At 69.4% G+C, this 56,872-nt stretch carries 55 protein-coding genes and 6 pseudogenes (1 of these 61 cut by a window edge); 34 read left to right on the top strand and 27 right to left on the bottom strand.

The annotated features are described in order from the left end of the window. A protein-coding gene (locus tag AB0H83_RS37535) for a slipin family protein (RefSeq protein WP_360103592.1) crosses the window boundary here: on the bottom strand, positions 1-139 show its beginning. It extends 731 nt beyond the left edge of the window; 139 of the gene's 870 nt are visible here — the first part of the coding sequence; its start codon is at positions 137-139; its stop codon lies beyond the left edge, outside the window. A 526-nt stretch (positions 140-665) separates the two neighbouring features. On the opposite strand from AB0H83_RS37535, the gene AB0H83_RS37530 reads away from it, so the two are divergent. From AB0H83_RS37530 to AB0H83_RS37505, 6 genes are all read left to right on the top strand, one after another. Next, complete coding sequence (locus AB0H83_RS37530) at positions 666-2,090, top strand: GAF domain-containing protein (RefSeq protein WP_360103590.1); 1,425 nt, start codon at positions 666-668, stop codon at positions 2,088-2,090. Between the two features lie 97 nt (positions 2,091-2,187). Continuing rightward, positions 2,188-2,661 carry a universal stress protein gene (locus tag AB0H83_RS37525; RefSeq protein WP_360103588.1) on the top strand — a complete coding sequence of 158 codons (474 nt, stop codon included), beginning with the start codon at positions 2,188-2,190 and terminating at the stop codon, positions 2,659-2,661. Positions 2,662-2,742: 81 nt separating this feature from the next. After that, positions 2,743-3,225 (top strand): universal stress protein, encoded by a 483-nt coding sequence (locus AB0H83_RS37520; protein WP_360103586.1) that lies wholly within the window; start codon positions 2,743-2,745, stop codon positions 3,223-3,225. Between the two features lie 423 nt (positions 3,226-3,648). After that, positions 3,649-4,056, top strand: a complete 408-nt coding sequence (locus AB0H83_RS37515) for a lipopolysaccharide assembly protein LapA domain-containing protein (protein ID WP_360103644.1) — start codon at positions 3,649-3,651, stop codon at positions 4,054-4,056. A gap of 263 nt (positions 4,057-4,319) precedes the next feature. Then, positions 4,320-5,471 carry a glycosyltransferase gene (locus tag AB0H83_RS37510; RefSeq protein ID WP_360103584.1) on the top strand — a complete coding sequence of 384 codons (1,152 nt, stop codon included), beginning with the start codon at positions 4,320-4,322 and terminating at the stop codon, positions 5,469-5,471. Positions 5,472-5,563: 92 nt separating this feature from the next. After that, positions 5,564-6,364: a hypothetical protein gene (locus tag AB0H83_RS37505; protein ID WP_360103582.1), complete on the top strand. Its 801-nt coding sequence runs from the start codon at positions 5,564-5,566 to the stop codon at positions 6,362-6,364. Here the strand turns inward: AB0H83_RS37505 and AB0H83_RS37500 are convergent. The 6 genes from AB0H83_RS37500 to AB0H83_RS37475 form a co-directional block, all read right to left on the bottom strand. Then, the gene (locus AB0H83_RS37500) at positions 6,312-7,040 is read right to left on the bottom strand and encodes a GAF and ANTAR domain-containing protein (protein WP_360103580.1); all 729 of its coding nucleotides are present in this window, start codon (positions 7,038-7,040) and stop codon (positions 6,312-6,314) included. The genes AB0H83_RS37505 and AB0H83_RS37500 overlap by 53 nt on opposite strands. 87 nt (positions 7,041-7,127) lie before the next feature. Continuing rightward, complete coding sequence (locus tag AB0H83_RS37495; protein ID WP_360103578.1) at positions 7,128-7,862, bottom strand: ANTAR domain-containing protein; 735 nt, start codon at positions 7,860-7,862, stop codon at positions 7,128-7,130. Positions 7,863-8,034: 172 nt separating this feature from the next. After that, positions 8,035-8,280: a hypothetical protein gene (locus AB0H83_RS37490; RefSeq protein ID WP_360103652.1), complete on the bottom strand. Its 246-nt coding sequence runs from the start codon at positions 8,278-8,280 to the stop codon at positions 8,035-8,037. Between the two features lie 95 nt (positions 8,281-8,375). Next, complete coding sequence (locus tag AB0H83_RS37485) at positions 8,376-11,165, bottom strand: cation-transporting P-type ATPase (RefSeq protein WP_360103576.1); 2,790 nt, start codon at positions 11,163-11,165, stop codon at positions 8,376-8,378. Positions 11,166-11,226: 61 nt separating this feature from the next. Continuing rightward, the gene (locus AB0H83_RS37480; RefSeq protein ID WP_360103574.1) at positions 11,227-11,547 is read right to left on the bottom strand and encodes a universal stress protein; all 321 of its coding nucleotides are present in this window, start codon (positions 11,545-11,547) and stop codon (positions 11,227-11,229) included. A 264-nt stretch (positions 11,548-11,811) separates the two neighbouring features. Further along, positions 11,812-12,486: a hypothetical protein gene (locus tag AB0H83_RS37475; protein WP_360103572.1), complete on the bottom strand. Its 675-nt coding sequence runs from the start codon at positions 12,484-12,486 to the stop codon at positions 11,812-11,814. A gap of 676 nt (positions 12,487-13,162) precedes the next feature. On the opposite strand from AB0H83_RS37475, the gene AB0H83_RS37470 reads away from it, so the two are divergent. Further along, positions 13,163-14,098, top strand: coding sequence for a sigma-70 family RNA polymerase sigma factor (locus AB0H83_RS37470; protein ID WP_360103570.1), 936 nt, complete (start codon positions 13,163-13,165; stop codon positions 14,096-14,098). 92 nt (positions 14,099-14,190) lie between these two features. Here the strand turns inward: AB0H83_RS37470 and AB0H83_RS37465 are convergent. Both AB0H83_RS37465 and AB0H83_RS37460 read right to left on the bottom strand, forming a co-directional pair. Next, positions 14,191-14,520: pseudogene (locus tag AB0H83_RS37465) on the bottom strand (DUF5994 family protein); the annotation flags it as partial. 344 nt (positions 14,521-14,864) lie between these two features. Continuing rightward, the gene (locus AB0H83_RS37460; RefSeq protein ID WP_360103568.1) at positions 14,865-15,065 is read right to left on the bottom strand and encodes a hypothetical protein; all 201 of its coding nucleotides are present in this window, start codon (positions 15,063-15,065) and stop codon (positions 14,865-14,867) included. Positions 15,066-15,577: 512 nt separating this feature from the next. Here AB0H83_RS37460 and AB0H83_RS37455 point away from each other — a divergent pair. Beyond that, positions 15,578-16,306, top strand: a complete 729-nt coding sequence (locus AB0H83_RS37455; RefSeq protein ID WP_360103566.1) for an SPFH domain-containing protein — start codon at positions 15,578-15,580, stop codon at positions 16,304-16,306. Between the two features lie 251 nt (positions 16,307-16,557). Continuing rightward, positions 16,558-17,340 carry a BON domain-containing protein gene (locus AB0H83_RS37450; RefSeq protein WP_360103564.1) on the top strand — a complete coding sequence of 261 codons (783 nt, stop codon included), beginning with the start codon at positions 16,558-16,560 and terminating at the stop codon, positions 17,338-17,340. A 57-nt stretch (positions 17,341-17,397) separates the two neighbouring features. On the opposite strand, the gene AB0H83_RS37445 is transcribed toward AB0H83_RS37450, so the two are convergent. Beyond that, positions 17,398-17,937 (bottom strand): inorganic diphosphatase, encoded by a 540-nt coding sequence (locus tag AB0H83_RS37445; RefSeq protein ID WP_360103562.1) that lies wholly within the window; start codon positions 17,935-17,937, stop codon positions 17,398-17,400. A 372-nt stretch (positions 17,938-18,309) separates the two neighbouring features. Here AB0H83_RS37445 and AB0H83_RS37440 point away from each other — a divergent pair, with 372 nt between their 5' ends. The 11 genes and pseudogenes from AB0H83_RS37440 to AB0H83_RS37390 form a co-directional block, all read left to right on the top strand. After that, positions 18,310-18,876: a DUF5994 family protein gene (locus AB0H83_RS37440; RefSeq protein ID WP_360103560.1), complete on the top strand. Its 567-nt coding sequence runs from the start codon at positions 18,310-18,312 to the stop codon at positions 18,874-18,876. A 264-nt stretch (positions 18,877-19,140) separates the two neighbouring features. Beyond that, positions 19,141-19,530, top strand: a complete 390-nt coding sequence (locus tag AB0H83_RS37435) for a hypothetical protein (protein ID WP_360103558.1) — start codon at positions 19,141-19,143, stop codon at positions 19,528-19,530. 455 nt (positions 19,531-19,985) lie between these two features. Then, on the top strand, positions 19,986-21,281 hold the full coding sequence (gene urtA / locus AB0H83_RS37430; RefSeq protein WP_360103556.1) for an urea ABC transporter substrate-binding protein: 1,296 nt from the start codon (positions 19,986-19,988) through the stop codon (positions 21,279-21,281). Between the two features lie 106 nt (positions 21,282-21,387). Continuing rightward, entirely contained in the window at positions 21,388-22,272 is an 885-nt protein-coding gene (urtB, locus tag AB0H83_RS37425; protein ID WP_360103554.1) for an urea ABC transporter permease subunit UrtB, read from the top strand. Continuing rightward, positions 22,269-23,363: an urea ABC transporter permease subunit UrtC gene (urtC, locus tag AB0H83_RS37420; protein WP_360103552.1), complete on the top strand. Its 1,095-nt coding sequence runs from the start codon at positions 22,269-22,271 to the stop codon at positions 23,361-23,363. Before urtB ends, urtC begins: the two co-directional genes overlap by 4 nt. Then, a complete protein-coding gene (urtD, locus tag AB0H83_RS37415) occupies positions 23,360-24,319 on the top strand; it encodes an urea ABC transporter ATP-binding protein UrtD (protein WP_360103550.1) in 960 nt (319 codons plus the stop codon). The genes urtC and urtD overlap by 4 nt, the downstream gene beginning before the upstream one ends. Continuing rightward, positions 24,312-24,995 carry an ATP-binding cassette domain-containing protein gene (locus AB0H83_RS37410; RefSeq protein WP_360103548.1) on the top strand — a complete coding sequence of 228 codons (684 nt, stop codon included), beginning with the start codon at positions 24,312-24,314 and terminating at the stop codon, positions 24,993-24,995. Before urtD ends, AB0H83_RS37410 begins: the two co-directional genes overlap by 8 nt. A gap of 89 nt (positions 24,996-25,084) precedes the next feature. Continuing rightward, positions 25,085-26,764 (top strand): hypothetical protein, encoded by a 1,680-nt coding sequence (locus tag AB0H83_RS37405; RefSeq protein WP_360103546.1) that lies wholly within the window; start codon positions 25,085-25,087, stop codon positions 26,762-26,764. After that, positions 26,764-27,330 (top strand): helix-turn-helix domain-containing protein, encoded by a 567-nt coding sequence (locus AB0H83_RS37400; protein ID WP_360103544.1) that lies wholly within the window; start codon positions 26,764-26,766, stop codon positions 27,328-27,330. Before AB0H83_RS37405 ends, AB0H83_RS37400 begins: the two co-directional genes overlap by 1 nt. Further along, the gene (locus tag AB0H83_RS37395; protein WP_360103542.1) at positions 27,327-27,902 is read left to right on the top strand and encodes a TetR/AcrR family transcriptional regulator; all 576 of its coding nucleotides are present in this window, start codon (positions 27,327-27,329) and stop codon (positions 27,900-27,902) included. The genes AB0H83_RS37400 and AB0H83_RS37395 overlap by 4 nt, the downstream gene beginning before the upstream one ends. Positions 27,903-27,909: 7 nt before the next feature. Beyond that, positions 27,910-27,990: pseudogene (locus AB0H83_RS37390) on the top strand (beta-ketoacyl-ACP reductase); the annotation flags it as partial. Positions 27,991-27,993: 3 nt separating this feature from the next. Here the strand turns inward: AB0H83_RS37390 and AB0H83_RS37385 are convergent. Further along, positions 27,994-28,170, bottom strand: a complete 177-nt coding sequence (locus AB0H83_RS37385; protein ID WP_360103650.1) for a hypothetical protein — start codon at positions 28,168-28,170, stop codon at positions 27,994-27,996. Between the two features lie 5 nt (positions 28,171-28,175). On the opposite strand from AB0H83_RS37385, the pseudogene AB0H83_RS37380 reads away from it, so the two are divergent. Further along, positions 28,176-28,457: pseudogene (locus AB0H83_RS37380) on the top strand (DJ-1/PfpI family protein); the annotation flags it as partial. Positions 28,458-28,611: 154 nt separating this feature from the next. Here the strand turns inward: AB0H83_RS37380 and AB0H83_RS37375 are convergent. Next, positions 28,612-28,893, bottom strand: a complete 282-nt coding sequence (locus AB0H83_RS37375; protein WP_360103540.1) for a DUF2071 domain-containing protein — start codon at positions 28,891-28,893, stop codon at positions 28,612-28,614. Positions 28,894-28,985: 92 nt separating this feature from the next. Beyond that, the gene (locus tag AB0H83_RS37370) at positions 28,986-29,525 is read right to left on the bottom strand and encodes a hypothetical protein (protein ID WP_360103538.1); all 540 of its coding nucleotides are present in this window, start codon (positions 29,523-29,525) and stop codon (positions 28,986-28,988) included. A 434-nt stretch (positions 29,526-29,959) separates the two neighbouring features. Here AB0H83_RS37370 and AB0H83_RS37365 point away from each other — a divergent pair, with 434 nt between their 5' ends. Together AB0H83_RS37365 and AB0H83_RS37360 are read left to right on the top strand one after the other, a co-directional pair. After that, positions 29,960-30,256, top strand: coding sequence for a hypothetical protein (locus tag AB0H83_RS37365; protein ID WP_360103536.1), 297 nt, complete (start codon positions 29,960-29,962; stop codon positions 30,254-30,256). Positions 30,257-30,483: 227 nt separating this feature from the next. After that, on the top strand, positions 30,484-30,834 hold the full coding sequence (locus tag AB0H83_RS37360) for an STAS domain-containing protein (RefSeq protein WP_360103534.1): 351 nt from the start codon (positions 30,484-30,486) through the stop codon (positions 30,832-30,834). A 21-nt stretch (positions 30,835-30,855) separates the two neighbouring features. Here the strand turns inward: AB0H83_RS37360 and AB0H83_RS37355 are convergent, their stop codons facing one another. Both AB0H83_RS37355 and AB0H83_RS37350 read right to left on the bottom strand, forming a co-directional pair. Then, the gene (locus tag AB0H83_RS37355) at positions 30,856-31,668 is read right to left on the bottom strand and encodes a SpoIIE family protein phosphatase (protein ID WP_360103532.1); all 813 of its coding nucleotides are present in this window, start codon (positions 31,666-31,668) and stop codon (positions 30,856-30,858) included. Positions 31,669-31,752: 84 nt separating this feature from the next. Then, positions 31,753-32,058, bottom strand: a complete 306-nt coding sequence (locus AB0H83_RS37350) for a MerR family transcriptional regulator (RefSeq protein WP_360103530.1) — start codon at positions 32,056-32,058, stop codon at positions 31,753-31,755. Between the two features lie 811 nt (positions 32,059-32,869). Between AB0H83_RS37350 and AB0H83_RS37345 the strand changes: the two genes are divergently transcribed. Then, entirely contained in the window at positions 32,870-33,190 is a 321-nt protein-coding gene (locus AB0H83_RS37345; RefSeq protein WP_360103528.1) for an STAS domain-containing protein, read from the top strand. A gap of 55 nt (positions 33,191-33,245) precedes the next feature. Here AB0H83_RS37345 and AB0H83_RS37340 read toward each other — a convergent pair. Further along, a pseudogene (locus AB0H83_RS37340) lies at positions 33,246-33,557 on the bottom strand (nuclear transport factor 2 family protein); the annotation flags it as partial. Positions 33,558-33,653: 96 nt separating this feature from the next. After that, complete coding sequence (locus AB0H83_RS37335) at positions 33,654-34,628, bottom strand: sigma-70 family RNA polymerase sigma factor (RefSeq protein ID WP_360103526.1); 975 nt, start codon at positions 34,626-34,628, stop codon at positions 33,654-33,656. Between the two features lie 569 nt (positions 34,629-35,197). On the opposite strand from AB0H83_RS37335, the gene AB0H83_RS37330 reads away from it, so the two are divergent. The 8 genes and pseudogenes from AB0H83_RS37330 (at position 35,198) to AB0H83_RS37295 (ending at position 44,224) form a co-directional block, all read left to right on the top strand. Further along, positions 35,198-35,851 carry a CBS domain-containing protein gene (locus AB0H83_RS37330; RefSeq protein ID WP_360103524.1) on the top strand — a complete coding sequence of 218 codons (654 nt, stop codon included), beginning with the start codon at positions 35,198-35,200 and terminating at the stop codon, positions 35,849-35,851. Between the two features lie 238 nt (positions 35,852-36,089). Then, positions 36,090-36,671 carry a cyclase family protein gene (locus AB0H83_RS37325; protein WP_360103522.1) on the top strand — a complete coding sequence of 194 codons (582 nt, stop codon included), beginning with the start codon at positions 36,090-36,092 and terminating at the stop codon, positions 36,669-36,671. 126 nt (positions 36,672-36,797) lie between these two features. Further along, positions 36,798-37,712: an SPFH domain-containing protein gene (locus AB0H83_RS37320; protein ID WP_360103520.1), complete on the top strand. Its 915-nt coding sequence runs from the start codon at positions 36,798-36,800 to the stop codon at positions 37,710-37,712. A gap of 304 nt (positions 37,713-38,016) precedes the next feature. Further along, a pseudogene (locus AB0H83_RS37315) lies at positions 38,017-39,168 on the top strand (TIGR02679 domain-containing protein); the annotation flags it as partial. A gap of 59 nt (positions 39,169-39,227) precedes the next feature. After that, positions 39,228-39,323 carry a hypothetical protein gene (locus tag AB0H83_RS37310; protein ID WP_360103642.1) on the top strand — a complete coding sequence of 32 codons (96 nt, stop codon included), beginning with the start codon at positions 39,228-39,230 and terminating at the stop codon, positions 39,321-39,323. 417 nt (positions 39,324-39,740) lie between these two features. After that, a complete protein-coding gene (locus AB0H83_RS37305; protein WP_360103518.1) occupies positions 39,741-40,601 on the top strand; it encodes a nucleotidyltransferase domain-containing protein in 861 nt (286 codons plus the stop codon). A gap of 19 nt (positions 40,602-40,620) precedes the next feature. Further along, positions 40,621-43,437: a tetratricopeptide repeat protein gene (locus AB0H83_RS37300; RefSeq protein WP_360103516.1), complete on the top strand. Its 2,817-nt coding sequence runs from the start codon at positions 40,621-40,623 to the stop codon at positions 43,435-43,437. A gap of 22 nt (positions 43,438-43,459) precedes the next feature. Further along, positions 43,460-44,224 (top strand): SDR family NAD(P)-dependent oxidoreductase, encoded by a 765-nt coding sequence (locus AB0H83_RS37295; RefSeq protein ID WP_360103514.1) that lies wholly within the window; start codon positions 43,460-43,462, stop codon positions 44,222-44,224. A gap of 10 nt (positions 44,225-44,234) precedes the next feature. On the opposite strand, the gene AB0H83_RS37290 is transcribed toward AB0H83_RS37295, so the two are convergent. The 5 genes from AB0H83_RS37290 to AB0H83_RS37270 all read right to left on the bottom strand — a co-directional run bounded on the left by AB0H83_RS37290 (position 44,235) and on the right by AB0H83_RS37270 (position 49,704). Then, complete coding sequence (locus AB0H83_RS37290) at positions 44,235-44,930, bottom strand: hypothetical protein (protein WP_360103512.1); 696 nt, start codon at positions 44,928-44,930, stop codon at positions 44,235-44,237. Then, positions 44,893-45,252 carry a hypothetical protein gene (locus AB0H83_RS37285; protein ID WP_360103511.1) on the bottom strand — a complete coding sequence of 120 codons (360 nt, stop codon included), beginning with the start codon at positions 45,250-45,252 and terminating at the stop codon, positions 44,893-44,895. The genes AB0H83_RS37290 and AB0H83_RS37285 overlap by 38 nt, the downstream gene beginning before the upstream one ends. Then, positions 45,234-46,070, bottom strand: coding sequence for a class I SAM-dependent methyltransferase (locus AB0H83_RS37280; protein ID WP_360103509.1), 837 nt, complete (start codon positions 46,068-46,070; stop codon positions 45,234-45,236). The genes AB0H83_RS37285 and AB0H83_RS37280 overlap by 19 nt, the downstream gene beginning before the upstream one ends. A 15-nt stretch (positions 46,071-46,085) precedes the next feature. Continuing rightward, the gene (locus AB0H83_RS37275) at positions 46,086-46,763 is read right to left on the bottom strand and encodes a hypothetical protein (protein ID WP_360103507.1); all 678 of its coding nucleotides are present in this window, start codon (positions 46,761-46,763) and stop codon (positions 46,086-46,088) included. A gap of 535 nt (positions 46,764-47,298) precedes the next feature. Further along, the gene (locus AB0H83_RS37270) at positions 47,299-49,704 is read right to left on the bottom strand and encodes a helix-turn-helix domain-containing protein (protein ID WP_360103505.1); all 2,406 of its coding nucleotides are present in this window, start codon (positions 49,702-49,704) and stop codon (positions 47,299-47,301) included. Positions 49,705-49,810: 106 nt separating this feature from the next. Between AB0H83_RS37270 and AB0H83_RS37265 the strand changes: the two genes are divergently transcribed. After that, on the top strand, positions 49,811-51,121 hold the full coding sequence (locus tag AB0H83_RS37265; RefSeq protein ID WP_360103503.1) for a helix-turn-helix domain-containing protein: 1,311 nt from the start codon (positions 49,811-49,813) through the stop codon (positions 51,119-51,121). A 10-nt stretch (positions 51,122-51,131) separates the two neighbouring features. Here AB0H83_RS37265 and AB0H83_RS37260 read toward each other — a convergent pair whose 3' ends face one another. The 5 genes from AB0H83_RS37260 to AB0H83_RS37240 form a co-directional block, all read right to left on the bottom strand. Further along, a complete protein-coding gene (locus tag AB0H83_RS37260) occupies positions 51,132-52,391 on the bottom strand; it encodes a hypothetical protein (RefSeq protein ID WP_360103501.1) in 1,260 nt (419 codons plus the stop codon). Between the two features lie 47 nt (positions 52,392-52,438). Then, positions 52,439-52,948 (bottom strand): sigma-70 family RNA polymerase sigma factor, encoded by a 510-nt coding sequence (locus AB0H83_RS37255; RefSeq protein WP_360103499.1) that lies wholly within the window; start codon positions 52,946-52,948, stop codon positions 52,439-52,441. Positions 52,949-52,982: 34 nt separating this feature from the next. After that, positions 52,983-54,428 (bottom strand): hypothetical protein, encoded by a 1,446-nt coding sequence (locus AB0H83_RS37250; protein WP_360103497.1) that lies wholly within the window; start codon positions 54,426-54,428, stop codon positions 52,983-52,985. A 528-nt stretch (positions 54,429-54,956) separates the two neighbouring features. Then, the gene (locus AB0H83_RS37245; protein ID WP_360103495.1) at positions 54,957-55,577 is read right to left on the bottom strand and encodes a hypothetical protein; all 621 of its coding nucleotides are present in this window, start codon (positions 55,575-55,577) and stop codon (positions 54,957-54,959) included. 71 nt (positions 55,578-55,648) lie between these two features. Beyond that, entirely contained in the window at positions 55,649-56,485 is an 837-nt protein-coding gene (locus AB0H83_RS37240) for a hypothetical protein (RefSeq protein ID WP_360103493.1), read from the bottom strand. Between the two features lie 220 nt (positions 56,486-56,705). On the opposite strand from AB0H83_RS37240, the pseudogene AB0H83_RS37235 reads away from it, so the two are divergent. After that, positions 56,706-56,872: pseudogene (locus AB0H83_RS37235) on the top strand (DUF6444 domain-containing protein); the annotation flags it as partial.

The raw sequence follows: 56,872 nt of genomic DNA, 5'->3' as shown, positions 1-56,872 counted from the left end.
CGGGTTCGCGGGCGCCGATGACCCGGCCGAGGCGGAACAGCACGCCCCGTTCGTACTGCTTGACGACCCGGACCGCCAGGGCCAGGACGATCAGGGCCACGACCGCGACGATCACGAGGACGGCGATGAAGGTGTTCATTGACACGCTCCACTTCGGGTGTTCGCGTCCGGTCCGCGAACTGCGGGCACGGGAGATACGCGGCGCGGTACCGGCGAACGGGTCGTCCGCCAACGGCTGGCCTGCCGGTCAGCGCGCCGCCGCGACGTCCTGCACGACAAGGCGATCGTTTGGTCGCCGCGCCGCGGGCGGACGTAAGGTCCGCCGGACGCGCAGCCGGGAGGATCGATGCTTGACGGTCCTTCCAGGTCTCAACCGTCCGTCGTGTCGGCCGTGCCGGACAGAGGCGAACGTCCCGAGGTCACTGCTCGTCGTGCACATCGGCCTCCCCGCAGAGCACCACCGGATCAGCGGATCCAGCGTCCGTGGCATATTGCGGCCGCTGGATTGCGCTCACCCGTCCGCAAAGGCGGTAGCGTGACAGTATTGCCCCGGACCTTGGCGATTCGCTGGACCGGAAGCCGTGGCGACGGGTCCGGCAGGAATGAACGTGTCAACGTGAACGCGGTTCGCCGGCGTCAAAGCCGGTGGTCAGGCGGTGACCGTCATGCGCGACTCAGGGATCCATGACCAGCACGACGCGAGCGCCGGCCCGGGCGCCGACACCGTCGACGATGTGACGTTCTCGCAGGTAGCCCGGCTGGAGCTCGACGAACTGTTGGAGCAGTTGATGCGGCGGGCGCGGGACGTGCAGGACGCCCAGGGCCGGTTGCGGGGGTTGCTGCACGCGTTCCTGGCGGTGGCGCGCGCCGACAACCTGGACACGGTGCTCCGCCACGTCGTGGAGGCCGCGCGGGACCTCGTCGACGCCCGCTACGCCGCCCTCGGCGCGATCGACGGCGGCCGGTTGACCCGGTTCGTGCACACCGGCATGGACCCCGACGTGGTGGCCCAGGTCGGCCACCTGCCGAAGGGCAAGGGGTTGCTCGGCCTGCTGGTCGACTATCCGCTGTCGCTGCGGCTGGCGGATATCGCCGAGCATCCCGCCTCGGTCGGGTTCCCCGAGCATCACCCGCCGATGCGGTCGTTCCTCGGTGTGCCGATCCAGGTCGGCGACCGGATCTTCGGCAACCTGTACCTCACCGAGAAACGCGGCGGTGCGGCGTTCACCGGCGACGACGAGCAGCTCGTACGGGCGCTCGCCGCGGCCGCCGGGGCGGCGATCGAGAACGCCACGCTGCTGGCCGAGAGCCGCCGCCGGCACACCTGGCAGACCGCCATGGTCGAGGTCAGCACCGCGCTGCTGGCCGGCACCGACACCGACGAGGTGCTGCGGCAGCTGGTCCACCGCGCCCGACAGACCTTGTGCGCCGCCGGTGCCGATGTCTGCGTGCCCACCGAAGATCCGGACCAGCTGCGGCTGGTCGTCACCGAAGGCGACGGCTACCACCCCTGGCAGGGCAGCGTCGTCCCGGTCGCGCACTCGGTGAGCGGCGCCGCGATCACCGCCGGGCAGCTGATCGTGGTGACCGACCCGGGCGCCGATCCCCGCACGACCGGCACCGCCGACCGGGCGGCCGGCCAGATCGGCGAAACCGTCGCGGTGCCGCTCATCGGCGCCGACGGCAAAGTCAACGGCGTCCTGTCCGTGTCCCGCGACCCCGGCGCCGAACCGTTCGACCAGCTCGACCTGGACCTGGTCACCGCGGTCGCCGCCCACGCCGGGCTGGCCCTGCACCTCAACCGGCTCCGCGCCGACACCGAGCAGCTGCACCTCCTCGACGACCGCGAGCAACTCGGCGACGAGCTGCGCCACCACGTCATCCACCGCCTGTTCCGGCACGGCCTCGAGTTGCAGTCCGCCGCGTCACGGACCACCGATCAGCGCACCAGCATCGCCGTACGAGCCCAGATCGACGAGGTCGACGCGATCATCCACGACATCCGCACGGCGGTGTTCGCGTTCGACCGGGCCCGGCCAGCAGGCGGCGGGACCGCGGTCGCCGATCCGAACGCTGACGCCGAGCCCTGACGCTGTATCCATGGGTCGGTCGACGGCCTGTGCGGGACCTTCTCCTCTGACCGCCGTCGGCTGCACCGGCCAACCTGGACGGTGGAGGTGCGTCACGATGACACAGACAGCGGCGCAGCGCACCGCTCGCGTGGTGGTGGGTGTGGACCGCACGGACGCCCACGATCATGCGGTACTGGGCGCCGCGTTCGAACACGCCCGCCGCGCAGGTGCGGACCTGTGCATCGTCCATGCCATCCCCCCGGACGATCAACCGCCCGCCGCGCCCCTGGACGCCGCGGCCCGGCGCCGGCGGCTCACCGCCCGACACCAGCACATCCAGGCCACGACCGCCGACCTGCACCACCGGGTCGCGCACCGCGGCGCTCATCACACCGTGCTCTACGACATCCGCTACGGCGATCCGGCCACCGCGATCCTCAGGGCCGCCCAGCACGCCGACCTCATCGTCGTCGGCACCCGCGGTGACAGCAGCCACGGCTCGCCGCTGCTGCTCGGCCCCGTGAGCCAGGACGTCGCCGTCCACGCCACCTGCCCGGTCCTGCTCATCCCCACCACACCGCCAACTTGATCCCCGCACCATCCTCGAACGGTCGCCCCGGACCCCGGCCGGCCAGCACCGCACCACCGCCACGAACATCCGGAGGACGACATGACGAACCAACCCGCCGCCCACGACCGGCGCATCGTCGTCGGCGTCGACGGCTCACCCGGGTCCAGAACAGCGCTGCACTGGGCGATCGGACAGGCGGAACAAACCGGCGCGACCGTCGAGGCGATCGGCGCCTGGCAAGACCCCGTGACGGGCGGCTCCGTGATCGGCTGGGCGCCGATGATCTACACCGGCGACAGTATCGTCGCCCTCATCGAGAAAGCCCTCGCCGACACCGTCGCGGATGTCACCGCCCAGCACGCCACCACCATCGACGTCATCACCCGGGTGATGCCGGGCCACCCGGCGAAGGTCCTGCTCGACGCCGCCAACGGCGCCGAACTCCTCGTGGTGGGCAGCCGCGGGCACGGCACCTTCGCCGGGATCCTGCTCGGCTCGGTCAGCCAACACTGCGTGCAACACGCACCCTGCCCGGTCGTCGTCGTCCCGTCGCGCGTTCATGCCGAGAAGGCAGCATCATGAACCCGCGACCTGCGGCGGCAGCAACCCACGGATGGTCGAACAGATCACCGGCCGGCTGACCTGGCCCCGGGCAATGCTGCCCGCGGCGCCTGGTTCGGCCTGTTCGTCGGTGTGGCGTTCAGCGTCGTGGGTACCGTGTCCTCCCCCGTCGCGCTGGCCTGGGGCCTCGTCCGGGCATGGTGTTCGGCGCTGGATTCGCCGCCGCCCGCTACCCCCTGAGCCGGGGACGCCGCGACTTCACCTCCAGGAACGCCATCGTGCCCAGCTGCTTCGAGGTCCTCGCCGCTTGCGACGACCGCCTCCAAACCGTGCAGAGCTCGGCCTGCACGCTCTGCACGACCTGCCCCGAGCAGGGGGAAATTGATTTTGATAATGCTTGCCACGACCAGACCCACGACATCCATTGGAAAGGCGGCGGTCGTGATGACCGCACCGCAGCACTCCCGGGACCTTCCTGAGCCGACCGACGGACATGACAGCGACCCCGACCTCCTCACCCGGCCGTCCGCACGCCGGACCGTCGCCCGACGGTCCCTGATGGGCGAGCTGTGGGTTGTCACCGTGGCCTTCGCCGCCATCCTGCTGCTGTTGCTGGTCTTCATCCTGCAGAACGGCCAGCGCGCCGAGGTTTCCTTCCTCGGCGCACACGGACATCTGCCGATGGGTGTGGCGCTGCTGCTGGCGGCCGTCTTCGGCATCCTGCTCGTGGCATTGCCGGGCACCGCCCGCATCGTGCAGCTGCGCATGCTCGACCGTCGCAGCGCCGCGGCCCAGGCCGCTCGGCGACCGGCGCCGTCCAGCCTCACTCCGCGCCGGTCGAGATCCGGCTGACCGGTGGCGCGCCCACGGCGTCCAGATGGTGCAACACGATCACGCCACGACCGCAACAGCATCGTCCGGCGATCCTCTCGCCCGCCCGAAGCCGTGAACGGGCGTAGGGTGAAGGCGCTACTCCGGATCCCCGGTAGCTGATGACCTGTGGTTGATCGATGCGTCCCACCGTCGAGGTCGTCTCTCGCGCCCCCGCACCTATGAATCGTCGTCGGTCCGATTCTGCCTCCTCATCAATGCCGGCGACGATCGGAAGTTACGTTATGGCAGTCAGGTACGGACTTCTCAGCACGCATCCGCCGACCCGCTGCGGGTTGGCCACCTTCAATGCCGCGCTGGCGGCGCAGTTGACCGGCGCCGGCGGCTGGTCCGGGGGGATCGTCAGGGTCACCGCCACCGACGAGGACCAACATCCCGGCCCGGGCGTGGTGCACACCTGGTCGGCGGGCAGCATCGCCGGGTGGCTGAAAGCCGCGGAAGCGCTCAATGCCTTCGACGTCGCCATCGTGCAACATGAGTACGGCATCTATCCCGGACCCGACGGCGGGGACGTCCTGCCGTTGCTGCGCCGGCTCACCGTGCCCAGCATCGTGGTCCTGCACACCGTCCTGGGCGCTCCGACGTCCGGGCAGCGGGCGCTGCTGGAGGCCGTCGCCGCCACCGCCGGCGCGGTCGTCACCATGACCGACACCGCCCGCAGCCGACTCCTGCACGGCTACGCCGTCGACCCCGCCAAGGTCGAGGACATCCCGCACGGCAGCGCCGGGCATGCCGACGCGGCGGTCCCGCGCCGGTCAGGGTCGCACATGCTCACCTGGGGCCTGCTCGGCCCCGGCAAGGGCGTCGAGTGGGCGCTGCGAGCCGTCGCGCTGCTGCAGGACATCGACCCGCCGCTGCGCTTCACCATCGCCGGGCAGACCCACCCGAAGGTCATCGCCCGTCACGGCGAGGCGTACCGGGCGGGCCTGCACCGCTTGGGAGCACAGCTCGGCGTCGCGCACGCCGTGGACTATCAGCCGCAGTACCACGACGAGGAGACTCTGGGCACGCTCATCCGGTCGGCGGACGTGGTGGCCCTGCCGTACGACTCCCTCGAGCAGGTCACGTCCGGCGTGCTCACCGAGGCGGTCGCCGCCGGCATCCCGGTCGTCGCCACCACCTTCCCGCACGCCGTCGAACTGCTCAGCGATGGACGTGGGCTGCTCGTGCCCCACCGAAACCCCGCCGCTCTGGCGACCGCCATCCGGCGGGTCCTCACCGACCCCGCCATCGCCGCCCGGCTGTCCCGGCCCCGCACACCCGCCCCACGCTGGCCCGCAGTCGCCGCGCGGTACGCGGCGCTCGCGGCCAGGCTCATCGCCGCATCAGCAATCGATGCCGGCCGTGAGGCCCGGCCCGCCGGGTCCCGGTCGTGAGCGACGCGGTGCTGGCGGCGCGGCATCATCTGGCCCTGACCCCGGACCCGCGGCGGGTCATCGTCAAGCTGTTCATGCCCGGTGAAGACGCCGTGCTGCTGCGCCGGCGCACCCATGCGCTGGTTGACCGCATCGCCGGCCTGGGTGAGGAAGAGGCGGACAGACTGCTGCGCCAGACCCTCGCGCGGTTCGACCTGCGGCACCGCGATCTGGAGGACACATTCCGCCAGCACTACGAGATGGTCCGGCACCGTGTCTGCCGCGCCGACGAGCTGTCACCCGCGGGCCGGCTGCTCGTGGGCGCCTACTTCTCCCATGAATACGCTGTGGAGGCCGCGGCGCTGTGCAACCCGTCGGTCGTCGAGCACCCGGACCAGTCCGCAATGGACGACGGCCAGCTGCGCGTGGCGATCAGCCTCCGGCAGATCGGCGAGGGGCATCTGTCGTCCGTCGGCTTCGCCACCGCGGTGATCGGACCCGCCGGTCGCCTCGCCGTCGCCGACCGCTCAGGCCCACTCGTGGTGGGCCGGCGGACCGCGGCGGATCACCGGCGCGACCTGCTCGCCGCGGGAATGACCGACGAGGGCGAGGACAACGAGATCTCCGCCGGGGTGCTCGACGGGCAGAGCCGATGGAGCGCCCCGGTGCCGCTGCGCGGACCACGCCGCGGCTGGGAGCTCATCCAGATCGGGCAGCCTACCGCCCGGGATACCAACTACCCCCTCAGAGCAACGCATCGATGCGGCTGCCTGTGGTCACCACGACCCCACCGCGTCAGGAGGAGCGGTCGGACGGCACTCTCGATTCGGTCGTGGCCGGGAGGCTCCGCCGGCGGCGTCGTCAGCGTGCGGATTTCGCCTCCGGCGCCCCCGGGATCTGTTCGGTGCCGTTGACGACGGCCTGTGCGAATTCGGAGAGGCGACGATTGCGATTGCGGGCCGCGTGACGGAGCAGGGCGAAGGCCTGGTCGAGGTCCAGGTGCAGGCGCTCGGCGAGGACGCCCTTGGCCTGCTCGATCAGGATCCGGCTGTTCAGCGCCGTCTGTAGCTGGTCGGTGAGGGTGTCGCGGTGACGGATGGCGCGTTGTTGCAGCAGCCCGATGGTGGCGACGTCGGCGAGGGCCTTGCCGGCACGGACCTTGTCATCGTCCAGTGCGCCGGCCTCGACGCCGAACAGGTTCAACGCCCCGATGACCTCCGCGCGCAGGCGCATCGGCAGGGCATGGACCGAGACGAAACCGACCTCGGCGGCCGCGGCCGTGAACCGGGGCCAGCGGCCGGCGGAACGGATGTCGGGGACCGAGACCGGTTGTCCGGTATTGAAGCAGTCGACGCATGGTCCCTGGTCGGTCTGCAGCTGGAACAGTTCCAGCAGCCGCGTCCGCTCCGAGGAGGCAGCCACAAGTTGCAGGGTCTCCCGCTGGTCGGTGAGCAGGATCCCGGCCGCCGACACGTCCAGCAGTTGCACGCATCGTTCGGTCAGCACGTGCAGGAAATCGATCACGTCGAAGTCGTCGACGAGCGTGTCCGCCATCTCGACGAGCACGTCGGCTAGCGCGGTCTCGGCCATCTCAAGCACCCTCGTCAAGCATAGTGCCGCCGGGCTGCCGGCCACCTGCGGCGTTGAACCGACCGGAAACACGGTCGGCCTGAGCTCTCAGTTGCCAGCGGATCGACTGTCATCCGGTCGGCTGCCGTGTGCACTGTCGCCGGGGTCGAACCGCAGGCGGCGGGCGACCACATCCCGGGCGACGTCCCGGAGCCGCCGTTCATGGGTGTATGCGTAGGCCCGGAGCCGGATCAGGGCAAGAGCCGCCGACAGCCCCAACTGCACACTGACCATGCCGGTGGCCTGATGCACTTCTGGATGCTGCAGGCCGGCTGGTTCAGGGACACGTCCCGGCACCTGCGGCACGTCTTGCTCGGCGGCGTCGAGCAGCAGCGCGCATGCCGTATCCGCCAGCATCAGCGCGTCGAGCAACTGCCCCCTCTCCAGGTCGCCCGGTTCACCGCGGTAGAGGTCCAGGACGCCGAGCCGGATCGCGCCGATCTGCAGCGGCAACGCGAAGATCGCCCGGACACCGGCTTCCACAGCGGCCGGGGCGAAGACGGGCCACCGAGCCAGGCATCGGCCGGCGCAGAGATCGGCAACCAGCTCAAGACCACCGTCGAGTGCGTCCACGCATGGACCCTCGCCGAGGGTCAGGCTCAGCTCCTCCACCTCCGAGACGATCCGGTTACTGTTGTAGATCGTCTCGCGCGGGGCGGCCTCGAGCGCCACAGCGACGGCCGCTCCGTCGGTCGCGGTCGCGGCGATCACCGCGGCGCACACGTGCTCGACCGCTACCGGTCCAGCTCCCGCATGCGCGGCGGCGAGGCTCCACAGCCGCATCCTGCGGTCCGGGCTCACCGCGCTGCCTGATCCGCACGCCTGAGCGCCAACGATGAGATCATGAGAGCCGCCTCCGGTACCACAAAGGTTGGTGCGGCCGCGACGGGTGGCAGCGCAAGACAGAGTCCGGATCGGACGCGACCGACTCCTCAACGGCTGGTCACCGTGAATCCTACGCCACATCACTACGGCCCCGCCTCATCCGCGTCACGCGGCCGACCGTGTGCAGGTGCAGCAGGGCGTGGCGGTACGAGCCGAACAGGCCGGTCTCCGCATACGGCAGGTCGTGGCTGTCGCAGTAGGCACGGACCATCGGCTGAGCGCGACGCCGCGGACCAGCTTCATCAGCTCCGCACAATCGCTGCCCCCGCCGCACCCCGGCGCCGGCGTCGTCGATGGTCAGGTCGACGATGCTCACAACACCCTCCCGGCAGCTGGCGATCACGCCGCCGGGGTCTGGAGCGACCGATGACGACACGATACCCGGCCAGGGTCACCACCGCGCCTGCGTGATCAGGCCACGTCGGCGGCGGGAAGGCCACGCCGACGCCGCATCCATCGGACAAGCTCATCGGCGCCCCAGACGATGATCGGGAATGGGGCGATGATCGCCAGTTGTCCGGGGCTGAGCGCGGCGGTGCCGAAGATGTGCTGCAGCGGCGGGGTGTAGACGACCGCGGCGGTGAAGACCAGTTCGAAGGCGATGCCCCACAGCAGAAGCCGGTTGGAGAACAGGCCGATGGCGAACAGCGAGGTGCGGTCGGTACGGGCGGCGAAGGCGGTGCCGATCTGGCAGGCGACGATGCCGGCGAAGGTGATCGTGGTGGCCTGCAGGTAGGCGGGGTGCAGCGGCGCCCCGGGACCGGTCGGGTCGCCGGGGTGCCAGCCGGCCCGCCAGAGGGTGTAGAGGTAGCCGCCCATGACCAGGATCGCGGAGACGCCGCCGAGCAGGAGCCAGGCGCGGATGAGCAGGGCGCGGTCGATGACTCCGGCGGTGCGGGGTCGGGGTGGCTTGTCCATGAGTCCTGGTTCGGCCGGTTCGCGGCCCAGCGCCAGGGCGGGCAGGGTTTCGGTGCCCAGGTCGATGGCGAGGATCTGCAGGACGGTCAGCGGCAGCGGGATTGCCCCGCCGGACAGGGCGAAGATGAGGAACGGGACGACCTCGGGGACGGCGTGGGCGAAGATGTAGAGCACGAACTTGCGGACGTTGGCGAAGACGCGGCGGCCGGCGTCGACGGCGGTGACAATGGTGGCGAAGTTGTCGTCGGTGAGGACCATGGTGGCGGCTTCGCGGGCGACGTCCGTCCCGGAGCGGCCCATGGCCACGCCGATGTCGGCGTGGCGCAGCGCCGGGGCGTCGTTGACGCCGTCGCCGGTCATCGCCACCGTGTGGCCTTGGGCGCGGAGCGCTTCGCAGATGCGAAGTTTGGCTTCGGGCGATACCCGGGCGAAGACGATCTCGTCGTCGCCGGCAACGATCGTGTCGAGGTCTGTGTCGCCCAGCCGGTCGAGTTCGTCACCGGTGATGATGCGCCGGCCGTCGTGACCGATGCCGACCTGGTCGGCGATCTCCGCGGCGGTGGGGCCGTAGTCGCCGGTGATGACGTGGATGCGGATCCCGGCCCGGTGCGCGTCAATGACGGCGGCGGCCACCCCTGCGCGGGGCGGGTCGACCATCGCGACCAGCCCGAGCAGTGTCAGTCCGGACTCCGCGTCCTGCCGGTCGGCGGGGACCGGCCGGCCGTGGTCCACGGTGCGGGCCGCGACGGCGAGTACCCGCAGACCAAGTACGGCGTACCCATCGAAGGTGTGCTGGACTTCCAGACGCATGGCGCCGTCCAGCGGCTGAGGCCGCCCTCGCGGGTTCAGCACCTGGACGCAACAGGGCAGGACGGTCTCCAATGCCCCTTTCGTGCGCACCACCAGCACCCCGGCCTGCTCGTCCACAGTGGACATCCGTTTGAGGTGAGCGTCGAAGTGGAAGATGGTGCGACGGGCCGCGTCACGGTCGGCGGACCCGACGGCGACGTCGAGTTCGTCGGCGAGGCGCAGCAGCGCAAGTTCGGTGGGGTCGCCGGATCCGGCCGGTTGCGCATCGGTCGGCGCCTGGGCGGTGGTGCATGCGGCCGCCGCGACAGCGAGCTCACGTGCGCGGGCGTCGTCGATCGTCGTCGCGGTGTCGTACTCCGCGCCGGGCAGCCACAGGTGGGTGACCCGCATCCGGTTCTCGGTCAAGGTGCCGGTCTTGTCGGTGCAGATGACAGTGGTGGAGCCGAGGGTCTCCACCGCGGAGAGCCGCTTCACCACGGCGCCGCGGCGGGCGAGTTCCCGCACGCCGGCGGCGAGCGCGAGGGTGATGGTGGGCAGCAGCCCTTCGGGCACGTTGGCCACGATCAGGCCGATGGAGAAGCTGATCGCCGCGGCCCAACCGAGCCCGGCCCAGACCCCGACGGGCAGGAACAGCACCCCGACGACGACCGCGACCAGGGCGATGATCCAGGTCGCGCGGCGTACCTGCCGTTCCAGTGGGCTGCGTTGCGTGGATCCGCGCTGGGACAGGGCGGCGATGCGGCCGAGTTCGGTGTGCATGCCGGTGCGGGTGACCACGGTGCTCGCCTCGCCGCCGGTGCAGGTGGTGCCGCTGAAGACCAGGTCACTGGCCTCCAGCAGCGAGACCGCTTCCCGGTCCGGTTCGGCCGACCTGGTCGCCGGCAGCGACTCGCCGGTCAGCGCGGACAGGTCGAGCACGAGCGTGCCGTCGATGATCCGGGCGTCGGCGCAGACCCGGTCGCCCTCGGCGATGACGAGCACGTCGCCGGGGACGAGGTCCCGGGCGGCGATCTCGGAGCGGACGCCGTCGCGGAGGACGCGGGCGGTGGCTGGCAGGAACGCGGCGAGGGCTTCGACCGCGCGTTCGGCCTGCATCTCCTGTACGAACGCGAACCCGGCATTGAGCAGGATGACGGCGACGACCGCGACGGCGAGTGCCGGCGACCCGCCGGACCAGGCCAGCACCGCAGCGAGGGCGAGCAGGATCGCCAGGGGTTGCGTGAACTGGCTGAGCAGTTGCCGGGGCCAGCGCCGGCCGGTGCTGCGGGTCAGCGTGTTCGGGCCGTAGACGACCAGCCGCCGGGCGGCTTCCCGCGCCGCCAGTCCCGCTCGCGAGGTGCGCAAATCGTGGTACAGGTCGACGAGCGGCCGGCGTTCGTCGACCGTTTCGCCGGTGTCGGGCGCATCGGCCCGGCTTGGCTGATGGGCGTCGACCGGTGGTGGGGTGTCCACGAGGTGAGGGGGTACGGCCATGCGGTGCTCCTCGCGGACGTGCCGGGCCGGTGCCGCTGCGGCGGACCGACCCGGCGGTGGCTTACACGGAGGGTGTGGGGTCCTGGGGCACGACGAGGACGGGGCACGGTGCGTGTTGGACACAGTGTTGGCTGACCGAGCCGAGTAGCGGTCCGTCGAACGTGCCGTGGCCGCGGCTGCCGACCACCAGCATGTCGGCGCCGGCCGCCGCTTCCAGCAGGACGTGGGCCGGATGGCCCTGCACGACACGCGTGCGGATCTCGACGGGCTTGTCCTGCCCGGCAACGTCCGCGACCGTTTCGGCGAGGACCTTCGCCGCGACCGCGGACATGCTGTCGCCCTCACACCGGACGGGTGACCAGCCGTAGGTGTAGTCGCTCAACGCCGGCTCCTGCCAGGCGCTGACAGCATCGACGGTCGCGCCGGCGATCCGCGCCTGGGTGATCCCCGGCGCAGGGCGGCCTTGGAGTGTGGTGAGCCGTCGACGCCGACGACGATGCGCCGGGCATGTGCCTGGGTCCGCTCCGTCATGGCGGCCTCCTGGAGGTGGTGTGTCCGCACCAGTCGGGTCCTGCCGCCGAGGCGGAGGATCTGACGAGGTCGGCTCGGCTACCCGGGTGCACGGCGCGCATGCACCTGGGTGTGGCTACCGCAGCCAGGTGACGCGGCGCACCAGCGGGAGGGTTGACCAGATGGGGCCCAGTCCCAGGGTGTTGCCGGCGCCCAGGAGTGGCAGGGCGATCAGGACGGCGGCGTAGATGAGGTGGTCGTCCATGAACGGGTTGCCGGCCGGGGGCAGCACCGCGGTCCACATCATGACGGTGAGCAGCGCGCCGGCGCCGGCTGCGAGGCGCATCCCGATGCCGAGGATCAGTGCGACGCCGACGCCGAGCAGCGCAGCCATGAACAGCACGTCGGTGAGGCCGGCACCGGCGATCGAGTGGTAGAACCCGGCGAACGGGCCTCTCGCTGCCGAACCGAGGAATCCTTTGGTAGGGCTCCCCCCGTTGAGCCATGACTTGGCCGCGGCGGTGTCGTGGCCGAGGCCGAACGTCTTGTCCATGAACGCCCACAGGAAGATCCAGCCGAGCGCGAGCCGGACTCCGGCCAGCAGGTACCGGACGGCGGTCGCCGGCCCCGAGCCGACCGTCACGTGTCCTCGATCGTCAGCCGAGACGTTGAAGGTCGCGGGCGTTGTCATTGCGGTGGGCTGGTGCCGGGTCGTCTGGGGCGCCTGCAGCAGCGGACCGGTGATGGCGGCGTGGACTGTGTTGCTGACAGCACCGTTGTGCTCGTTGGCGATGTCGACCATCGCACTCACGTTCCTTCTCGTTGCTCATGAAGCAGTTCCGCGGCGCGAACGCCCGCGGAGTATGTTGTGGCACCCGGTCGACGGCCGATGCCTCCACCGACCTGGCGGCACCCGGATCGTCGGTCACGGTCTGCGACGGGATCTGCAGTCGCCGTCGCCCGAGCAAGGCACGGCCGATTCGCCCGGCGACCGCGGCGAAGGCGGCCTGTCGCGGCGCGGCCAGCCGTCGAGCGGCGTGACGACGTCGGGACACTGCGGCGTGCAGGCACGTCACCGGTCCCGCCGCGTGCTACGTGACCGCTGCCGCCAAGGAACGCTGGAGACGATGGAAAACCCGGGTCATGAGGCCCTCAGCTCAGGGACTGATCGAAGACGGCGGCGGGGCTGGCAGCCACCGGGGTCCCGAGCGACAACCTCACCCTACGCGCTCCCGGCCCTAGAAGCGTCACGGGAAGACAACAGAAGACAACAACTGGGCCCTGCGCGTGTTGCGGCTGTGACGTGCTTGAGGACGACGTGGATCGGCGTAGTGTGGGAGACCGGGATCGATCTCGCATCCGCGCGCCCGTCAGCCTTCTGGTTGACTCGCCCTCCCCTGCCGCCTGGACCTCGCGGTCACGACCAGTGACGTCCGGCGCTTCAACAGAGGTGCCGCCACTGCCGGCATCTTCGGCATGACCCCCTGATGGGGCGTGGAACCATGACCATGCTCGCCGCACCAACCTCGATCCTCACGCCACAGCCGGCGACCGAACCAACACCGCAGCCGAACGCCGGTCGCCCGGCGCGCCGGACAACCGCGGTCGGCACCGCGGCCCGCAGAGCCGACAGCCTCCCCGCCGACTCGCCGGACACGACGGAGCACCTGCTGCGTGTACGTGGCCGGCTGCCTGCCGCTCACCCAGACCGTGATGTCCTGCGGACCCGAGCCATCGAGGACAACCTGCCGCTGGCCAACCGGCTCGCGTGGCACTACGCCGGACGCGGGGAACGCTACGACGACCTCGCCCAGGTCGCCGCGCTGGCGCTGGTCAAGGCCGTCGACGGCTACGACCCGGACCGGACCGGACCGTTCGTCGGCTACGCCGTCCCGACGATCATCGGCGCCCTCAAACGGCACTTCCGAGACACCGCCTGGGGCATGCGGGTGCCGCGGTCCACCCAGGAACTCCTCCTCCAAATCCCGGCCGCTACCAGTCACCTCACCCACCTGCGCGGCCGGACACCGACATCCGCCGAAGTCGCCGACCATCTCAGCGTCACCATCGACGTGCTGCTCGCCGCGGTCAGCGCCGGCCAGGTGTACCGGCTGCCGTCGCTCAACGAGTCCGTCGTCGGCCACGACAGCGCCGAGGTCATCGACCTGACCGGCGCCGCCGATCCCCGCTACGGCGATGTCGACGATCACCTGGCGCTCGGGCCGCTCCTCGCGGCGTTGCCGGTGCGGGAGCGGCGGATCCTCGCCATGCGGTTCTGCGACGAGATGACCCAGAGCCGGATCGCTGCCGAGCTCGGCCTTTCACAAATGCATGTCTCGCGGATCCTCAAGCGGTCCCTGGACCAACTCAGGACCGCCCTGCTCGACCCGGGCGAAGACAGCACAACCCATGTACGTCGTTGACGCCCAACCGCGACGGGCCGAAGAGGCGGCCCGCTGTTGAGCATCAGTTGGCGGATCGGTCCGTACCGTTCGTTCAGGGCGAGGATCAACCCCGGCAGTTCGGCCACCGGGTCCCGGGAGCGGGGCCACCAACCGCCGTCGAGGACGGCTCGTGCGGCCCGTACAGCGGTGAGCGACAGCCGCGGTTGGGTCGGCGGTCCGGCTCGGCCGTGCGGAACGCATCCAGGCAGGGACCGTCCTGCCAGTGCAGCTGGAACAGTTCCAACAGCTTGGTCGTCTCGTCCGAGGCGGCCATGAAGTGCAACCGGTCCTTCTCGTCGGCCAGCAGCAGCCCCACGGTGGCGTGCTCGACCAGTCCAGCGACGCGGTCGGCAAGCATCTGTCCGGCTGCGCCCCAACCGGTGCGCACCCTGCGACTGCATCGAATGCTTTGCTCGAAGGGGGTAGGTGGTATCCCGGGCAGCAGCGTGCCCGGGATATCACCCGGCCCTCCCGACAGACCGGAGGACTTCATCCGTCCACTATGGAACTGGACGCCCGATCTTGCCCACATGCTCACCCCAGCCGGATCCCGCGCGGCGGTCGGGCCCGCGCCGCAGCCCGACAACGTCCTGGGCGCTCCGGCGCCGCAACGCGGGGCAGCGCGCACGGCAGCCGATCTGACGGTGGCATGAACCCGTTGTGGGCGGCCGTCTGCGCGCAGGATCGCCACCGGCGGTCGGGTCCGGCCGCAGTGGCGCCTGGGTGGCGAGGTGCCGGGAGGCGCCTACCGTGGTTCGGAGGTCGGCTCGTCGGTCAGGTCGGTCAGGTCGGTCAGGTCGGCCACGTCGAGCGCGAGAAGGTCGAGCAGGCTCGCATTGCGGGCAGTGTCGATGCGCTCCGGCAACACCCGATCCACCCAGCCCGCGCGGTCATGCTGACCCCGGCTGCGAAGGACGGCAAGAACGCTGGACTTCGAAACGGTCATGGCTGCTCCCGAGGGTGACTGATTTTGTCCTGGGAGCCGCCCGGGACCGGGCGACACGCCCTTACCCTACGCCCGGCGAGCGAAAGAAGCAGCACGAGCACGATCGCGGCGATGACAATCCATCCATACTGCATGCGATGACCTCGTTCAGTGGGACGCGTCCATCAGCGACGGACTGTCAGCCACCGGGGTCCGGAGCAGCATTGTCACCCTACGCCCTGCCCACCCCGATACGCACCGCCTGGAACGCGAACTTGCACACGGGTACATGGCGCGAATCCACCGATCGCGCGTAGGGTGAATTCTGTCGCTCGGGACCCTGGTGGCCGTCCGCCCGTCACCGTCTTCGACACGAGTCACGAGCCCGGGACCCACGCCCCTCCCTTGACGTGGCGCTTCGTGCCCAACCTCTGAGGTCCGCGGCTTCCTCGCATTCCGCCGGTTTGCGGACCGACCGCCGCCCGGCCCGTACCGCCCAGGCAGCCTGTCTCGTCGAGCCGGAGGACACCCGCATGGACGAGTTCCAGACCATCGCCTTCGTCGTGCTCATCACGATCGGTGTCATCGGCTTGGTCACTGCCTCATGCGCAATTCGCGTCCTCCGACCGTCCGAACGCGGCGTTGTGTTCCGTTTGGGCCGGTTGCACGGAGATGGCCGCGGCCCCGGGCCGACCCTCATCGTTCCCGGTATGGACCGGCTGACCAGGGTCGACCTGAAGGTCACCACGGTGAGCGCGGCCGCCCGGGACGTCGTCACCCGCGACAGGGTGCCCGTCGGCGTCGGCGCCGTCATCTGCTTCCGCGTCGTTGACCCGGTCAAGGCGGTCCTCAATGTCCGCAACTATCGGCACGCGGTCTCCGAGATCGCGGAAGCCTTGCTGCGCACCGCTGTCAGCTGCGCCAGCCTCGATGACCTCCTGTCCGATCGCGACGACGTCACCATCGATCTCACCAACGCCATCAACGCCGTCACCGAAGGTCCGTGGGGCGTGCAGGCCCAACGGGTCGACCTCAACGAGGTTGTGCTCCCCGAGTACGTCAAACGCGCCATGGCGTGGCAGACCGCTCACGAACGTCGGGGCCCTGTCGTCTGCGCCGACCGGCAACGCGAGTGGGCCCCGACACCGGCTGCATCCACTGCAAGCCGCACGCGCCGACAACCGCCGGTCCCGGTCGACGGCTCCCGGGCTCGCCGCCAGGAATCACAGCAGCCCGTCGTACGTTCGCTGTGGGACTGCTGAACGTCCGATCACGACGGATGATTGCCCGCGGACTTGTCCGGTGCGAGTGGTCCGGCTGACCGGTCATCCCGGTCGACCGTGTGCAGGCGGTGCAGCGCCCCCCGGTGCGAATCCACCAGGCTGGTCTCCACGTACGCCTGGCCGCGGGTGACGCAACACGCGCAAGCCACCGGTTGGGCACGGCGATCACGCTACCGGGGTCTGGAGCGACCGTTGCCGCCACAACACTCAGGGCCGAATACCTTGCCCGGATGAAGCACCTATATCGCTATGAACTGTGGTGTTTCCCGCGGATCGAAAAGATCTTGGCGATACGGACCAAACTGGGCTGGCGCCCACTCGGGATGTGGGACATCGTGGGACTTGTGGCACAGACACCGCACAAGACCGACCAGGAAGTGAAGACCGCCGTCATCGACGAACTGCAATACACCCCGAGCATCGACGAAACCGGCGTCGAAGTGCAGGTCAGCGACGGAACGGTGACGTTGTCCGGCGAGGTTGCCAGCCTGCCGGAACGGCTCGCGGCGACACACGCCGCCATGCGGGTCGGCGGCGTCAGGAATGTCACCAACAAGACGTCCGTCCGCGCTGCGACCCCCTCTGGCGTCAACGATCAGGACATCGCGGAGGCCGCCCGCCAGGTCCTTGCGTGGGCCGTCGACGTCCCGCCCAACGCGGTCACCGCCCATGTCCGCGACCGCAAGATCACCCTCTCGGGTGAGGTGACCTGGGAGTACCAGCGCAACGCCGCAGCGCGGGCGGTCATGTACCTCAAAGGCGTGACGCAGATCAGCAATGAGATCTCGCTCGAGTCGCAGCCGACGACCGCCGACACCAAGGCAGCGGTCGAGGCCGCAATGCGACGCAACGCCATGCTGAACCCACGGTGGATCACGATCGACCTCGACGGATCCGAACTGACGCTGTACGGCAGCGTCGGGTCGTGGTCGGAGCTGCGCGAGGCGGAGCGATCCGCCTGGAGTGCCGCCGGCGTGACGAGCGTTCGGAACGAACTGCACATCGCATCCTGACCTGCGAGCGCATCCGCGCCCACAGCCGTTCGCTGTCTCCACGCGACGGCGCTGGTCTCAGCGGCGCGCCGCGGTCCTCTCGGTTCGGGTCCCGTCTTCGGACCGGCCCGCGGCGCGGACGGCACGGTGGCGGGATCGGGTGACCTCGGCCTCGGCCTCGGCGCGGTCGGCCCAGACGCCGTGCTCGGCGTCGATGATCTTGCCCGGTTCGAGATCCTGGTAGATCTCGAAGAAGTGCTGGATCTCCAGCTTGTGGAACGGTTCAAGGTCGGGCAGGTCCACCAGGTAGGCCAGGCGCGGGTCAGCGGTCGGGACGCAGAGCACCTTCGGGTCCGGGCCTTTCGCGTCGAGCATGCGGAACATGCCGAACGCCCGGCAGCGGATCTGACAGCCCGGAAAGGTCGGTTCCCGGACCAGCACGAGCGCGTCGAGGGGGTCAGCGTCCTCGCCGAGCGTGTGCTCGATGAAGCCGTAGTCCTCCGGGTACTGGGTGGCGGTGAACAGGGTGCGGTCCAACCGGATCCGGCCGGTGCGGCGGTCCACCTCGTACTTGTTGCGCGTTCCCTTGGGACTCTCGACCGTCACGTCGAACTCCATACGCTCCGCCCCTCGCATGCCTTTCCGCCACCGCCTCATCCGGGGAATCGTGCGGCGCCGCGGCCGGATCCGTTGACCGTCGCCCGCCACGACGGCGCTTCCGACGGTACAGCGGCCGGCACCTCCGCTCCCCCGACAAACCCGTGACGCTGATATCGCAGGGGTCGTCAGGAACGCCGACGAGGCATCGCGTCGTTCTCGTGCTGCAGGCGTAGAGTTGGCTCTGGGCACTCGAGACCCCGGTGGCCGAAATATGCACCGTCGACGGACCACGGTCGGCGCAGCACGGACCGAGTCACGCCGACGCAAAGCGGCAGGTTCCCATACCGGTCACCTCCCGGAGGCAGCCGCAGGTCGGGAGAGGGGCCAGTCATGTTCACCGCCGCCCAACGCGTCACCGTTGTTCCGCCAGGACCGCCGACCCAGCCACGGCTGTCGCTCACCGCCGTACGGGCCGCACGAGCCGTCCTCGACGGCGGTTGGTGGCCCCGCTCCCGGGACCCGGTGGCCGAACTGCCGGGGTTGATCCTCGCCCTGAACGAACAGTACGGACCGATCCGTCAACTGATGCTCAACAGCCACAGCTGGGATAGCCACTTCCGGCGTCTCGCGGTCGGCACCCGCGCGGTGCGGGCCGGGTGGTTCAGCACCGTCGACCCCGGCATGCTCATCGCCACCACCGAGCGCGGCGACCAGATCGACCTGCTCGTCGTGCCCCCCGAGGCCAACGCCGCCACCGCAGCCATCGCCATGGCCACGGCCGCCGACCCGGCCAACCAACTGCACGCTCCGGCCATCCTCGCCGCGTCCCGCACCGCACCAGCCGCCGAACGCAATGAAGGCGTCGACCCCAGCACCGTGTGGGACAACGAAGGCGGCCACAGCGCCCGGAAGCCCTCGCGACGGCATGTCCCAGCCGAGCCGGCGAACGCCTCATGACCTGCGTTCGGAACCGCCGGTTCGGCCTGATCGAGGTTCCGCGGATGCTCGCCCCCAAGGAAAGCTCGCCCCGGGGCAAGGTCGTCGTCACGGCCTGACGAGGGTCAGCTTGCGCTTGTAGTGCGTAGTGGTTGGCCGACGTTGTGCTTGCCGAAAACGTCATCCACCCTGGTCAGAGCCGATACGGGCCGCTAGGGATCTTGACCCGTGCGGTGCGGCCGTCCTCACGCATGGCCAACGATAACTGCGGGATGATGGCCCGTCGTGCTGCTACGACTGGCGTACCTCGGTGTGACGAACGCGCTCGCGATCCTGCGATTGCTACCGATGAGCGACCGGGACAAGGACGCCGAAATCCTCGCCTTACGCCACCAGCTCATGGTGCTGCAACGCCAACTGGGCAAGGAGAGGGTGCGGTTCGACCCGACCGATCGGGCGTTCCTGGCGGCGCTGCTGCACCGACTGCCAATGAACGTGCTCAACGGGCTGCAATTACTCGTACGCCCCGACACCGTCCTGCGCTGGCACCGCGATCGCATCGCCCGTCGCCACGCGGCCGCCTCCCGACCCAAGCGCACCGGCCGGCCGCGCACGCTACGGTCCATCCGCGTCCTGGGTGGCGCAGGCCGCGAGGAATCTCGTCATGGACCTTGAGGACGCGGGATCCAAAGCCAAGTACCTGATCCGTGACAAGGACGGCAGGTTTCCCGAGTTGTTCGACACCGTGGCCGCCCGCCGATCGCGCAACACCGTCTCGGCGGGGCGCAGCGCATCGGCCCCTCCCGGATGTCAGAAGTGTGCCATCGTTCTGCCCCCATCTCGGGCGCGACAGAACTCTGACATCGCCCTTCTGCGATTTCCGGTGCATCTACGAGGCCAGTACGGCTGTGCCGGGTAGCGGTTACATAGTTGGAACGGTCGAGAAATGTCAGAGCAATGACACGAGACCAATCTGCTCTCACCTGCAGCAGCCGGCTGCACGTCGTTGGCGAAACCGGGCTGGGCGCTTGGGACGCCGGCGGCTCGGCCCGGGACATGAACATCCGCACCATCCGCTGTGCCGCGACCCCGGCGTCACACGTCCTTGACCAGGAACGGAGTTCCCGCATATGTCCACCACCCGCAAGCGGCTGCGCACGCTTGTCGCCACAGGCGCCTTCGCGACGACCGTCGCCCTCGTGCTCGCCGGCTGTGGCGCCCGCGCCGGCGACGAAACGTCCGGCAGCAAGTCGGCCGGACCCAGTTGCGTCGACACCTCCGGCAACACCATCAAGCTCGGCTTCCTCAACTCCCTCACCGGCGGCATGGCGATCTCCGAGAAAACCGTCTCCAACGTGCTGCACATGGCCGCCGACGAGATCAACGCTGGCGGCGGCATCCTCGGAAAGAAGATCCAGTACGTCCAGGAGGACGGCGCCACCGACTGGCCCACCTTCGCGGAGAAGACCGAGAAGCTGCTCACCCAGGACTGCGTCGGCGCGATCTTCGGCGGCTGGACCTCGTCCTCGCGCAAGGCCGTCAAGCCGGTCGTCGAGAAGAACAACGGCCTCTTCTTCTACCCGGTGCAGTACGAGGGCCTTGAGGCGTCGCCGAACATCTACTACACCGGCGCGACCACCAACCAGCAGATCATCCCGGCGATGGACTTCCTCGCCTCCAAGGGGGTGAAGAATCTGTTCCTCGCCGGCAGCGACTACGTCTTCCCGCGCACCGCGAACGCGATCATCAAGCTCTACGCGGCCAAGCTCGGCATCAAGATCGTCGGTGAGGAGTACGTACCCCTCGACAAGGACGACTGGACCACCCAGGTAGCGAAGATCAAGGCGGCCAAGCCCGACTTCATCTTCAACACCATCAACGGCTCGTCGAACGTCGGCTTCATCAAGGCCTACTACGACGCCGGCCTCACCGCGGCGACGACGCCGATCATCTCGGTGTCGATCGCCGAGGAGGAGGCGCCGGCCATGGGCCACGAGGTCACCGGTCACTACGCGTCATGGAACTACTTCCAGTCGCTCAAGACCGACACCAACCAGAAGTTCATCGACAGCTGGAAGGCCTACCCCAACAGCAGCGGCGTCACCTCCGACCCGATGGAGGCCGCCTACATCTCGCTGTACCTGTACAAGGCCCTCGTCGAGGCGGCCGGCTCGTTCGACGTCAACGCGGTGAACGCCGCAGCGAAGAAGAACACCATCACGTTCGCCGCGCCGGAGGGCACCGTCACGCTCGACGGCGAGAACCACCACATCTCAAAGCCGGGTCACATCGGCCGGATCAACGCCAGCAACCAGTTCGACATCGTCTGGGCCTCCGACAAGTTCATCAAGCCCGACCCGTTCCTCAACGGCTACGACTGGTTCCCGGCGAACGTCCGCGACCAGCTCGTGAAGGCCGCGGGCTGATCCCCCCACCGCCCACCCGGACGCGGGGTTGCGTGTCGCCTGCGGCAGGCAACCCCGCGTACCCGGATCCCCCTCACACCCACCCCCGCACAGAGAGCGAGAGCACGTGGACGCATTGATCCCACCGCTGCTGAACGGCAGCGCACAGGGTGCGCTGCTCCTGCTCGCCGCGCTCGGCCTCTCGCTCACGTTCGGTCAGATGGGCGTGATCAACATGGCCCACGGCGAGTTCCTCATGATCGGCGCCTTCACCGCCTACCTCGTCCAACAGGTCATCGACTCCAGCAACCTGTCGATCCCGGTCGCGCTGCCGGTCGCGTTCGTCGTCGCCGGACTGTTCGGCCTCCTGCTGGAGGCCAGCATCATCCAATGGATGTACCGCAGGCCCCTCGACACCCTGCTCGTCACGGTCGGTGTCAGCCTGATCCTGCAACAGGCGGCGCTGCAGATCTTCCCGTCCCAGGGCGTCCCGGTGGAGAAGCCAGGCTGGCTCGACGGGCAGTTGACCATCCTCGGCTACGACTGGCCGCTGCGGCAGGTGTTCACCATCCTGCTCGCGACCGTCTGCGTCGCCGCGCTGGCGGCCTGGCTCAAGTACACCTCGTTCGGCCGCCGCATCCGGGCGACCGTGCAGAACCGGGACCTCGCCGAGACCGCGGGGATCTCCACCCGCACCATCGACCGCCTGACCTTCTTCGTCGGGTCGGGACTGGCCGGGGTCGCCGGCGTGGCCGCGTCGCTCATCGGTGGCACGAACTCCCAGATGGGCGCGCAGTACATCATCCCGGCCTTCCTCGTCGTCGCCGCCGGCGGCATCGGCCAGCTCAAGGGCACCATCATCGCCGCGTGGGCGGTGGGCGTCGTCCTGTCGTGTTTCGCCTACTGGACGACCGGCAGCCTCGCGCAGGTGCTTGCCTTCATCCTCGTGATCGTCTTCCTGCAGGTGCGCCCGCAGGGCCTGTTCACGGTGCGAACCAGGAGTCTGGTATGACCAAACTGAAGCCACACCTTTCACTTGGCGGCATCGGGGTGTTCGCCGTCCTGCTCCTCGCGGTCGCTCCCCTCGTGCTCACCGATCACTGGCTCAGCAACCTCGGCAAGTACTGCTGCTGGGCGATAGCCGCCGTCGGCATCGGCCTGGCGTGGGGCCGGGGCGGGATGCTCGTCATGGGCCAAGGGGTGTTCTTCGCCCTCGGTGCCTACTCGATGGCTATGCACCTCACGCTGGAGACCGCCGGTGACGGGGTGCCGGGGTTCATGGTGCTCTATGACCCGCTCGCGCCGCTCCCGGCGTTCTGGGAGCCGTTCCGCAGTGCTGCGTTCACCCTGCTGGCGATCGTGCTGCTCCCGATGGTCGCGGCCGGCATCCTCGGCTACGCGCTGTTCAAGCGCCGCGTGAAGGGCGCGTACTTCGCGATCCTGACGCAGGCGCTCGCCGTCGCGCTCGCCACCCTGATCAGCTCCACGATCCGCGAGACCGGCGGCGACACCGGGCTCAGCGACTTCAAGTACTTCTTCGGTTTCGTGCTGAACGACCCGGCGAACAGGGAGATGGTGTACCTCATCACGGCCGCGCTGCTCGTCGTGTGCCTGCTCGTGGTGTGGCAGCTCTACCGCAGCCGCTTCGGTGAGCTCCTCGTCGCCACCCGGGACGCCGAGGAGCGCGTGCGCTTCCTCGGCTACGACCCGGCCAACATCAAGCTCGTCGCCTTCGTCGTCGCAGCGCTGATGGCAAGCATCGGCGGAGCGATGTTCGTGCCCATCGTCGGCATCATCACTCCGGCCGAGATCGGTGCCGCCGCCTCGATCCTCATGATCGCGGGCGTTGCCTTCGGCGGCCGCGCCTCGCTCTTCGGCCCCGCGCTCGGTGCGATAGCGGTCGGCTGGGGGCAGTCGAGCCTCGGCTCCACCTGGCCCGAGGGCTGGACCTACATCATCGGCCTGCTGTTCATCGTCGTCATCCTCTTCCTGCCGAAAGGACTGTCGTCGGTGCTGGCCAAATTCACGGCAGCGCGCCGGGACCCGGCCGAACAGCCCGCGGCGGCGACCGCAACCCTGCAGCTCGAGGAGGCGAAGTCATGACCGGGCCCACTTCCTCAGGCGACTCGCTCGTCGTCACGGACCTCCGCGTCGAGTTCTCGGGCTTCGTCGCGGTCGGCGGCGTCTCCTTCGACGCGCACCCCGGCGAGGTCCGGTTCCTCATCGGCCCGAACGGTGCCGGCAAGACGACCTGCATCGACGCCATCACGGGGCTCTCTGCGGCCACCGGGTCGGCGAGGCTCGGCGAGCAGGAGCTGCTCGGCAGGCCGGTGCACAAGATCGTCCGGCTGGGGGTCGGCCGCACGTTCCAGACCGCCAGCGTCTTCAACGAGCTCTCGGTGCTGCAGAATCTCGACATCGCCGCCGGACGCCACCGCCACTGGGCCTCGCTGCTACGGACCCGGCGTGGCGTCGACCCGTCGATCGTGCAGGCGCTTGAGGAGACAGGACTCACCGACGAACTCGCCACGCCGGCCGGCATCTTGTCGCACGGCCAGAAGCAGTGGCTGGAGATTGCGATGCTGCTCGTGCAGGACGCGAGGGTGCTGCTGCTCGACGAACCCGTCGCCGGTATGAGCCACGACGAGCGCACCGCGACCGGCGAGCTCCTGCAGCGCATCGCGGCGAAGCGCATCGTGCTGGTGGTCGAGCACGACATGGACTTCATGCGCCGATTTGCCACCCGCGTGACGGTGCTGCACCAGGGCAAGGTGCTCACGCACGGCACGGTGGCCGACGTGCAGGCCGACCCCAAGGTGCAGGAGGTCTACCTCGGCACTGCGGGAGCCGCGACCACGGCCGCCATGTCGGTCGTACCCGACGTGGCCGCCGTCGCGCTCGCAAACGAGCCGACAGAGCCAGCTGTCCGGCTCGCAAGCGAGCCGACAGAGCCAGCTGTCCGGCTCGCAAGCGAGCCGACAGAGCCAGCTGTCCGGCTCGCAAGCGAGCCGGAAGTGACAGCCGGGACGCAGCAGCAGGAGGAGGACTCACATGCTTGAGCTCACCGACATCGAGGCCGGCTACGGGCGCACGCGGGTGCTGCACGGCGTGACGGTGCCGGCCGGGAAGGTCGTGGCCGTGCTCGGCCACAATGGCGCCGGCAAGACGACGCTGCTGCGGGTCGCGATCGGGCTCATCAAGCCGACGAGGGGCCGCGTGTTCTTCGACGGCGAAGACATCTCGTCGCTCGCCCCCAACAAGCGCGTCGCTCGCGGCATGGCGTACGTGCCGCAGGGCCAGCAGGCGTTCGGGCAGCTCACCACGCTCGAGAATCTGCAGCTCGTCGCCGACGGACGCCGGGGCGGCAAGGCACTCATCGACGCGCAGATGGCTCGCTTCCCCGCGTTGGAGCAGTTCGCAGCCCGGAAGGCAGGCCTGCTCTCGGGCGGGCAGCGCCAGCAGCTCGCGATCGCCCGCGCCCTCATCACCGAGCCGAAGCTGCTCATCCTTGACGAGCCGACCGAGGGCATCCAGCCCACGATCGTCGCCGAGATCGAGCGCACCATCGTGCAGCTGGCCGGCGAGGGTATCAACGTGCTGCTCGTCGAGCAGCACATCGGCTTCGCCCTCGAGGCCGCTGAGCGTTACGTCGTGCTTGCCTCGGGCTTCGTCACCCATACCGACGAGGGGGGCTCGGCAGCCGTCTCCACCGTGCGAGCCGCCATGGCGATCTGAGCCGACATTACCGGTTTCCGGGCCTGCAACACTTTCGTAACAACGAGCCCGGAAGATGCCCCACGCCCGGCGCGTGAGGGGAAGCCACTGTGAGCAGGACAGGCAACGCGCGCGCGGCTGCGGAGGACAGCCTCGAGGACTACGCCTTCCGATATGTGCCGCGCACCTTCCGGCGCTGGAGCGCGGCCTCCGTCGGCGCGACAGCCCTCGGGTCCATCGCGTTCCTCGCCGATTTCTCGATCGGCGCGACCATCGGCATCGACCACGGCACCGCCAATGCCATGCTCGGCATCCTGTTCGCGTCGGTCATCATCGTCGTCGTGGGCGTACCCGTCGCATACTACGCCGCCCGCTACAACCTCGACCTCGACCTCATCGCCCGTGGCTCGGGATTCGGCTACTACGGCTCGATCATCACAACCGTGGTCTTCGCGGGCTTCACCTGCATCTTCTTTGCCTTGGAAGGCGCCATCATGGCGCAAGGGCTCCAGGTGGCGACGGGGACGCCGCTGTGGCTCGGCTATCTCATCTCGACCGTGGTCGTGATCCCGATCGTCATCTACGGCATGCGTGCGCTGGAGCGCCTGCATTTCTGGACCACGCCCCTGTGGCTCGCCCTCGCCCTGCTGCCGCTGCTGTGGATCATCGTCTCCGACCCCGAGTCAGTGCGCGCCTTCACGTCGTTCAACGGCAACTCCGACGGCTCGATCAGTTTCGGCGCCGTTGTCTCAAGCGCGGCCGTGTGCTTCGCCCTCACCCCGCAACTGGCGGAGCAGATCGACTACATCCGCGCCATGCCGCCACGCACGCCGTCGAACGCCCGCTCGTGGTGGACGTCATTCGCATTGTCCGGCCCGGGCTGGGTCATCTTCAGCGGCGCCAAGCAGATGATCGGGGTGTTTCTCGCCGTCTACGTCCTCGTGAAGGTCGATCCCACCCTCGGGCACTCCGCAACCGAACCGGTCAAGCAGTTCGTCGGCATGTACCAGACCCTGTTCCCCGACTGGCTCGCGATCGCCCTCGCCCTCGTGCTCATCGTGGTCGCGCAGGTGAAGATCAACGTGACGAACGCGTATTCGGGCTCGCTCGCCTGGTCGAACGTCTTCACCCGAGTGGCGAAGCACTACCCGGGTCGCACGATCTTCGTGCTGCTCAACCTTGTGATCGCGTACGCGCTCATGATGCTGGACGTCTTCACCCTCATCTCCTTCGTCCTGAGCCTGTACGCGAATGTCGTCATGGCGTGGCTCGTGACGATCGCCACCGATATCGCAATCAACAAGTGGGTGCTGCGCATCTCGCCGCGCTTCCCTGAATTCCGCCGTGGCATGCTGTACGACTGGAACCCGGTGGGGCTCGTGTCGGTGGGGCTCGCCTCGGTGCTTTCGCTGCTCGCGTTCGCCGGGCTGCTCGGCACCGCCGTCAAGCCGTTCTCGGTGCTCATCGCGATCGGCGTCGCGTTCGTCGCCACGCCGGTCATGGCCCTCGCCACGCGGGGTCGCTACTACCTCCGCCGCCGCTCCGACGGCATCGACTCTCCCCTGTTCGACGAGCACGGCAACCCCTCGGGCGAGCGGCTCCGCTGCCATGTCACCGGATATATGTTCGAGCGACCGGATATGCTGGCCTCGGCCCAGCGAGGGGCGCACGGCCAGGTGCAGTACGTCTCATCGCTGGCGCTCACGCTCGACGATTCCGATCGCTACGTGCTACCGGCGGAAGTCACCGGCACCCCGCACTGGGCGACCGATCGAGGTAGGGGAACGTGATGGAGGAGTCGGTCGACACCGCGACCGCAATTCTGGCGAGCGCGGCGGTTCTGCTGCGTGAGCACACGTTCGACGACATCTCCTATCGCGCCCTCGCCGACGAGGTCGGCATCTCAGAGCGCACGGTTTACCGCCAGTACCCCACGCGTGCCCACCTGCTCGCCGCGCTGTCGAACTGGATTGAGCAGACCCATTTCCCGCTGCCGCCGTTCGTGACCGTGGCCGATTTCCGCGCTGCCGTGCATGAGCGCTTCCGCGCCTTCGACAGGTCGCCCGCGTACGCATTCGTCGGCGCACGGGCGTCTACGATCTCGCTGACGCTCGACGCCGAGCCCGCCTACATCACGCGTGCGATCGAGGCGATGCTCGACGTGTCGGCTTCGACGCTCAACCGGCGGGATCGGCGGCGGGTCGCGGCATCCCTGCGTTACTTCTCGTCGGCGACGTTCTGGGCGCGACTGCGCACGGGCTTCGACCTGGATGCCGGCGAGATCTGCGACGCCTTCGATCGCGTCGTGGACACAGTGCTCGCGAGGCTGCCCGACGCGACGTGGGCGGAGCCGTGAGCAGGTCGATGGCCGTCCCGGCGCTGAGCGGCACGCAAGCGGCGATCCTCGCCGCCTACGCCGAGCTGATCGAGGAAGTCGGCAGCGACGACGTGCCCTACCGGCTCGTCGCCCGCCGGGCCGGCATCGCCGAGCGCACGGTGTTCCGTAACTATCCTACGCGGGTCGATCTGCTGCTGGCGACCGCAGCGTGGATCGAGGCGACGGTGTTCGTCCGCGAGGAGTCGCACTCGATCTTCGACATCCCCCTCGCGATCCGCGACGCGATGCAGCGGTACGACGCGCGGCCGGAGCTCGCGCACGTCGTCGCTGAGACGACAATGCGCGGCGTGAGCGGCGCGGCGCCGTCGCTCGGCCGGGCGCACCTCGAGCGGCTGCTGGACGCCGAGGTGCCATCCCTCGACACGGCACAGCGCAGAGCGGTCATCGTGGCACTGTCCCACCTCGACTCCGCCGCGACCTGGGTGACGTTTCGCCGCGAGTTCGGCATGGACCGGCGTGACATCGCCGACGCAGCCGCATGGGCAGCGGAGGCGGTGCTCGACAGCATCCGCGACCGCGTCGTCCCGTAGGCGCCGGTCCGGCCAAGTGAACTACGCTGCATCCAAAGCCGGACTGGTCGACGTAGCGCGATCCATGGCACGGGAGTTCGGCAACCGAACATCAATGCCTGCAGCCGGTGCTGTGCAACGGCACCGTCGCAGTGGCGGCGCTCGACCAGGCGCTGCCGGCCGACCTGGTCACCGTCTCGGTGAACGACCGGCCACCGAGCCGGCTGCTGTTCGCCTGGCGGGCCGACCCGGCCACGCCGCTGGTCCGCTCGTTCGTCCGGATCGCCACCGGTCGTCCGGGACTTCGTCCAGTCGGGCAAGCCGGTCGCTTCCATCTGCCACGGCCCGTGGAACTTCGTCGAGGCCGACGTCGCGCGGGGTCGCCGGCTGACCTCGTGGCCGAGCGTGCGCACCGACCTGCGCAACGCCGGGGCGGAGGTGGTCGACGAGCAGGTCGTCACCGACGGCAACATCACCACCAGCCGGTCGCCCGACGACCTGCCCGCCTTCTGCGAGCGCATCGTGCAAGCGTTCGCCAAATCCCCGGCGTCCGCCGGCGCTGCAGGCCGGGCGTAAGCTCGTCGAGCGTCCGCGACCACGACGCCTGCAGCGGCATACCCGGCGATGCATCTACCGGTCGCGCCGCTGCTCTCGCATCTCCGATCGTGAGCGGGTCAGGACAAGGCAAACGCCTCACAGGCGGTAGCGATCGACGTCCAGGCGCAGCACATCATTCACGATCAACGGCGGCGGCGACGGCTGGCAGCCGGGCCGCGTCGAGGGAGAAGAAGATGCCGGTGCGGCCGTCCGGTCCACGCACATAGGTGCGGAGGTTCGTCTCGGCGAACCTGGACAGCCACGGCATCGCCGGCGTGTACGGCGCACGGACGCCGTCCATGAGGAAGGGCAGCAGGCCGACCCAGCCGATACCGTCGAAGGTGTGCACGGTCAGGCCCGGCGGGAGGCTGCGCTGGAGCACCTCGGCCGGGTAGCGCCAGTGGATGAACGTCATCCACCGTCACCGCTGGATCATCGCGGCGGTGGCCACCCGCGGCGGTTGCGGCGCCTGCATCGCTTCTGCGTCACCTTCGCGTCGTGCCGGGGTCAGGTCCGGGCCCGCTGCGCCGTCGAGCGGGTAAGCGGGCCGACGTCGGCGTGCCGGCCGGTGCGCATCGCGGCGTGGCGCTGGCCGGGGCCCAGGCCGTCGCGGGCGGCGAGGGCGTCGGCGACCACGCCGGTGGTGAAGCCGTACACGGTCTTGTGCAGCACGTCGACGGCCAGCTCCTGGCGGGGCCACGTCTGCGGCGGGGCACCCACTCCGGTGGCGTTCTCCAGGATCTGGTCGCTGCTGAGCCGCACCACTGTGAACATGCCCGACGCGACCGGACCCCTCAGCCCCGCCTGGGCCATGACGCTGCGCAGCACCCCCACCAGGGCGCCCTGCCCGAAATGCATCGCCAGGTTCAGCCACCGCGGCTGGTCTGCCGGCTGCTCGGGCAGACCCGTCAGGCGGGCCAGCACCCGGGCCGGCACATGCGAGTCCGGCCGCCGGGTGAGCCGCTGCTCGACCTTCTCCGCCATGGTCATCACCGCAGCGCCGGCCAGACCGGCCACCAGACCTTGCCACACCGCACGCTTCAGCATATGGGCGCCCATACCCGGGTCTGCCGTTGCTACACGTAGCGCCCGGGCGGCTGGGTCATCCAGCTGACCATCTCCCGAGCGGGTGACGCCAGGTCGGTTATGTGCACGCCGAACCCGCTCCGGCGACGATGGCCGGTATAACTGGCACCGTCCGTCCGGGACGTCGGTGCGCTGGTGCTCTGTCGCATGCCTGCTGGACCGATCGGGCGATCACGACCGCTGCGGTACGCGCACCTTAAAATCCGGTGCGGTCACGATGACCGCCATGAGACGCAGCGGGCCTGCCGCTGAACAGCTGATCGGCGCGCTGATCCCCCGCCCACTCCCCCGATCCAGGCCGATACCGCCACCATTGCCGATCCTGCCGCCCACCACGCAGCAGCCGTGGCCTGCGCCGTCAAACTCGATGTGGCCAGACTCGACCAGGCAGGACGGTGCTCGGCCCGCATTCTGCCGCATCGGCTGGGCTGAGCCCCGAACACCGACTCGGTATCGACGTCGCCGATGGCGCGATCCTGCTCCGGCGCCATCCGGTCGGACGACCGCTGGTGGACGCCCGCGGCGCACTCACCCTCCCCGCGGCGGCAAGGCATCTGTGCGGCATCTCCGGCAGTGACCTGATCGTGTTGGCCGCCGGCATCAGCCGTAACCGCCTGACTGTCTACCCAGCGGCGATGGTCGCCCGCATCCTCGCCGCGCACCACTCGCAGCTCGCGGACGGGCCGCCGTGATGGCTGAGCCAGACCGCGTCGCGGCGGCGTGGCGGAATGGCGGCGCTCTCCGAGCTCGGGGGCACCCTCACCGACCTGCAGCGCGACACCCGACCACGTCGGCCCGCCTTCCACGAGTACCTGCCGAACGTCGTCGCGGCGGCCGATCAGCCTGGGCCTGCGGACCTGCCTGAGCCGTAGGCTGGTGCCGTAGGTGCAGACACATCCGTTTCGAGTGGAGGCCCAGGGTGGACCTGTCCGTGACGACCCGACCGGGCCGCGGCTGTTTGATCGTGCAGGCGGGCGGGGATCTGGACCTGGCCACTGCTGCGGACGTGCGCCAGCACCTGCAGCAAGCCGTTGATGATGGTATGCGTGTCGTGGTGCTGGACCTTGCGGGTGTGCGGCTCATCGACTCGACCGCGCTGGGCATGATCGTGTGGCTGTACAAGCAGCTGCTGGACCGCGACGGCCGGGTCTACGTCGCCGCGCCCCGCCCCATGGTGCGCAGCCTGCTCAGCCTGACGTCGGTGGATCGGCTGATCCGAGTCTGCGAAGACGTGCAGGCGGCCGAGGCTGATCTGGCGGCCGAGGCGTGACCACTGCAGCCAGCGGGCCGATTAGCTGGGCCGGGCTGCGCTGGTGGGGGCCTGGTCGGCGCCCGCGCTGGTATGCCGTGCCCGCCCGTGATCGTTGTACCAGTCGATGATCAGCAGCGTGGCGTCGTCGGCCAGGACCGGGCCGGCCACCCGCAGGACCGCGTCGGCCAGAGCGCGGGTCGCTTCCCGCGGGTGCAGATCGGCGACGCGAAGCAGCTCGGCGTTCAGGTCGAGCTGCGCCGCGCCGCGTTCCCGCATCCCGTCGGTCACGATCACCAGCCGATCCCCGGCCTGCAGCGTCACGTCCCCAGTCTGAAAGGTGGCGTCGGGCACCATCCCCAGCGGGAAACTGCGCGGAAGGTCCAGAGGCTCGACCTGGCCGTCCAGCGGCAGCACGGTGGCGACCTCGTCACCGCCCCGGCGATCCCCCGGCGCGTCCGCGGCCGTCCCGCGCGGCGCGTGGGTGAGCCGGACCAACGCCCGCCCGCCCAGATCGGCGATGAGGAACGACACTGACCGGGCGTCGAGGGACTTGGCCAGCTCACGCATGATCGCCTCGATCGCGTCGACCGGCGCCGCGTCCTCGACTGCGCCGAGCATCGCGGCCATCATCGACGTCCCGCTGAGGTCGATCCCCGCAGCATACGGCGACGCAGTGCGGCTGACCGATCGGTCGCGCTCCTGCCGCCGCCGAGCGTAGGGACGGCAGCATCCCCGGGCGCCACGGTGGGAGATGCGCCGTTGGCCGGCTACGCGTACCGGTCGAACTCCCAGCACAAGCCTGGCCGCGCCCTCGCCGAGCGTGGGATCGTCGCCGAGCAGTCCGGCCTGCACGATGCGGGGGTAACGGGCGGCAGGCCGGCAGAAGGACCGGGACGGGCGCCCGGCCGCCGGCTCAGGCTGGCCGGGCTGGTGCTGTCAGGTGAGGCGTTGGCGTTCTGCGTTGATCCGCAAGGCTTCCTCGAGCTGGTCTTCGAGGACGATGATCCGGCACGCTGCCTCCACGGCGGTGCCCTGCTCGACCATCTCCCGGGCGCGGGCAGCGAGGCGCAGCTGGTAGCGGGAGTAGCGACGATGCCCGCCGGCCGAGCGTTGCGGTGTGATGAGTTTCAGCTCGTCGAGGCGGCGCAGGAAGTCCTGCGACGTGCCGACAATCTCCGCGGCCCGGCCCATCGTGTAGGCCGGATAGTCCTCGTCACCGAACATGTCATCGGGTTGGGCCATGGCGCCTCCGTGTCGAGGGCCCCGGCGCAATGCGCCGGGGCCCAAGGGTTATGGGTCATACACCATCTACCGACACGAACGCCGGCTTGTCGTATCCGCCTCGAACGCCACAGACAGCGCCGAGAGCGAGGATCGCATAATCGTGACCGGAGACCACCTCTCGTTCGATGGAACCAACGGTGTCCGCCCAGCTCAACTGCGGCCGGTGCGGGCGATCCAACGGTGCCGAACCCTCCCTTTCCTCTGCTTCAACTCCTGGTGTTGCTGTCTTTCGAGCCCGCTGGTACGGCAGGGATCGACACACCTTCGCGACCCCACCAGCGGTGAACTGCTTCACGGGCGATGCCACCAACACAATCCCTGGCTCACCCTCCTGCAACCCGAACATCGAACGTTCAGGCCTACTACTTCGTACTACCAAATCCTGAGCGAACCCTGATGTTCCAGGCTCAGCTCGCCGCCCAACTGCCGGGGCGACTCGTCAGCGTCTCTCGTGCTGTCTGCTCTCAACTCCAGAAAAGTTAGCCGATTCCAGTGAGCATGTCTAGGTTCCCCGGCACAGATTTTCTGGTTCACCCGACCGAATCCCTCGACTGACTGAACCTGCCCAGACCGCCGGGCGCCGCGCCGGAACGACATCCCCGGGGCTGCGCCGCTTTGACGACCCCGCCGATGTGCCCGGCTCGTCGGATGCGCTGACATGGCCCACGGCGATGCGGGTCGATCATCGATGGCCGAGTTGCACCAGTTTGTGGATAATCGGGCCGCCAGCAACGCTCGGCGTCGAAGATACGAAAGGGTAGGACCGACGATGACTTTCTCGGCTGAGGTGCAGCCGCAGCTCGACGATCAGATCGTCATCGTGCTCCGCGGCGAGCTGCAGCAGACCACCGCCGCGAAGTTCCGCCAGGTCATCACCGACGTGCTCGCCACATGCCCCGCCCAACTGGTGATCGACCTCAACCTGATCACGTTCCTGGACTCCTCCGGCCTCGGCGCACTGGTCAGCGCCCGGCACGCCTGCGACGAAACCGGATGCCGGGTCGCCGTGTCGGGCCTCAACCCCGCCGTACGCCGAACGCTGCACACCACCGGCCTCACCGACTATCTCAACGCGCACGAAACGCCCTAACCAAGGCACCGCCGTGAGTTTTACTCCCGCCCGGCGCATGCGCGACGAGAGTGCAGCCGAATGTCACCCGCAGCCGGTTGTCAGGATTGTCGGCGAAGTCCTGCTCGGTGCCACAGCGCAGCAGGGCGTACGCGAAGGCGACATCGTCGCCGGCGGTGACGTCCAGCGACTCGATCTCGAACGAGGCACCGCGGGCCTGCCACCGGAAGAACGGCGGCCAGGTCTTACAATATGCGTCGAGGCCACGTACGCCCTGATGCGGTGGCGGCACGTCGAACATCACGATGTTCTCGGCGTGGTAGGCAAGGACTGCGGTCAGGTCGCCGCCGTGGACCGCCTCGGTCCAGCGCTCGATCAGGGCACGGATCTGTTCCTCGCTGGTGGGCGTGGTCGGCTCCGTTCGTGCGGGCTGATGCGTCCGTCAGGACTACAACCCGGGCCGGCCGGCAAACTCATCGCGTGCCTACGAACAATTCGTGGTCAGCTGCGCCGGCAGGCCGAAGGTCGCGAAGTCAGCGTCGAGAAACGAGACCACCTCGGCCATCTGCCGGCCGCGGAGCGCTACCAGGTCCAGGCCGGCCGGCGCGTACACGCCCCGCTCGTCGCTCCACAGGTATGTGCCGAACGCGAGCTGTCCGTTCGCCCGCGCCGGCAGGAAGCGCCACCGATGCCGCGATACGGCGTCGGCCAGGAACCCGCGGATCTCGTCGTGGCCTCCGTACCAGACCCTCAACGGAGGCATCGAGTACCGTGCATCTTCGGTCAACATCGCCACAATGGCGTCGACGTCACCGACCTCCCACGCGCTCATGTACCGCTTGGCCAACTCCCGCTGCGCGGCCTCGCCCAGCGCGTCGAGAGTCTGGTGCTGGCTGGTGTCCGGCAGCAGGCCGGCAAGGACCTTGTGGGCCTGCTGCAATGCACCGTTGACCGCGGGGACCGTAGTGTCCAGCAGGTCGGCGGCCTCGCTGGCGGCGTAACCGAGGACATCACGCAGCAGCAGGACAGCTCGTTGCCGAGCGGACAGCTGCTGCACGGCGGCGACGAACGCCAACTCCACGCTCTCCCGCGCGACGACGCAGGCCTCCGGACCCAGCTGCGCCGTCCAACTCATCAGCCGATCCGGGTACGGCTCCAGCCAGTGCGCCTCCGCCAGCGGAACGCCGCCCGGGCTCAGGTCGGTGGGCAACTCACGCCGCCCCCGACGCTCGATAGTCGTCAGCGACCGGTTCGTCGCGATCTTGTACAGCCACGGCCGGATCGAACCGTGGTCCTCAAACCGGTCCAGACTTCGCCACGCCCGATCCAAGGTCTCCTGAACCGCGTCCTCCGCGTCGTGAACCGACCCGAGCATCCGGTAGCAGTGCGCGCGGAGCTCGTCCCGCAACGGCCCGACCAAACGGCCGAAGGCATCACCATCACCCGCCCGCGCCGCCACCAACAACTGCACCGCCTAGGACTCGCCAACCCGATACGAACGACTCCCAGGAGCTCCGGCACGGCCCACCACCGTCACGCTACAACGACACCACCGACGCGCCCAGCGACGGCTGAAGCTCAGACATTCGCCCGCCCACCTCGCCGCTGCCACCATGATCGGATGCACTGTATTCGACAGATGAGTGCATCTGCGCCGCTTCATCTGATGCACTACAGATCTTTAAAGGTGGGGTTCGATCGGCGTCGTTGCGCGATGCCGGTCGATGTGTGGGTATGTCGATGGGATGTGCGGTTGCGTCGATCCGTACGCCGAACCCGCCGCTGATCATGAAAATACGCCGACACGCCGACCGGCACCTACTGGTGCGAGTCCCTCGACCGCCACGCCGTCGAAGCCAGCGAGCCGAGCATCAAGCCATCTCGGAGTGGCCAATCGAGTGGTTGGACGCACCCTGGCCGCGATCAGCACGTCAGGCACGACGCTGGCGACGTAGCGTTGCAGGCGAGAGGCCCACTGGCTTCCACTATGGCTACATCGGAGAGGTGCTGCACAGGAGAGGAGGGGTGATGACGACGTTCGACAGGGTAAGGGCGTCCGCCAAGCGTGGCGTGACGCGCGGCCGGGAGCGAATCGACTTCGTACGGGCCCAGCGGCGGCGCAACGAGCTGCTGCGGGAGCTTGGTGAGGCGTACTACGCCGAGCACGCCGGAACGGCAACGCATGAGGCCGTGTCCGGCAAGCTTGCTGCCTTGGACACCCACGCGGAGGAGATGCGCAAATTGTCGGGTCGACCGGACCTGACCCGGCAGGCAAGGGACATCATGCACCCGGGCACCGAGTGCGTCGGCGAGAACGACAGCATCGCGACCGCCGCGCAGAAAATGCGCGACCTCGGTGTCGGCTCGCTGCCGATCTGCGGCGCGGACGACCGGTTGCATGGCATCATCACCGACCGCGACATCGCCGTGAGGTGCATCGCGGAAGGCGGCGACCCCCGCGAGGTGACGGCGCGTGATCTCGCCCAGGAGAGGTTGTACTGGGTCGAAGCCACGGCCGACGTCAGCGAGGTGCTGCAGGTGATGGAGAACCACCAGGTCAAGCGGTTGCCGGTGATCGAGAACCGGCGCCTGGTCGGCATCATCAGCGAGTCGGACCTGGCCCGCAACCTCGACGATCACCGGCTCGCCGAGTTCGTCGAGCGGGTCTACGCGACGTCGTAACCGCGGAGTAACCCACCTGCGGCCGTGGCATGTCGGTCGTCGACAGGTTCGGTGGTGGCCGGGCCGCGCCCCGGCCCGGCCACGTCCCTCCGGGCCACGAGGCCGCGGACAGCAGTGCCGGAAGCCTCCAGGTCGTGCGCAGCACGACAGCTGAGTCCCCCGCGACATTCCGCTGTCCTACTGGAGTAGCCCTGATGTCGCTACTCTGCGTATACATACTCTGCGTATACTCGGAATAGTGATCGTGGACCTGTCGCACGAGATCGCCGCCGGGGTACTCACCCGCTCGTTCGAGATCGAGTCGCTGGGCCTGCTCGGCAATACTGGCACCTACCTCGACGCGCCGTACCACTATCACGTCGACCGGGCCGACCTCGCACACCTGCCACTCGAACGGCTGGTCAACGTATCGATCACGATCGTGCGCGCCTACGGCCGAACCTCAGTGACCGCAGCCGACCTCGGCAACCCCGACCGGCTGTGGGGACGCGCTGTCCTGGTGCACACCGGCTGGGCCCATCACTGGGCCACATCCCGTTACCTCGACTTGGACTGCCCGCACCTGGCCGCTGACGCCGCCGACAAACTCGTTGACGCCAATGCCGCGCTCGTCGGCATCGACTCGCTCAACATCGACGACCCGGCCGACCCGAAACGGCCCGCCCACCAGCGGCTGCTCGGCGCCGACATCCCGATCATCGAACACCTGACCAACCTCGAATCAGTACCCGACACCGGGGCCTACCTGACCGCTCTCCCTGCGCCGGTACGCGCGATGGCGTCGTTCCCCGTGCGCGCCGTCGCGGTCTACAACGGCTAGGGTGCGGGGTTTCCACCCGGACGGAGCGAGGCGCTACACGACGCTGCGGCGCAGCGAAGCGCACCGCGCACACCGCGTTATAGTGGCTGTTGGGACCCCGACGCGCACGGATGGTGGCGATATGCCATGGGTCCATTACTCATAACGGTGCTGCTCCTGGCGATAGCCGGGTTTGCGGCCAGCGTCCGGATCGTCCGGCAGTTCGAGCGTGGTCTGATCTTCCGGCTCGGCCGTCTGCAGGACGAGACGCGCGGGCCCGGCCTGGTCCTGATCGTGCCCGGGGTGGACCGGCTGCAGAAGGTCAACCTGCAGATCGTCACCATGCCGGTACCGGCACAGGACGGCATCACCCGGGACAACGTGACCGTCAAAGTCGACGCGGTGGTGTACTTCCGGGTCTTCGACCCGATCCGCGCCGCCATCAACGTGCAGGACTACATGTTCGCGGTCCTCCAGGTGGCACAGACGTCGTTGCGCTCGATCATCGGCAAGAGCGACCTCGACCAGCTCCTGACCAACCGCGAACGACTCAACCAGGGCCTCGAGGTCATGATCGACAACCCGGCAATCGAATGGGGCATCCACATCGACCGCGTGGAAATCAAGGATGTCTCGCTGCCGGAGTCGATGAAACGCTCGATGTCCCGGCAAGCTGAGGCGGAGCGCGAACGGCGCGCGCGGATCATCACCGCGGATGGTGAGCTGCAGGCGTCGCACAAGCTCGCCGACGCCGCGGCCGCGATGGCGCTGACACCGACCGCGCTGCAACTGCGGCTGTTGGAGACGGTGGTCGAGGTGGCGGCCGAGAAGAACTCGACGCTGGTCCTGCCGTTCCCAGTCGAATTGCTGCGCTTTCTGGACAAGCCGGAGTCGGCGCGAGCGCCGGCCCCCGGCATCAAAGACGGAGCACGCCAGCAAGTTGTCCGGCTCCACGCCGCACGTCAGCCTGCGCGGCAGCGGAAACTGGCAACCCGAGTCTCGACGCCGCGCACAGCGCAGGCACGTAGAGCGGTAGGGAACGGCTCGACTCGGCGATCGTGAACACGAAGATGACCCCGATGAGGCCCAGCAGCGGCGCGCCGTTCGGCCCGGTGCCGGCCATCGGCAGGAACAACAGCAATGCCATTCGGGCTCGCCGCGGTAGCGCTCGGCGGCGGCGCTGCCGCACCGCCTCAGGCCGCGGCCGTGCGGTATGAGGTGAAGTCGGCCAGTCGGCGGATCCGGAACCCGAGCTGCTGTAGAGGCGGATGGCGTTGGTGTTGCTCGCCGCCGCGAGGAGGGCAACCCCCGCCGCAACTGCCCACGTCCGCTGGGACGGTCGCAACCGACACTTCCTGCACACGACATGACCGATCACACGCCATCGCACTCCCCCAACCTCCGCGCCTACCTCGCCGGCCCGGAACTCGCGGCCGTGTGGTCCACCGCCCGCGCCCGGCTGGAGCGCAACGGTCTCCGCATCACCGGCTCGATCAGCGTCGACCTCGACGACGCCGCAGCGGACCGCCTTTCCGGCCTGCTCAGCCGACCGCTGCAACCCGGTCAGGGGCGACCCGTCAAGCTCGCCGACCTCGATGAGGCACTCCGCCACTCCGCCGCCCAGCTAGGCCTCGTTTCGGCGCTGCAGATCATTCACGGCCAGCCGGTGGCCGACCGCGGCGCGGAACGCCGGGAGTTGCAGACACAGTGGAACGAAGTATGGCTGCGGCTCGACGCCGCGCTGGCCGGTGCCGGACTGGCCGACGCCGCATGGGTGCCCGCCTGGATCGCAGGCCTGCAGCGCACCGGCGTCCTCACTCGAGCCGGGATCGACGCCGCAGAACGTGCACTGGACCACGCAGTCACCGCCCTTGCGATCCTGCTTCTGCCCGGCGACCGGCCGCCGATCGAACTCGCGGCCCTGGCGAGCAGGGTCACCGGTGACGCTCACGGGCTCGACGACACGACGCTCGTATCGCTGGTACTGCTGCGCGCCGCCGCGCAGGCACACGACCGTCCGGTTCCCGAAACCGCGGCCCAGCGGCGGGACCTCTGGCAGATCCGTGGCGTCGCCACTGACACGATCTCCGGAACGGTCCTCGCATGGCGGCTCCGGCCGCCAGGCCCGGACAGATGGCCGAGCATGATGCGGGACCGGGCCGACCTGGGCCTCATCACCCATATCACCCTGCACGAACTCGACCGCGCGGGCGCCGTGTCCTATGCCAGACCCGGCCAGATCGTCTTCGTCTGCGAAAACCCGCAGGTGCTGCAGGCCGCCGGGCATGCAGGCGTCGACGCACCACTGGTGTGCTTGTCTGGTAACCCCGCCACCGTCGGCACTCGGCTTGTGCAAGCGCTGATTTCCGCGAAGCATCCGGTCCTATACCACGGAGACTTCGACTGGCCCGGCATCGCCGTCGCCGGCCGCATCATCAATCTCGGCGCGTCTGCTTGGCGCATGTCGGCCGCCGATTACCGAGCAGCGGCGGCCGCCCGGACCACGTCGACGACCACGCAATTGCCCTTGCCGGAAAGCCCGTGCCTACAACGTGGGACCCCGATCTCGGTGTCGCCATGCAGGCTCGCGGACTGGCCGTCCATGAGGAAGCCGTGCTCGCTGAACTCCTCATGGACCTCACCGGCGTTCACGAGACCACAGCCAGTTCTTGACGGGCTCTGATCAATCCCCGAAACAGCGGTTCTCCCCGGAAAAACGGGACTCGACAGGCAACGCGCACGAAGCGCGGGCAAACGGGGCGAGCTTCCCCTTCCCCGCCAGCGATCCTCCGACCGAAAGCCAACCCGGTCAAGCCAGGCTTTGGCACCCGATCCCCAGCAGGAAATCAGCCGCCGCCGACTCGTCGTGGCTCCTGACCGTTGGGCGGCCGCCCAACCGGCGGTGTTGCCGTGACGCCGCCGTGGACAAGATCACCGGCCGACACTGCCTGCCGTTGCGCCGCGCGGACGAATGGGAGCTCTGTCCAGTCGGCGACCACCGACATGCATGTTTGATCGACCCGCGTCGTCCGAACGGGTCGGTTCTTGCTGCAGCTGTTGATGTAGCAAAGGGAAGCTCTATAATTTGGCATGCCTGATGCGCGGGCCAATGATATCGGCCTCATCCGGAACACGTTCCTAGAGGGCCTTGCCCACGTCCTCGCCCATGATCTCAGGTTCAAGGGCGTCCTCGGCATGGAGATCGGCGGCTCGGTTGGGCGGGGCGAAGCGGACCCACTTTCGGACATCGACCTGTTCATGTATGTAACGGCTATCGAGTTCGATACATATTGCGGCGGTTTTGCCTTCGAATTATTGGAGTGCGCAGGGCCCGTGCGGCGGCGGCGTGGGCCGTCGTTTGCGCCACTCATCGGTTGGGGCTATACCGTCGACTATGGGGAGATCGGACTTGTGCAGCTGTTTGTCCGCTCCGACGCTGCACTCCGGCCGTCATACCTCCAGCGGCAAGGAAGGATCCTGTTCGAGCGTGACGGGCGGCTCGCGAGCACGCTGGCGGCGGCGAAAGCCGAGGCGTTGCCGAGCAGGAGCATCGCCGCTGCCGCGCTGTCCGAAATCTACTTCAGGTTGTTCAACGTGACGAAGGAACTCGCCCGCGGCCACACCTGGCAGGCGCGCAAGTACCACCGGGAGATTCAGGAGCAGTTGCTGGTCCTGGCCAGGCTGGCATCGGCGAAGGAGCCTGCGGGAAGCTACTTCCGGCACTCGGGTCGGGCCATGGAGCAGGAGTTGCCGCACGAGTGGCGCCGCGCGATCGAGGAACTGGACCGACAGAGCACGGATCAGATGGGAGAGCCGGTCGTCCGGGCCACCGTCGCACTCGCCGCCCGCCTGCAGGACGCGCTTGCGTCGCAGATCGACGCACCCGTCGACTGGTCGGCCCTCGAGGAGCGGATACTTCATCGCCTCGCGACGCGCCTCGGACCGTCATGACGCCCCCAGTCGAGCACCGATGAATCCCGATGGCACGCTGCGGGGGCGTCTGCGCGAGCAGCAGCGGCGGCGATTTGTCGGGCGAGCGGCCGAAACCGACGCGTTCATTCAGCATGCCATCCGTGCCAGACCACCCACGTTTCACGTGTTCTCATACGCCGGGGTCGGTGGTATCGGGAAGACCGCACTGCTCACAGAGCTGGCGAATCTTGCGAAGCTCAACTCACCCAACGTTGCGGTGGCTACCCTGGAGACCGCACACTCGGCCTTCGATCTCATGAGTGTCTGGCGCAGCCAGCTCAATTCGGATCCCAAGGTGTTCCGGACCTTCGACAAGGAGCTGCGGCGGTATTCGGCGGTCGCGTCGAAACTGCACGCGGCTGCCGGCTCGGCCGCGAATGGTGCCTACAAGGCCCTGGAGAACAGCGGGATCGTCGGCGCATTCATCGCCGGGACCATCGGTGAGGAGCGTCTTCGCGGTTACCTCTCGCAATTCCTCAACGGCCGGGAGTCGAACGCCTATCTCGAGGGGCCGGCGCTGCTTACCTCGGCGTTCATCGCGGGCGTCAACAAGCTGTCGAGGAGCGGCCGCTTGTTCCTGATGATCGACTACTACGAGGGAGCGACCGCAGAGGTCGATGACTGGGTGCGGCGGTGCCTCGAATCGGACCTGTCGACAGAGACGGTGCTCGTCCTCGCCGGGCGGGAGCGCCCCGAGCGGATGAACTCCGGCTGGTCGGCGTTCCGCCCGTTCACCCTCGTCCATGAACTGAAGCCGTTCACAGAGCAGGAACAGGACGAATACCTCGATCGCCTCGCGGTACAGCAACCTTCGCTCCGCGCCGATCTGAAGGCATTCACCGGCGGGCTGCCGTGGGCGTTGGCATTGAGCGTGGAAGGCATCGACGTCGGCGGCACAGATCCTGTACGGCCGCAGGACTTTCACGAGGTCCGCTCGATGGTCGTAAACCGGTTCCTGAGTCAACTTGAGCAGCAGGGCCGCTTGCGGGAAGTGGTGGAGGCGTGCTGCATCCTGGAGGCATTCGACCTGGACGCGCTGGCCGCCTTACTCGACGCCTCGGCGGTCGATGAACTGGAGCAGCTGTCGCGGTATTCGTTCGTTGTCCGTCGCGACGACGGCCGGTGGGTGATCAAGGAGGTCGTTCGCGAAGCTGTCATCGAGATTCTGCGGCAACGCTCACCGCTGCAACTGCTCGAACTGCGCCGCCGGGCAGCGTGGCACTACCAGCAGTTGGTGGACGGGACACAGTTGTTCTCTGTGCAATGGCAGGATCGCTTCGTGGAGTGGATCCGGCATACGATCCGTTACGACGTCGAGCGCGCCGTAGACATTCTCGTGCAGGCCGTGAGCCGGGTGCCGGCGCAGGTCTGGCGGATCCCGAGCGCCGGCGCGTTCAGCCTGATCACCGCACATCCCGAAGCCAGCCAGGATCCACGAATCCGTTACCTGGACGGCGAAAGCGCCCGGGCCGCCGGGAATCTCGCTATTGCACGAGAGCGTTTCAGGTCGATCGCCGCCGACCCCGGCGCCGCCGACACCCTGCAGATCTCGGCGCTTGCGAGCCTCATCGAGATCATGCACCAGATCGGTGATGTCGGTGCGGCACTGGCATCTGCCAGCGACGGTTACCAGCGAGCAACCACGGCCGCCCTGACCGACCATGCCACGATGTTTGCGGCGCGGCTGGCGGAGATGCACGGTGTCCTCGGCGACCAGCGTACGTCCGATCACTACTGCGCGATCGCCATGGATGGGCTGCCCTCGATCACGGATCACCTGGTTGCCGGCCAGGCCGCGCTCGTGCTCTGCTACATGCTGGCGTTCGCGGGACGGCACTCGGATGCGAGTGCGGTCATCGAAGTCGCCATTCGTCGATGGCGTGCGGTGGGCTACGACTTCGGGGTGGCGCAGGCCGAGTCATGCGCGGCCTGGCACGGCTGGCTCACCGGCCGGATCGCTGCGGGGCTCGCCGCTGGCAACCGTGCCTACCGCTACTTCGAAAGCATCAACGACCATTACTACGCCGGTCTCGCCTCCCTGAACCTCGGAGAGCTGTACCGTCAGGCTGGCTCCGCAGCGGAGTCTCTCGACTGGCTTGATCGCGCCCGAGTACTGCTGTCGGCGAATGACGGGTTCGTCTATCTTGCCATCACGCTCTACCGGCTGGGCCGGGTCAACCTCGCGCTCGGACAAGATCAGCAGGCCGTCGCATGGCTCGAGGAAGCGGTCGCGTTGGAGCGGGATCGGGTCCATGAGCCGTATTCGCTCGGCATGGCCCTGCTGTATCTGGCGGAGGGCTACCACCGCGTCGGATCCGCGCGTGCCGGGGCGGTGCTGAGCGAAGCCGTCCAAGTGCTAATCGGCGCTCAGAACAGGCACGGCAGGGTGCTGGCGAAACTGGTTGGCGCCACGCTCGGAGCCGAGATCGGCGCCGAGCGCAATCCGGAACCGCTGATTCACGAAGCGCTTGCCGCGGCCTCCGCAGCGGGCTTCCACGACCTCGAGTCAAGCGCCCATCTCGCCTTGGCGCGAATGGCTGCCGGAACGGACGACGAGGCGACTGGTAGTCATCTCGGGCTCGCATTGGCGGCGGCGGCGAAGTTCAGCCCGTACCTTGGCGACGCGACATTGCGATCGTGCCAAGATGTTCTGAGCGCCCTTCCCAACGGTCGCCGCGAAGAGGTGGCCAGACGAATGGCGCAAGTGTTCGCCAGCGCGCCGCATGCCGTGTCCGTCGACCGGCTCCGCCGCGCCGAGGAAGCTGCACTGCTCAACACCGCCCCTCTCATCGATCAGATGGTGACCGTCATCTAGCCAGCCATAACAAGGAGGTATCGTGGCCGAGCCCTCGTCACGGTTCAAGGACAGAATCGCATTGATCACCGGCGGCTCACGAGGCATCGGCCGCGCAATTGCCGTGGCGCTCGCGTCTCAAGGTGCGCCGACGGTGGTGAATTACCTTGATGATGAGACTGGGGCGGAGCGCACCGTCGACGACATCACGACCGCGGGCGGGCAGGGCGTTGCGGTGCAGGCCGACGTCCGGTCAGCGGACGGTGCCGCGCGGCTGGTCTCAGAGGCCGAGCGGCTGTTCGGACATCCGGTGCACATTCTGGTCAACAACGCCGGCGTCATTCCCAACAGCGCTGGTTGGGAGGCCGAGCGCAGTGAGACGCTGACCGACGCGTTCTTGACCAATGCCGCCGCGGCGGTGTTCTGCGCCCAGGCATGCGTACCCGGGATGCGGAAGGCGGGCTGGGGCCGGATCGTGAACATCTCATCCATCTACGGTCACCATGCCTCGCCCGCGGTGCTCTCATACTCGATGTCAAAGGCTGCGCTCGACGCTGTGACAAAGGCACTCGCTGTTGATCTCGGTCCCGCTGGCATCACCGTGAACTCGGTGGCGCCGGGCAACATTGACACCGCCATGACGCGCCGCGCGGGCGAGGACTACATCTCCTACATCGAGCAACGCACGCCGGTCGGCCGTCTCGGCACGGTTGACGAGGTGACCGATGCGGTGCTGATGCTGTGTGACGTGCCGTTCATTTCCGGCGCGACGTTGTATGTCGACGGCGCCCTGAGTCTCGCCTCCTGACCTGTCGCCATCAAAGGATCTGGAGGCGGCGGAGCGTACGCTCCGCCGCCTCCAGATCCTGCGCGGCGGCATCCAGTTCAACCGCCAGCAGCTTGATCGCGTCTGGCCACGCACGTTCACCGGAAGCCAGTCGGTATTGCGACAGCAAGTGCTGTTCGATGCAGGTGACAGCGAGATCCAGAAGCCGCGGACAGAGCCGTTCTTCCAGACCGAACCGCTGGCTGCCGAGTCCGTGTTCGATCTCAGCGACCAACGGCAGCAGGCGGCAGAACGCGCCGATCCGACCGTTCCTCGGTCCCTGCATCGCCGGAACCCGTGTGCCGAGAATCGGCGCCTGGGAAAGTGCGCGGTGAGCCGCTGAGAATGATAGGTCCCGGGCGGCGAAGCGCACCTCTGGCACCCGGCAGAACGTCAACGCGCCGAGGCACAGGACGCACGGTTCCAGGGATGTGTACACCGTGACGACGGTATGCACGCTCGACGGCAGGCCGCTCAGTGCACGAATCTCCGCATGCTGGAAGAAGGAGGAGCCACAGGCTGGGTCCGTAGCATTGCCAGCGACGCTCAGAATTTGCCCGCCCACTGTGGCCGCCGCCCCGACTCCCCAACCTCGGGCGAGGTAGGAGCGCCATGCCTCATCGAGGACGATCTCCCAGACAGCAGATTCCTCAGCTGCCCATTCGGTGATATCGGTAGACGCCGGCATCGAAGATTCTTACCCACGCACTGACTTCAAGATTGTTGTATCCCCTGTCCGTGAGGTGCGCTGCGACAGTCTCCGCCAGCTCATCCGACAGTGCCTTGGCCGCTTCGGCCCGGAGTCCGTCCGGGTCGGGGGAGGAGTTGAGTTCCAGATCGACATGTTTGCGATTACGAACCACCGCATGCTGTGGTGCGATCTCCAGAGACACAAAGTCGGGGTTCTCCTGAAAATGCTTCCCGACGATCCCCAGCAGAGTATCGGCGATGGTTTCCAGATCCGACTCCTGCAGAACGTCCGACTTGTATTTTATGTCAAGGTGCGGCACGGAACCTCCCGAGAGGACGGTGATACGACAAGAATGAGGTCGTCAAGAAGCAGATCGAGCCTATTGCGGTGCACCATTCTGCGAATCACGTTCGTCAGTGCCGCCGCCGGGCCGGGATCCAGTCCTGCCGGGTCAGTATGGCATAGCAGACTGAGCATGCTGTAGAGGGATGCATGGCGATCGCACGCCCGTGGCACCATGTCGGGGTCGTCCATCCTGATGCCGGTCAAGTCATACGAGACGGCTGCAGCGGAAGCAACCGCGGAATACGGGACATCGTGGGACTTAAGCCAGGATTGTACGGACTCTGCGGTCAGCATTCCGTCCTCGGACCCTCCCTGCGCTGTGCGTATGCAGGCTCGCAGCTGATAGGAGGCGGATTGCCGGCTGCGCATGACGACGACCAGCGCGGAACCGCTGGATCGCGCCTTTTGGACCAGCCAGGACAGGACGTCCTGCCATCCTGGCAGGTAGTACAACACATGTGAGATCAGGATCAGCCCTGGACCCGATGGAAGCCGCTCGAACGGCAGTCGCGTCAGGTCGGCGCAGACCCCGTCGACCCGCTGGCTGGTCATGGAACGCAGCCTGGATCGTGCAGCGACGAGTTGCCCCTCGTCCTTCTCAACGAGAAGCCAACGGCAGGTGGTTGGCAGCACCGGCACCAGTGCTGCCGCCGGGGCACCGTTGCCGCAGCCGAGATCAACGACGTGATCGACGGTGTCGAGCAACGCCCGGTCCGTCTCGGACAATCCGGCGACCGCCGCCTTGACCGGGCTGCCGCTCAGCGCTGTGAGTCCGTCCCGGTAGGGGTACACCGCCGATACCCCTGCTCATCCTCGCGGGTGCAGGCCGGCCATGGCGAGCCCGTCAAGCAGTAGTCCCTTGTCGACGGGCTCGTGCAGGTAGCGTAGCGCGGCGGGCGCGTGTTCCTCGCCGACAACCTCCGATCGACTGCGCAGCCGGGGACCGATGCGCACCAGCGTCAGGCATGCGCCGTCGGGGTGAACAAGGCTCTCGTGAAAGGAGGACAGTGAGACGTTGTAGAACTGTCCGGCCCGGCGAAAATCGTCCACATCGGGTGCCAACCCGATCCGCCGCTCGGTGCGCTCCAGCAGCGAGACCCGGCCGGGCGCCGAACCCGCGAGATACACGACGCCGGTGCACCGGTCATCGGCTGCGTCGTTGCTGACGAACTGCGTGTCACGCAACCCGCCCTCGACGATGAGACTCTCCAACTCCCACACATGGCGGTGAATAGTCCATGCCGGGTTCTGAGTGGCTCGAATGCCAGGCGGCCAGCAGTGCATCGTGTAACGGCAACCGTTCGAGTCGAGTGCCAGGTCAAAGCGGAAGAACCCCAATGGATGCCACCAGGCATCGAGATCGTCGACCCGGCACGCACCGATCAGCTCCGCAGCTGCGGCGATGGAGCGGTCAGGGTCACGGCGGTCATACGCAGACGCGAGTTCGCCGACCACGGCATCATCGGGTCTCACCACCGGTGCCACCCCACAAGATCCTTGGATCGGTAATGTCGGGCTGAGATGTTCTGCTGCACAGCAGGCCAGTCGTAACGGCCCCCAAATTGAAACATATACAGAAGCACTCAAGCCATGGCAGTGACGGAGCGTGCGAATTCTGGCATACAGCATCAGCGTCGGGCCGAGTCCACGTGTCGGTCGATACCGGTTCCGCTCCTCCAACGATCTATCAATTTCATCGATTGCGGTGTTCGCGGGTCAGCTGGCCGGGGCGGTGGAGGTCAGGTGGGCGCGGATCGCCGCCGTGGTGGTTTCCTCGTCGTCGGTGCGGTCGATGCCGAGGTCGGTGAGGACGGTCAGGGCGTGCTGCCAGTGTTCGCGGGCCTCTCCGTGCTTGCCCTGGTCGTGGCGGGCGCGGGCGAGACGGGCGTCGAGCCGGAGCCGGTCCTCGCCATCGGCGTCGGCACGCCCGGTGCGGTACCGCGGCCTGCCCTGCGCCCGCCCGGGTCCGGGCGCGCACCTCGTCGCACCGTCAGGGCGCCCACCGGCGCCACACCCGGCGTCAGCCGGCGCCGGGGAACGGGTCGGCGGCGATCCGGGCCCGCAACCGCTCAGCCTCCGGGGTGGCGAGCGCACCGCAGATCTCGGCCGCCCGGTGCCGCAGTTCGGCCCGCTCGGCACCGGTGAGCAGATCGGCGAGTGCCAGACCCGCGGTCGCCTCGTCGATCAGGTCGAAGTTGTCGCGCGCCGTGCGGACCGCCTGGCGCAGTACGACGCGCGCCTCGGCCGGTTCGGTGTGCGCCAGCGCCGTTCCGAGCACCGTGAGCACCCGCACGTACGCGATCGGGTGGTTCGACACCGTCACGTGGTCCAGCGCCCGCCGTCCCGCGGCGACCGCCGCCACCCACTGCCGCCGATGTTGGTACAGGCCGGCCAGCGTCAGGTTCGCCCGGGTCAGGGTGAGCTGCTCCCGGATGGCGGTGCCACCCGGGCCGGCGCCGGCGATCACCGCGCCGAGGCGGGCGATCGCCGCGTCGTGCTCGCCCTGGGCCGCCTCGATCTGCGCCAGCCCGGTCCGGCAGGTACCTGCCATGATCCGGTCCTGCGCGCCGGTTGCCGCCTCGAACACGGCAAGGGCACGGCGGCAGGCCACAGTGGCCTCGTCGAGCCGGCCCGCCATCAGGTTCAGCTGGGAGGCGATCCAGGCGGTCAGCCCCAGTGCCGAGTCGGCCGCGGCCCGCTCGAAGTACGCCATCGCCCGGTCCAGGTCGGCAAGCCCGTCGAGCGGCCGGCGCAGCACCGTGCCGTACGCCCAGCCGCGGTCGCGCCGCTGCAGCGCCTCCTCCCGCTGGTCGTCGAGGGCCTGCGCGGCGGCGACGGAGAGGTCGAACAACTCCACCCACGGCACGGCGTGATAATGGCTGTCGGCGTACCAGTAGAGGGCGCGGGCCGCGGTGAGCACCGTCTCGTGCCGGCCGGCCAGGGCGACGCGCCGGATCGCCCACCACCACTCCACCCGGGCACCGGTGAGCCACGACTCCGCCTCGGCGGCCGAGCGGAGCTCCACCGCGGGTGCCGGCGTCGCCGCCGGGCCGAGCCGCTCGACCGGATCCGGATGCGGGTCGAACCAGCGGGCCGCCTCGCTCACCCCGGCCAGCAGCCAGTCCGCGATCCGGTCCAGTGTCCGGTCGCGGTCGGCCGGTGCCTCCTCGGCCTCGGCGCGCTCCTGGGCGAAGGCCCGCACCAGGTCGTGCAGCAGGTACCGGTCCGCCTGCGGGGCAGGGCTGAGCAGACCGGTGTCGGCGAGGGAGTCCAGCAGATCGGCGGTGTCGGCCGGGTCGATACCGGTCGCCACGGCGGCCGACACCGCCGACACGGCCGCGCCGGGCAGCAGCGCCGCCCGGCGCAACACCAGCCGCTCCTGATCACCGAGCCGCCGGTACGACACGACAAGCGCCCGCCGGGTCGCGTGGTCACCGGCGCCGAGCAGGTCGGCCCGGCGCCGCTCGTCGCGCAGGCTCTCGGCCAGCGCCTCGATACTCCATTGTGGACGGTCGAGCAGCCGGCCGGCGACGAGGCGCAGGGCGAGCGGCAACCGGCCGCACAGGGCCGCCAGTTCGGCGGCGGCCATCGGGGCCCGCGCCACCCGCCCGGCGCCCAGCAGTCCGGCGAGGAGCAGCCGTGACTCCGCGTCGGAGAGCGGATCGACCGGTAGCCGGCGCACGGCGGTGAGACCGGCCAGCGAGCCCCGGCTGGACAGCAGGGTGAGCCAACGGCGCCCCGCCGGCAGCAGCGACCGGGCCTGCTCCTCGCTGGTGACGTTGTCGAGGACGAGCAGGCCGGGACCGTCGGCGGTCAGCATCCGGTACAGGGTGACGCGCTCACCCCCGGAGGCGGGCAGCCGCTCCGCGGCGACGCCGAGGGCGGCCAGCAGGTCGGCGAGGGCCTCGTCGGCGGTGAGCGGCTCCCCCCCGGCGCCGCCGAGGCCCAGGAAGACCACCCGCCCGGCGAACCGGCCGGCCAGCCGGTGCGCGGCCCGGACCAGCAGCGCGGTCTTGCCGACCCCGGGCGGTCCGCTGATCACCGCGACGGTGCCGGCCGGGTCCTCGCCGGGCACCGGCTCGCCCAACGCGAGCAGCCAGTCCAGCTCGGCCTCCCGGCCGACGAAGTCGGGCAGGTCGGGCGGGAGCCCGAAGACACCCGCGGCGGGAGCGGTGGCCTCGCCGTGGTGTGGCCGGCCGGCCGCCGCCAGCAACCGCTGCCGGGCCGGGCCGTGCAGGCCGAGCGCGTCGGCGAGCAGCTCGGCCGTGCGTCGCTGGGCCGCCACGCCGCCCCGCTCCAGATTGCGGACCGTCCGGATGCTGACGTGCGCCGCCTCGGCCAGATCGCCCTGGGTCAGGCCGGCCAGCAGCCGGTGATGGCGCAGCGCCGATCCGAACGCGTCGTTCGCCCGGTCACGTGGCTTCACGCCGGAAAACATAGCGAACGGCCCAGCGAGCGGAGCGAACGACGGGTTGTGTCACCATGGCATGGTCAGTGGACACGTCCCAAGGGATCAAGCCGTAGGCGTCGTTGTGGAACAGCCGGCGAGTTCCTCCCAGTCCCGGCCCGACGACAACCGGTTCGGGTCGCTGCTGCGGCGGCTGCGCGGCGCCGCCGGGCTCACCCAGGAGGAGCTCGCGGCGGCGGCGGACCTCGGTGTACGGACCCTCCGCGATCTCGAGCTGGGCGTGTCGGTCCGGCCGCAGCGCCGCACCGTCGAACGACTCGCGATCGCGCTGCGGGTCACCCCGGCCGAGCGGGAGGCGCTGATCGAGCGGGCGCGCACCGCCCGCATCGTCGGCAGCGGCACCGACCGGGGCGCCACGGGCGACGGCGCCGCCCCGGGCCATTCGCTCCCCCGCGACCCGGCGGGCTTCGTCGGCCGGGCCGAGGAACTGGGGATGCTCCTGGACGGCGGGCCGCACGGCGGCGTGACGGTCGTCGGCGGCCCGCCGGGTGCCGGCAAGACCACCGTGGTGATCCACGCGGCTCACCTGCTCACGGCGGAGCATGCCACGGTGGTGTACGCGGAGCTCGCCGACGCCGACGGCACCGCGACGGCGCCGCAGGACGTGCTCGGCCACCTCCTCACCGCACTGGGCGTTGAGTCCGGCCGGATCCCGGCCACCCACGGCGGACGTCTCGCCGCCTATCAGCGGCTGGCCTCGGGCCGGCGTGGTGTCCTGGTGCTCGACAATCCTCAGTCCGAGCAGCAGGTCCGGCCGCTGCTGCCGGCCGGGACCGGCTGGCGGGTGCTGGTCGCCGCCCGGCGACGCCTGGCCGGGCTCCCGGCGACCCACCGGATCGTCCTGGACGCGCTGCCCGAGGACGAGGCGCTGCGGCTGCTCGCCACCGCGGTCGGCGCCGACCGGACGGCCCGCGAGCCGGCCGCGGCGGCCGAGCTGGTCGAGCTGTGCGGCCGGTTGCCGCTGGCGCTTCGGGTTGTCGCGAACCGGCTGAGCAGCCGCCCGGCATGGACGCTGCAGTCCCTCGCCGAGCGGCTCCGCGATCCGCGCCGCCGGCTCGACCGGCTCAGCGTCGGTGACCTCGAGGTCCGGGGCGCGATCGCGGCGTCCTACCGTCAGCTGCCGCCGGCCGCGCGATCGGCGGTACGCCGGATGGCCTTGCTGCCTGAGCCCTCCTGCGACGACGCCACGCTGCACGCCCTGGCCGGGCCGGGAGCCGGCCCCGCGGCGACCGGCGCCCTCCACGACAGCGGCCTGCTGCTGCCGGCCGACGCCCCGGGACGGCACCGGCTGCATCCCCTGATCGCCCTGTACTGCGCGGAGCAGGCCACCGAGGACGACACCACGGCCGTCGAAGGGTTCACCGGGCCGCCGTGACCCGCAGGTCTCAGGACCGCAACGTCTCGACCGGCCAGCCGGCGAGGACGGCCAGGTCCGGACCGCCGAGCGCCGGCTGCGGCACCACGACCCTGGCTCGCTGCCGGGCCGGGACCGGCAGCCGGGACAGCAGCGCGGCGACCGCGGACCAGACGGCCGACGGGACCGCCACGTCCGGCGCGCCGACGACCACCACGACCCGGTCAGGGTCCACGGCGGTGCACTCCGGCGGCCCGGCGGTCCTCAAGGCCGGCGCGCCGCGCACCCACAGGCCGCCGGGGAGCGCGTCGACCTGCCAGCCGGGCACGAGCGGCCAGCTGGACAGGCCCGGCGCGGCCGGCCAGCCGGTGACCGGCGGGACGGCCTCCACGAGCTCAGGTTCGGCGCTGCCGGGCTGGAAGCGCAGCAGCCGGCCGAACGGCTCCCAGGTGGGCTCGCCGCGCGCGGAGACCCAGCGACGCGACCGGGCGCCGGACCGTTCGACGGTCGGGACGCCGCAGCCGACCAGCACCGGCTCACCGAGCTCGGCCGCCACCGCGGCGGCCAGGTCCGGGCCGCCGGCCGGGTCGCCGTAGGGCAGGAGCTCCGCCTGCCTGCGCACGGCGACCGGCAACGCGCGCAGCAGTGCGCAGACCGCGTCCACCGGCACCCGGCCGTGCCCGGTGCCGGCGTCGCCGAGCAGCACCCGCAGCCGGTCGCCGGTGGCCGGGATCGCGTACGCCAGGTCACCCAGGTCGGCCTGGTCCTGCGGCACGGATCGCAGCCAGAGGCCGGCCGGGATCTCCTCGGCCACCGCCGCAGCGGGTAGCCGCGAGGCGGCCGCGAGCCGCGCCGCGCCGTCCCAGGCCGGCGCCGGCAGCCGGGAGCCGAGGTCGTCGTGCCGGCCGTCCGCGCGGAACCGGCGCCAGTCGGCCCCCGCGGCACGGCCGTGGACGAACAGCGATCCGTCCGGGCCGAAGAGCAGCGAGCCGGTCGGCACGAGGACGTCGACGCCGAGGCGCGCGGCAAGCGTCCCGACCGGTGAGGCCGGGCCGGGCGCCGCCGAGCCGGACCCGATCAGCCGGACGCCGGTGACGTCGTGCGGTGGCCCGCCGAGCAGTGCGCCGATCACCGCGACGGTGGCGTCGGCGGTGATCCGCACCGGCGGCTGCACCGCCAGCCAGACGCTGCCGGTCTCGGGCAGCTGCCGGTGCAGCACCGCCAGCAGCGCGTCGTCCGGCCGGTCCCGCCCGTGGTGCAGCAGCCACCCCGTGCCGACCGGGAGCGCCATGATCTCAGCAGCCGCCGGCTCCTCGGCGGCTTTCGGTGCCCGGCGCCTCATGCGCACAGCGCCGTGCGGTCGACGCCACGCTGCCGCAGGATCGCCGAGAGCTGGCGCTGCGCGGCGTGCGCCCGGGATTTCACGGTGCCGATCGGCACCCGCAGCCGCTTGGCGGCCTCGGCCATGGTGTACCCGTGCAGGTGCAGCTCGACGACGACAGCCCGGTGGTCCGCGCTGAGCCTGGCCAGGGCCTCGTGGACCTCATGGCGCAGCAGCACCGCGTTGACCCCGTCGCCGGTCGGGGCGTCCGGGACCATGCCGACGGCGATCTCGCCGCGGCGGTGCCGACGGCGGTGCGCGTCAACGGCGAGGTTGTGCGCGACGGAGAAGAGCCAGCCCCGGGCCGAGCCGAAGCCCGGCCCGAACACGTCCGGGTGCTGCCACGCCCGGACCAGCGTCTCCTGGACGATGTCCTCGGCCAGATGGGCGTCACCGTTGACCAGGCGCCGCACGTATATCAGCAGCGCCGGTCGGTGCACGTATGCGGAGTACCGGTCGTCCTGCACGGTCGCTACTTTCTTTGGTTCGGAGTCGTCGGATCTAGGCGGCGGTGCAGGACAGCCGGACCTGCGCCGCGCCGATGCGTTCGCCGTTGGGGTTGCCGCCCCGGTTCGCCAGGTGTACCGAGATCTCACCGTTGTGCACCGCGTGCGTTCCGGCGCTGACCCAGCGGCCACGGTTGACGGTCTGGTCGATGGTGAACCTCGCGTAGACCGTGCTGCTGTTACGGCCGCCGAGGACCTTGTAGTAGGCCGGGCGCCCCGCCACGTCGTTGGCCACCCCCGTCGACGGGATGTAGACCGAGACCGCGCACGAGCCGGTCACCACCGGGTTCGTCACGAACCACCACACCACGTACGGACCGGTGTCGTAGCTCGCATTGCCCGACATCGGCATCGCCAGGGCCCGGCCGCAGCCGGCGGCACCGCCGGACTTCTCCGACCAGCTGCCGTTCATGCCGTTGGTGTACCAGTTCTGGGAGTCGTTGTTCGCGCAGCCGACCCCGGCGGTCCGGGTGCTGGTGGCCTTCGCCGCGGCCGTGGTGGCCGCCGGCGGCTTCGGCGCCTGTGCCCCGGCCTGGGCGGTCGGCTGTCCGGCACCAGAACCAGAACCAGAACCGGCACCAGAACCACCGCCGGCACCGGCTGCCGCCGGTGCCCCCGCCGCCGGGTCTGACCCGGAGACCCCGGCCGGCACCGGCGGCGACGAGCCGGCCGCCGAAAGGTCCGGCGTGGCCGACGACCCGTTGGTCATGGTGGCCGTGGGCGAAGTGTCCTCCGGCCACGGCTGCGCGATGCCGACCACCGGTGGCGCCGCGGCACGCTCGGGTGCCACCCCGCCTGACCCGGTGCCGAACGCGTACGCCAGCGGGCCGACCAGGACCACCGCCGCCGCCGCGCCGAGCGCCACCCGCATCCGGCGGGAGCTCCTCCGCCCGGCGACCGGCGCGGCCGTCTCCGGCTCGCTGCGCCGCCGCCGACGTTCCGGGCGCTGCGCCGGCGGCAACGGATCCGATCCGCTCGGGGCCGGCTGCGCCGCCCGTTCCGCCGCGGCTCCCTCGACCGGTCCGTCGCCCTGCCCGTTGCCCAGGCCGTCAACCGGGCCGTTCGCTAGGCCGTTGCCCAGGCCGCCGACCGGGCCGCCGACCGGGCCGCCTGCTGGCTCGTCGCCCGGCTCGGGGACGGTGACGGCCGCCGTGGTGGCGCCTGCCGGGGCCACCGGCTCGACCGGCGGCAGCCCGGCCGGCGACGGCGGCCCGGCCACCCGGGCGGGCTTGGACTCCGGGCTCGCCGGCCGGGCGGACCGGCGCGGCCAGGGCAGCCGCCGCGCGGCCCGCGACGGCGGCGGCGCCGCCGGCTCATCCGTCTCCGTGAGACCGGGGAGCACGACGGCCCGCAGCGGGGTCAACGCACTCCCCGCGGTGGCCGGGTCTACGCCGACCGGCTGCCTATCCGGCACACGGTCCGCGGTCGGGTCGGCAGTCACGGGTGTGGCTCCTCTCGGTTCGGTCGGTTGCCTGCGGACCGGTCACCGTCACCGGTCACGCACAGGTCAGGGAGGCGGGCCGGCTGCGATTCGGCGGCAGGCGGCTCGACCGCACCCGTCGAGACGTCCGGCCCGGCAACGGCAGCCACCGGCCCGGATCCGGCACGGGCCCGGACGGCGGCGACGCCGTCATACGCGCCCGGGCGACCGTTGACGGCGCGGATGCCCCGGTCCGGCAGCGGCGTGATGTCGATCATCCAAATGGTCTCCGGCACGGGGTCCAGTCCATCACCGGGCAGGCGCAGCGGACCACGATCACGATGTTTCGGAGCTGCTTCGTCGATGTTTCACGCAGGTAAATTAAACGATCTTGCAATTTGTATGTACCGGCATGAGCTGCGCTTTCACCGGCGCATGGGGATCGGCCGAACGTTACACAACGGACCGTCTACGTCGAGCCCGCAGCGAGCCAACCACTCGACGAGCACGGCACCGCCCCGTTCAGATGCCGGCGATTCCACCAGGTAGCTAAACTCCGCCAGGGCCGTGCTCCGCCTTACGGTCCCTCTTCCACCTCCAGGTCCATCGCGAAGCAGGCCCGACGAGCCTTGTCGATCGACGCTCCGCCGGTCGACCGGGCCTGCCGGTGCTGGCGGTCTGCCCCGGGTTGCTCGGTGAGAGTCGCCAGAAGCTCAAAGTCCAGCGCCGACGGCGGGACGTTTCGGTGGTCAGGTTGGCAAACGCCGCAGCGAGGAGCGGCACACGGCGGTCGTCACGAGCCGTGTCGCCGGTGGGGCGACCAACCTCGGCGGTCGTCGTAGACCTGGCCTCATCGCTGTCGGTGTCGGCCGGCCGCACCGAGCGGGTTGTCGAGGCGCCGTCGGCGGGCAGGCCGAGGTCACGAATGTCGTTGACGCTACCGCCCCCCACAATGATGGTGCGAACCCGGTCGAACAGTTTCTCCAGCCGCTCGTCCTCGTCCTGGCCATCCATACCGGCGCGTTCGGCCAGGAGCAGCATCTTCAGCTGAGCGGCCAGGGAAGGCTGCCCAAAGCCGGCGTTGCAGGAGATCAGGACCACCCGCCGCACATCGCCGCCGATGACCCCGTTCCTGACGAGGTACTGGGCGAACGCGTCCGCGTCCAGCACCCGGTCACCGACCTTGAACCCGCCCCCGGCCGCGTGGACGTGCACCGCGACGCTGCCCTCCGGCAGGCCGTTCAGCGCGCCGGCCGCAGCGGATTCGGCCTCCTCGCGGCCTGAGCGGCCTCCGGTGTCTCACCATCCACGGACGACGGGACCACCACCACACCCGCCGAGATCTGCTGAGGCGGCGGGTCGAAGGCATCGTCCTCAGCGGTTTCGGAGGTGTATCCGGCGTCCAGATCACTCACGAACAGCGGTCCGGCATCGGAGGCACTGGCGATGCTGGAGGTGTCGGAATCATCGCCGAATGCATGGCCGGCGAGCAGCCGTCCCGGTGTGCCGGAATTAGCGGGACCGGTGACCGAATCGTCGCCGGACTCACCCTCCAAGGCTTCGGGATCAAATGACGGGTCCGAGAGCTGGTATTCCGGATCGAGAGCAAAACTGTCATCGTACGGTTTCTCGCTGACGAGTTCTCTGACAATGTTGCCGCCGCCGTCCTCAGCCCTCCAGAACTGCCACTCCGGGCGCAGATCATCCCCCAGTTCATCTTCGGTAGGCGGCCTGCCCGACTCCGGCCCCCTGAACCCGTGCACGGATTCAATGATCTCGCGCGTTTCGAGCCGGGAACTGCCCTCGCCATTGCCGTCCGGTCCGGCGGAACTGACGACCGAACCGCTGACGACGTCCGACGCATCCGCCGGGTCGTCGAGGACCCGTGGGTCAGTGCCCTCCTCGGGTGTCGTCGTCGCGGCCGGCTGGACCGAATTGACGGTCGAGTCGCCGACGACACCCGATACGTCCGCTGGGTCGTCGATGAGCCCCAGGTCAATACCCTGCTCGGGGATCGACGTCGTCGCCATCCCGAACAGCAGGGTTCGCTGCTCGCCCGACAGGAACATGTTGAGCAACGGCAGGTCTTTCCATTTCGTGACTGGTCAGGTGCCCGGTCGGCGTGCCGGTTTGACTTGGGTCGATTGATGTCTGGATCATGGTGGGGTGTCTGGGATTCCGTCGGTCGAGCAGCTTCTGGAGCGGCTTGCCCGGTTGGAGATCCTGGTCGGTGAGCTTGAGCGGGACAACGGCGTTCTGCGGCAGCAGAACGCGGTGTTGCGGGCGGAGAACGCGGATCTGAAGGCCCGGTTGGGGCAGGATTCGTCGAATTCGTCGAGGCCCCCGTCGTCGGATGGGTTGGGTAAGCCGGCGCCGAAGTCGTTGCGGACCAGGTCCGGGCGGCGGCCTGGCGGGCAGCCGGGTCATGAGGGCCGCACGTTGCGGCAGGTGGCTGATCCTCACGT

Origin of the sequence: Dactylosporangium sp. NPDC050688 (assembly GCF_040654515.1) — a bacterium.
Taxonomy (GTDB): Bacteria; Actinomycetota; Actinomycetes; order Mycobacteriales; family Micromonosporaceae; genus Dactylosporangium.
This window is presented reverse-complemented; position numbering and strand designations above follow the sequence as displayed.

Bases quoted from the DNA above. Each gene is read 5' to 3' on its own strand.
- AB0H83_RS37530 (WP_360103590.1), top strand. From the start codon at position 666: ATGCGCGACTCAGGGATCCATGACCAGCACGACGCGAGCGCCGGCCCG.
- AB0H83_RS37525 (WP_360103588.1), top strand. From the start codon at position 2,188: ATGACACAGACAGCGGCGCAGCGCACCGCTCGCGTGGTGGTGGGTGTG.
- AB0H83_RS37520 (WP_360103586.1), top strand. From the start codon at position 2,743: ATGACGAACCAACCCGCCGCCCACGACCGGCGCATCGTCGTCGGCGTC.
- AB0H83_RS37515 (WP_360103644.1), top strand. From the start codon at position 3,649: ATGACCGCACCGCAGCACTCCCGGGACCTTCCTGAGCCGACCGACGGA.
- AB0H83_RS37510 (WP_360103584.1), top strand. From the start codon at position 4,320: ATGGCAGTCAGGTACGGACTTCTCAGCACGCATCCGCCGACCCGCTGC.
- AB0H83_RS37500 (WP_360103580.1), bottom strand. From the start codon at position 7,040: ATGGCCGAGACCGCGCTAGCCGACGTGCTCGTCGAGATGGCGGACACG.
- AB0H83_RS37495 (WP_360103578.1), bottom strand. From the start codon at position 7,862: ATGCGGCTGTGGAGCCTCGCCGCCGCGCATGCGGGAGCTGGACCGGTA.
- AB0H83_RS37485 (WP_360103576.1), bottom strand. From the start codon at position 11,165: ATGGCCGTACCCCCTCACCTCGTGGACACCCCACCACCGGTCGACGCC.
- AB0H83_RS37470 (WP_360103570.1), top strand. From the start codon at position 13,163: ATGGGGCGTGGAACCATGACCATGCTCGCCGCACCAACCTCGATCCTC.
- AB0H83_RS37460 (WP_360103568.1), bottom strand. From the start codon at position 15,065: ATGACCGTTTCGAAGTCCAGCGTTCTTGCCGTCCTTCGCAGCCGGGGT.
- AB0H83_RS37455 (WP_360103566.1), top strand. From the start codon at position 15,578: ATGGACGAGTTCCAGACCATCGCCTTCGTCGTGCTCATCACGATCGGT.
- AB0H83_RS37450 (WP_360103564.1), top strand. From the start codon at position 16,558: ATGAAGCACCTATATCGCTATGAACTGTGGTGTTTCCCGCGGATCGAA.
- AB0H83_RS37445 (WP_360103562.1), bottom strand. From the start codon at position 17,937: ATGGAGTTCGACGTGACGGTCGAGAGTCCCAAGGGAACGCGCAACAAG.
- AB0H83_RS37440 (WP_360103560.1), top strand. From the start codon at position 18,310: ATGTTCACCGCCGCCCAACGCGTCACCGTTGTTCCGCCAGGACCGCCG.
- urtA (WP_360103556.1), top strand. From the start codon at position 19,986: ATGTCCACCACCCGCAAGCGGCTGCGCACGCTTGTCGCCACAGGCGCC.
- urtC (WP_360103552.1), top strand. From the start codon at position 22,269: ATGACCAAACTGAAGCCACACCTTTCACTTGGCGGCATCGGGGTGTTC.
- urtD (WP_360103550.1), top strand. From the start codon at position 23,360: ATGACCGGGCCCACTTCCTCAGGCGACTCGCTCGTCGTCACGGACCTC.
- AB0H83_RS37410 (WP_360103548.1), top strand. From the start codon at position 24,312: ATGCTTGAGCTCACCGACATCGAGGCCGGCTACGGGCGCACGCGGGTG.
- AB0H83_RS37400 (WP_360103544.1), top strand. From the start codon at position 26,764: ATGGAGGAGTCGGTCGACACCGCGACCGCAATTCTGGCGAGCGCGGCG.
- AB0H83_RS37375 (WP_360103540.1), bottom strand. From the start codon at position 28,893: ATGACGTTCATCCACTGGCGCTACCCGGCCGAGGTGCTCCAGCGCAGC.
- AB0H83_RS37370 (WP_360103538.1), bottom strand. From the start codon at position 29,525: ATGCTGAAGCGTGCGGTGTGGCAAGGTCTGGTGGCCGGTCTGGCCGGC.
- AB0H83_RS37350 (WP_360103530.1), bottom strand. From the start codon at position 32,058: ATGGCCCAACCCGATGACATGTTCGGTGACGAGGACTATCCGGCCTAC.
- AB0H83_RS37345 (WP_360103528.1), top strand. From the start codon at position 32,870: ATGACTTTCTCGGCTGAGGTGCAGCCGCAGCTCGACGATCAGATCGTC.
- AB0H83_RS37330 (WP_360103524.1), top strand. From the start codon at position 35,198: ATGACGACGTTCGACAGGGTAAGGGCGTCCGCCAAGCGTGGCGTGACG.
- AB0H83_RS37320 (WP_360103520.1), top strand. From the start codon at position 36,798: ATGGGTCCATTACTCATAACGGTGCTGCTCCTGGCGATAGCCGGGTTT.
- AB0H83_RS37310 (WP_360103642.1), top strand. From the start codon at position 39,228: ATGCAGGCTCGCGGACTGGCCGTCCATGAGGAAGCCGTGCTCGCTGAA.
- AB0H83_RS37305 (WP_360103518.1), top strand. From the start codon at position 39,741: ATGCCTGATGCGCGGGCCAATGATATCGGCCTCATCCGGAACACGTTC.
- AB0H83_RS37300 (WP_360103516.1), top strand. From the start codon at position 40,621: ATGAATCCCGATGGCACGCTGCGGGGGCGTCTGCGCGAGCAGCAGCGG.
- AB0H83_RS37290 (WP_360103512.1), bottom strand. From the start codon at position 44,930: ATGCCGGCGTCTACCGATATCACCGAATGGGCAGCTGAGGAATCTGCT.
- AB0H83_RS37260 (WP_360103501.1), bottom strand. From the start codon at position 52,391: ATGGCGCTCCCGGTCGGCACGGGGTGGCTGCTGCACCACGGGCGGGAC.